General features: G+C 49.5%; 65 protein-coding genes and 7 pseudogenes. 7 read left to right on the plus strand and 65 right to left on the minus strand.

Going from position 1 to position 55,587, the window contains the following annotated elements; genetic code table 11:
* Positions 1-214: 214 nt before the first annotated feature.
* The 4 genes and pseudogenes from C0K55_RS20965 to C0K55_RS20980 form a co-directional block, all read right to left on the minus strand.
* Positions 215-430: pseudogene (locus C0K55_RS20965) on the minus strand (transposase); the annotation flags it as partial.
* Between the two features lie 184 nt (positions 431-614).
* Positions 615-857: a transposase gene (locus tag C0K55_RS20970; RefSeq protein ID WP_417064058.1), complete on the minus strand. Its 243-nt coding sequence runs from the start codon at positions 855-857 to the stop codon at positions 615-617.
* A gap of 119 nt (positions 858-976) precedes the next feature.
* Entirely contained in the window at positions 977-1,264 is a 288-nt protein-coding gene (locus tag C0K55_RS20975; RefSeq protein WP_181475205.1) for a helix-turn-helix domain-containing protein, read from the minus strand.
* Positions 1,264-1,575 (minus strand): type II toxin-antitoxin system RelE/ParE family toxin, encoded by a 312-nt coding sequence (locus C0K55_RS20980; protein WP_105266991.1) that lies wholly within the window; start codon positions 1,573-1,575, stop codon positions 1,264-1,266. The genes C0K55_RS20975 and C0K55_RS20980 overlap by 1 nt, the downstream gene beginning before the upstream one ends.
* A gap of 415 nt (positions 1,576-1,990) precedes the next feature.
* Here C0K55_RS20980 and C0K55_RS20985 point away from each other — a divergent pair, with 415 nt between their 5' ends.
* A complete protein-coding gene (locus tag C0K55_RS20985) occupies positions 1,991-2,509 on the plus strand; it encodes a type II toxin-antitoxin system RelB/DinJ family antitoxin (RefSeq protein WP_105266990.1) in 519 nt (172 codons plus the stop codon).
* Between the two features lie 454 nt (positions 2,510-2,963).
* On the opposite strand, the gene C0K55_RS20990 is transcribed toward C0K55_RS20985, so the two are convergent.
* The 6 genes from C0K55_RS20990 to tap form a co-directional block, all read right to left on the minus strand.
* Positions 2,964-3,617: an SLATT domain-containing protein gene (locus tag C0K55_RS20990; RefSeq protein ID WP_123059774.1), complete on the minus strand. Its 654-nt coding sequence runs from the start codon at positions 3,615-3,617 to the stop codon at positions 2,964-2,966.
* Between the two features lie 7 nt (positions 3,618-3,624).
* Entirely contained in the window at positions 3,625-4,953 is a 1,329-nt protein-coding gene (locus C0K55_RS20995) for a nucleotide-binding domain-containing protein (protein WP_105283428.1), read from the minus strand.
* A 197-nt stretch (positions 4,954-5,150) separates the two neighbouring features.
* Positions 5,151-5,450 carry a type II toxin-antitoxin system RelE/ParE family toxin gene (locus tag C0K55_RS21000; RefSeq protein WP_000119541.1) on the minus strand — a complete coding sequence of 100 codons (300 nt, stop codon included), beginning with the start codon at positions 5,448-5,450 and terminating at the stop codon, positions 5,151-5,153.
* The gene (locus C0K55_RS21005; RefSeq protein WP_105267076.1) at positions 5,440-5,703 is read right to left on the minus strand and encodes a plasmid stabilization protein; all 264 of its coding nucleotides are present in this window, start codon (positions 5,701-5,703) and stop codon (positions 5,440-5,442) included. The genes C0K55_RS21000 and C0K55_RS21005 overlap by 11 nt, the downstream gene beginning before the upstream one ends.
* Before the next feature lie 1,059 nt (positions 5,704-6,762).
* The gene (gene repA / locus C0K55_RS21020) at positions 6,763-7,620 is read right to left on the minus strand and encodes an incFII family plasmid replication initiator RepA (RefSeq protein ID WP_123059775.1); all 858 of its coding nucleotides are present in this window, start codon (positions 7,618-7,620) and stop codon (positions 6,763-6,765) included.
* Complete coding sequence (tap, locus tag C0K55_RS21025) at positions 7,613-7,687, minus strand: RepA leader peptide Tap (protein ID WP_001365705.1); 75 nt, start codon at positions 7,685-7,687, stop codon at positions 7,613-7,615. The genes repA and tap overlap by 8 nt, the downstream gene beginning before the upstream one ends.
* Positions 7,688-7,771: 84 nt before the next feature.
* Between tap and C0K55_RS27215 the strand changes: the two genes are divergently transcribed.
* Positions 7,772-7,900 carry a replication protein RepA gene (locus C0K55_RS27215; protein ID WP_096859594.1) on the plus strand — a complete coding sequence of 43 codons (129 nt, stop codon included), beginning with the start codon at positions 7,772-7,774 and terminating at the stop codon, positions 7,898-7,900.
* A 21-nt stretch (positions 7,901-7,921) separates the two neighbouring features.
* Here C0K55_RS27215 and C0K55_RS21035 read toward each other — a convergent pair whose 3' ends face one another.
* From C0K55_RS21035 to traQ, 19 genes are all read right to left on the minus strand, one after another.
* On the minus strand, positions 7,922-8,179 hold the full coding sequence (locus C0K55_RS21035; protein WP_000083843.1) for a replication regulatory protein RepA: 258 nt from the start codon (positions 8,177-8,179) through the stop codon (positions 7,922-7,924).
* Between the two features lie 283 nt (positions 8,180-8,462).
* Positions 8,463-8,669 carry a Hok/Gef family protein gene (locus C0K55_RS21040; RefSeq protein WP_001558272.1) on the minus strand — a complete coding sequence of 69 codons (207 nt, stop codon included), beginning with the start codon at positions 8,667-8,669 and terminating at the stop codon, positions 8,463-8,465.
* 567 nt (positions 8,670-9,236) lie between these two features.
* Positions 9,237-9,827: a hypothetical protein gene (locus C0K55_RS21050; RefSeq protein WP_236942612.1), complete on the minus strand. Its 591-nt coding sequence runs from the start codon at positions 9,825-9,827 to the stop codon at positions 9,237-9,239.
* A 77-nt stretch (positions 9,828-9,904) separates the two neighbouring features.
* Positions 9,905-13,129, minus strand: coding sequence for an inverse autotransporter beta domain-containing protein (locus C0K55_RS21055; protein ID WP_105267028.1), 3,225 nt, complete (start codon positions 13,127-13,129; stop codon positions 9,905-9,907).
* Positions 13,130-13,347: 218 nt separating this feature from the next.
* The gene (locus C0K55_RS21060; RefSeq protein ID WP_105283430.1) at positions 13,348-13,779 is read right to left on the minus strand and encodes a hypothetical protein; all 432 of its coding nucleotides are present in this window, start codon (positions 13,777-13,779) and stop codon (positions 13,348-13,350) included.
* A 48-nt stretch (positions 13,780-13,827) separates the two neighbouring features.
* On the minus strand, positions 13,828-14,160 hold the full coding sequence (locus C0K55_RS21065) for a hypothetical protein (protein ID WP_236942613.1): 333 nt from the start codon (positions 14,158-14,160) through the stop codon (positions 13,828-13,830).
* Positions 14,161-14,193: 33 nt separating this feature from the next.
* The gene (locus tag C0K55_RS21070) at positions 14,194-14,847 is read right to left on the minus strand and encodes a PIN domain-containing protein (RefSeq protein WP_050516462.1); all 654 of its coding nucleotides are present in this window, start codon (positions 14,845-14,847) and stop codon (positions 14,194-14,196) included.
* Positions 14,848-15,025: 178 nt separating this feature from the next.
* The gene (locus tag C0K55_RS21075) at positions 15,026-15,586 is read right to left on the minus strand and encodes a fertility inhibition protein FinO (RefSeq protein WP_105266980.1); all 561 of its coding nucleotides are present in this window, start codon (positions 15,584-15,586) and stop codon (positions 15,026-15,028) included.
* Positions 15,587-15,640: 54 nt separating this feature from the next.
* Entirely contained in the window at positions 15,641-16,387 is a 747-nt protein-coding gene (gene traX, locus C0K55_RS21080; protein ID WP_105266981.1) for a conjugal transfer pilus acetylase TraX, read from the minus strand.
* A 19-nt stretch (positions 16,388-16,406) separates the two neighbouring features.
* Entirely contained in the window at positions 16,407-21,677 is a 5,271-nt protein-coding gene (gene traI, locus C0K55_RS21085) for a conjugative transfer relaxase/helicase TraI (RefSeq protein WP_105266982.1), read from the minus strand.
* Complete coding sequence (gene traD, locus C0K55_RS21090; RefSeq protein ID WP_105283431.1) at positions 21,677-23,902, minus strand: type IV conjugative transfer system coupling protein TraD; 2,226 nt, start codon at positions 23,900-23,902, stop codon at positions 21,677-21,679. Before traD ends, traI begins: the two co-directional genes overlap by 1 nt.
* A 252-nt stretch (positions 23,903-24,154) precedes the next feature.
* Positions 24,155-24,886, minus strand: coding sequence for a conjugal transfer complement resistance protein TraT (gene traT, locus C0K55_RS21095; protein WP_105267044.1), 732 nt, complete (start codon positions 24,884-24,886; stop codon positions 24,155-24,157).
* 13 nt (positions 24,887-24,899) lie between these two features.
* A complete protein-coding gene (traS, locus tag C0K55_RS21100; RefSeq protein ID WP_105283432.1) occupies positions 24,900-25,409 on the minus strand; it encodes a conjugal transfer entry exclusion protein TraS in 510 nt (169 codons plus the stop codon).
* On the minus strand, positions 25,406-28,231 hold the full coding sequence (gene traG, locus C0K55_RS21105) for a conjugal transfer mating-pair stabilization protein TraG (protein WP_105266957.1): 2,826 nt from the start codon (positions 28,229-28,231) through the stop codon (positions 25,406-25,408). The genes traS and traG overlap by 4 nt, the downstream gene beginning before the upstream one ends.
* A complete protein-coding gene (gene traH / locus C0K55_RS21110) occupies positions 28,228-29,601 on the minus strand; it encodes a conjugal transfer pilus assembly protein TraH (RefSeq protein WP_105266958.1) in 1,374 nt (457 codons plus the stop codon). The genes traG and traH overlap by 4 nt, the downstream gene beginning before the upstream one ends.
* Positions 29,588-29,980 carry an F-type conjugal transfer protein TrbF gene (trbF, locus tag C0K55_RS21115; protein ID WP_236942615.1) on the minus strand — a complete coding sequence of 131 codons (393 nt, stop codon included), beginning with the start codon at positions 29,978-29,980 and terminating at the stop codon, positions 29,588-29,590. The genes traH and trbF overlap by 14 nt, the downstream gene beginning before the upstream one ends.
* Positions 29,967-30,308 (minus strand): P-type conjugative transfer protein TrbJ, encoded by a 342-nt coding sequence (gene trbJ / locus C0K55_RS21120; protein ID WP_123058162.1) that lies wholly within the window; start codon positions 30,306-30,308, stop codon positions 29,967-29,969. Before trbJ ends, trbF begins: the two co-directional genes overlap by 14 nt.
* A complete protein-coding gene (gene trbB, locus C0K55_RS21125) occupies positions 30,238-30,783 on the minus strand; it encodes a type-F conjugative transfer system pilin assembly thiol-disulfide isomerase TrbB (RefSeq protein ID WP_105266961.1) in 546 nt (181 codons plus the stop codon). Before trbB ends, trbJ begins: the two co-directional genes overlap by 71 nt.
* On the minus strand, positions 30,770-31,054 hold the full coding sequence (gene traQ / locus C0K55_RS21130) for a type-F conjugative transfer system pilin chaperone TraQ (RefSeq protein WP_105266962.1): 285 nt from the start codon (positions 31,052-31,054) through the stop codon (positions 30,770-30,772). Before traQ ends, trbB begins: the two co-directional genes overlap by 14 nt.
* 80 nt (positions 31,055-31,134) lie before the next feature.
* On the opposite strand from traQ, the gene C0K55_RS21135 reads away from it, so the two are divergent.
* Positions 31,135-31,449, plus strand: coding sequence for a toxin ArtA (locus C0K55_RS21135; RefSeq protein ID WP_105266963.1), 315 nt, complete (start codon positions 31,135-31,137; stop codon positions 31,447-31,449).
* 1 nt (position 31,450) lies between these two features.
* Here the strand turns inward: C0K55_RS21135 and trbA are convergent, their stop codons facing one another.
* The 28 genes and pseudogenes from trbA to traM all read right to left on the minus strand — a co-directional run bounded on the left by trbA (position 31,451) and on the right by traM (position 49,784).
* On the minus strand, positions 31,451-31,798 hold the full coding sequence (gene trbA, locus C0K55_RS21140) for a conjugal transfer protein TrbA (RefSeq protein WP_105266964.1): 348 nt from the start codon (positions 31,796-31,798) through the stop codon (positions 31,451-31,453).
* Positions 31,799-31,813: 15 nt separating this feature from the next.
* On the minus strand, positions 31,814-32,557 hold the full coding sequence (traF, locus tag C0K55_RS21145; protein ID WP_123058163.1) for a type-F conjugative transfer system pilin assembly protein TraF: 744 nt from the start codon (positions 32,555-32,557) through the stop codon (positions 31,814-31,816).
* On the minus strand, positions 32,550-32,807 hold the full coding sequence (locus C0K55_RS21150; RefSeq protein WP_123058164.1) for a conjugal transfer protein TrbE: 258 nt from the start codon (positions 32,805-32,807) through the stop codon (positions 32,550-32,552). Before C0K55_RS21150 ends, traF begins: the two co-directional genes overlap by 8 nt.
* Positions 32,808-32,833: 26 nt before the next feature.
* Positions 32,834-34,642 carry a type-F conjugative transfer system mating-pair stabilization protein TraN gene (gene traN / locus C0K55_RS21155; protein WP_105266967.1) on the minus strand — a complete coding sequence of 603 codons (1,809 nt, stop codon included), beginning with the start codon at positions 34,640-34,642 and terminating at the stop codon, positions 32,834-32,836.
* Entirely contained in the window at positions 34,639-35,277 is a 639-nt protein-coding gene (gene trbC, locus C0K55_RS21160) for a type-F conjugative transfer system pilin assembly protein TrbC (RefSeq protein WP_123058165.1), read from the minus strand. The genes traN and trbC overlap by 4 nt, the downstream gene beginning before the upstream one ends.
* 27 nt (positions 35,278-35,304) lie before the next feature.
* The gene (locus C0K55_RS21165; RefSeq protein WP_105266969.1) at positions 35,305-35,757 is read right to left on the minus strand and encodes a hypothetical protein; all 453 of its coding nucleotides are present in this window, start codon (positions 35,755-35,757) and stop codon (positions 35,305-35,307) included.
* Entirely contained in the window at positions 35,750-36,085 is a 336-nt protein-coding gene (locus tag C0K55_RS21170; protein ID WP_105283433.1) for a hypothetical protein, read from the minus strand. Before C0K55_RS21170 ends, C0K55_RS21165 begins: the two co-directional genes overlap by 8 nt.
* Positions 36,086-36,246: 161 nt before the next feature.
* Positions 36,247-36,615 carry a hypothetical protein gene (locus C0K55_RS21175; protein WP_105283434.1) on the minus strand — a complete coding sequence of 123 codons (369 nt, stop codon included), beginning with the start codon at positions 36,613-36,615 and terminating at the stop codon, positions 36,247-36,249.
* A gap of 153 nt (positions 36,616-36,768) precedes the next feature.
* Positions 36,769-37,761, minus strand: coding sequence for a conjugal transfer pilus assembly protein TraU (gene traU / locus C0K55_RS21180; protein WP_045896540.1), 993 nt, complete (start codon positions 37,759-37,761; stop codon positions 36,769-36,771).
* Entirely contained in the window at positions 37,758-38,390 is a 633-nt protein-coding gene (gene traW, locus C0K55_RS21185) for a type-F conjugative transfer system protein TraW (protein WP_105267013.1), read from the minus strand. The genes traU and traW overlap by 4 nt, the downstream gene beginning before the upstream one ends.
* Positions 38,387-38,773 (minus strand): type-F conjugative transfer system protein TrbI, encoded by a 387-nt coding sequence (trbI, locus tag C0K55_RS21190; RefSeq protein WP_105267012.1) that lies wholly within the window; start codon positions 38,771-38,773, stop codon positions 38,387-38,389. The genes traW and trbI overlap by 4 nt, the downstream gene beginning before the upstream one ends.
* Positions 38,770-41,400, minus strand: a complete 2,631-nt coding sequence (gene traC, locus C0K55_RS21195) for a type IV secretion system protein TraC (RefSeq protein WP_105267011.1) — start codon at positions 41,398-41,400, stop codon at positions 38,770-38,772. Before traC ends, trbI begins: the two co-directional genes overlap by 4 nt.
* 126 nt (positions 41,401-41,526) lie before the next feature.
* The gene (locus tag C0K55_RS26005) at positions 41,527-41,889 is read right to left on the minus strand and encodes a hypothetical protein (protein WP_122998327.1); all 363 of its coding nucleotides are present in this window, start codon (positions 41,887-41,889) and stop codon (positions 41,527-41,529) included.
* 26 nt (positions 41,890-41,915) lie between these two features.
* A pseudogene (locus C0K55_RS27220) lies at positions 41,916-41,990 on the minus strand (hypothetical protein); the annotation flags it as partial.
* A gap of 206 nt (positions 41,991-42,196) precedes the next feature.
* Positions 42,197-42,505: a hypothetical protein gene (locus C0K55_RS21205; protein WP_105283435.1), complete on the minus strand. Its 309-nt coding sequence runs from the start codon at positions 42,503-42,505 to the stop codon at positions 42,197-42,199.
* A gap of 10 nt (positions 42,506-42,515) precedes the next feature.
* Positions 42,516-42,986: a hypothetical protein gene (locus C0K55_RS21210; protein WP_045896532.1), complete on the minus strand. Its 471-nt coding sequence runs from the start codon at positions 42,984-42,986 to the stop codon at positions 42,516-42,518.
* On the minus strand, positions 42,979-43,200 hold the full coding sequence (gene traR / locus C0K55_RS21215) for a conjugal transfer protein TraR (RefSeq protein WP_105266995.1): 222 nt from the start codon (positions 43,198-43,200) through the stop codon (positions 42,979-42,981). Before traR ends, C0K55_RS21210 begins: the two co-directional genes overlap by 8 nt.
* Before the next feature lie 134 nt (positions 43,201-43,334).
* Complete coding sequence (gene traV, locus C0K55_RS21220; RefSeq protein ID WP_105266996.1) at positions 43,335-43,850, minus strand: type IV conjugative transfer system lipoprotein TraV; 516 nt, start codon at positions 43,848-43,850, stop codon at positions 43,335-43,337.
* Positions 43,847-44,167 (minus strand): conjugal transfer protein TrbD, encoded by a 321-nt coding sequence (locus tag C0K55_RS21225; RefSeq protein ID WP_236942614.1) that lies wholly within the window; start codon positions 44,165-44,167, stop codon positions 43,847-43,849. Before C0K55_RS21225 ends, traV begins: the two co-directional genes overlap by 4 nt.
* Complete coding sequence (traP, locus tag C0K55_RS21230; protein ID WP_105266997.1) at positions 44,154-44,741, minus strand: conjugal transfer pilus-stabilizing protein TraP; 588 nt, start codon at positions 44,739-44,741, stop codon at positions 44,154-44,156. The genes C0K55_RS21225 and traP overlap by 14 nt, the downstream gene beginning before the upstream one ends.
* Positions 44,731-46,179, minus strand: a complete 1,449-nt coding sequence (traB, locus tag C0K55_RS21235) for an F-type conjugal transfer pilus assembly protein TraB (protein WP_105266998.1) — start codon at positions 46,177-46,179, stop codon at positions 44,731-44,733. Before traB ends, traP begins: the two co-directional genes overlap by 11 nt.
* Positions 46,179-46,907 (minus strand): type-F conjugative transfer system secretin TraK, encoded by a 729-nt coding sequence (gene traK / locus C0K55_RS21240; protein WP_105266999.1) that lies wholly within the window; start codon positions 46,905-46,907, stop codon positions 46,179-46,181. Before traK ends, traB begins: the two co-directional genes overlap by 1 nt.
* Positions 46,894-47,460 (minus strand): type IV conjugative transfer system protein TraE, encoded by a 567-nt coding sequence (traE, locus tag C0K55_RS21245; RefSeq protein WP_000399792.1) that lies wholly within the window; start codon positions 47,458-47,460, stop codon positions 46,894-46,896. The genes traK and traE overlap by 14 nt, the downstream gene beginning before the upstream one ends.
* 21 nt (positions 47,461-47,481) lie before the next feature.
* The gene (gene traL / locus C0K55_RS21250; protein WP_000012118.1) at positions 47,482-47,793 is read right to left on the minus strand and encodes a type IV conjugative transfer system protein TraL; all 312 of its coding nucleotides are present in this window, start codon (positions 47,791-47,793) and stop codon (positions 47,482-47,484) included.
* A 14-nt stretch (positions 47,794-47,807) separates the two neighbouring features.
* Positions 47,808-48,167 (minus strand): type IV conjugative transfer system pilin TraA, encoded by a 360-nt coding sequence (gene traA, locus C0K55_RS21255; protein WP_105267000.1) that lies wholly within the window; start codon positions 48,165-48,167, stop codon positions 47,808-47,810.
* A 33-nt stretch (positions 48,168-48,200) separates the two neighbouring features.
* Positions 48,201-48,428, minus strand: coding sequence for a conjugal transfer relaxosome protein TraY (gene traY / locus C0K55_RS21260; protein ID WP_001254386.1), 228 nt, complete (start codon positions 48,426-48,428; stop codon positions 48,201-48,203).
* 93 nt (positions 48,429-48,521) lie between these two features.
* Positions 48,522-49,208 carry a PAS domain-containing protein gene (locus tag C0K55_RS21265; protein WP_123058167.1) on the minus strand — a complete coding sequence of 229 codons (687 nt, stop codon included), beginning with the start codon at positions 49,206-49,208 and terminating at the stop codon, positions 48,522-48,524.
* 192 nt (positions 49,209-49,400) lie between these two features.
* Complete coding sequence (traM, locus tag C0K55_RS21270; protein WP_059222172.1) at positions 49,401-49,784, minus strand: conjugal transfer relaxosome DNA-binding protein TraM; 384 nt, start codon at positions 49,782-49,784, stop codon at positions 49,401-49,403.
* A gap of 415 nt (positions 49,785-50,199) precedes the next feature.
* On the opposite strand from traM, the gene C0K55_RS21275 reads away from it, so the two are divergent.
* A complete protein-coding gene (locus C0K55_RS21275; protein WP_000759171.1) occupies positions 50,200-50,709 on the plus strand; it encodes a transglycosylase SLT domain-containing protein in 510 nt (169 codons plus the stop codon).
* A gap of 296 nt (positions 50,710-51,005) precedes the next feature.
* Here the strand turns inward: C0K55_RS21275 and C0K55_RS21280 are convergent.
* Positions 51,006-51,830, minus strand: a pseudogene (locus C0K55_RS21280) (DUF932 domain-containing protein).
* A 296-nt stretch (positions 51,831-52,126) separates the two neighbouring features.
* On the opposite strand from C0K55_RS21280, the gene C0K55_RS21285 reads away from it, so the two are divergent.
* Together C0K55_RS21285 and C0K55_RS21290 are read left to right on the plus strand one after the other, a co-directional pair.
* Positions 52,127-53,098: an IS110 family transposase gene (locus C0K55_RS21285; protein WP_000082157.1), complete on the plus strand. Its 972-nt coding sequence runs from the start codon at positions 52,127-52,129 to the stop codon at positions 53,096-53,098.
* A 22-nt stretch (positions 53,099-53,120) separates the two neighbouring features.
* Positions 53,121-53,479: pseudogene (locus C0K55_RS21290) on the plus strand (hypothetical protein); the annotation flags it as partial.
* An 85-nt stretch (positions 53,480-53,564) separates the two neighbouring features.
* Here the strand turns inward: C0K55_RS21290 and C0K55_RS27225 are convergent.
* From C0K55_RS27225 to C0K55_RS26720, 4 genes and pseudogenes are all read right to left on the minus strand, one after another.
* Positions 53,565-53,683 (minus strand): annotated as a pseudogene (locus tag C0K55_RS27225) (class I SAM-dependent methyltransferase); the annotation flags it as partial.
* Positions 53,680-53,922 carry a hypothetical protein gene (locus tag C0K55_RS21295; protein WP_000540591.1) on the minus strand — a complete coding sequence of 81 codons (243 nt, stop codon included), beginning with the start codon at positions 53,920-53,922 and terminating at the stop codon, positions 53,680-53,682. The gene C0K55_RS21295 and the pseudogene C0K55_RS27225, both read right to left, overlap by 4 nt.
* 158 nt (positions 53,923-54,080) lie before the next feature.
* Complete coding sequence (locus tag C0K55_RS21300) at positions 54,081-54,377, minus strand: hypothetical protein (protein ID WP_033549078.1); 297 nt, start codon at positions 54,375-54,377, stop codon at positions 54,081-54,083.
* A 23-nt stretch (positions 54,378-54,400) separates the two neighbouring features.
* Positions 54,401-54,607 (minus strand): single-stranded DNA-binding protein, encoded by a 207-nt coding sequence (locus tag C0K55_RS26720; RefSeq protein ID WP_077776117.1) that lies wholly within the window; start codon positions 54,605-54,607, stop codon positions 54,401-54,403.
* Positions 54,608-54,676: 69 nt separating this feature from the next.
* On the opposite strand from C0K55_RS26720, the pseudogene C0K55_RS26725 reads away from it, so the two are divergent.
* Positions 54,677-54,849, plus strand: a pseudogene (locus C0K55_RS26725) (hypothetical protein); the annotation flags it as partial.
* Positions 54,850-55,125: 276 nt separating this feature from the next.
* Here C0K55_RS26725 and C0K55_RS26150 read toward each other — a convergent pair.
* From C0K55_RS26150 to C0K55_RS26735, 3 genes and pseudogenes are all read right to left on the minus strand, one after another.
* Entirely contained in the window at positions 55,126-55,293 is a 168-nt protein-coding gene (locus tag C0K55_RS26150) for a hypothetical protein (RefSeq protein WP_012817834.1), read from the minus strand.
* Between the two features lie 18 nt (positions 55,294-55,311).
* Positions 55,312-55,410, minus strand: coding sequence for a Hok/Gef family protein (locus tag C0K55_RS26730; RefSeq protein ID WP_233329041.1), 99 nt, complete (start codon positions 55,408-55,410; stop codon positions 55,312-55,314).
* Positions 55,379-55,459 (minus strand): annotated as a pseudogene (locus C0K55_RS26735) (DUF5431 family protein); the annotation flags it as partial. The pseudogene C0K55_RS26735 and the gene C0K55_RS26730, both read right to left, overlap by 32 nt.
* Positions 55,460-55,587 lie beyond the last annotated feature (128 nt).

Here is a 55,587-nt window from a genome sequence, read left to right on the forward strand (position 1 = left end):
ACCCTTTATGAAGTAGCAGACCCTCGTATAGTTAGAATAATAAATAAAGAGCTCGATCCTGCAGTGGGCTTTTCAGATTTAAGCGAAGAAGATTGAACAATATCACGTAATTTGTGATTTATGCACTGTTAATATATGTCTATGTTAACAGTGCTGTATAGGACAGATACAGAATTTTTCGAGCCTGTTTAGGATTCTGTGTAAATGCCTTTTCTCAGAAGTGACCGTCCAGGCGGTCACCAAACTCGATAATAAAGCGGCTCATTGCCATTCGCCAGTCCTTCAACGGCATCGTCCATTTCTGGGACGCAGACTGGATTGCCAGCCACACCACTTTTTTCACCGAGTCGTCTGTCGGGAACACTTTACGCTTTTTGATCGCATGGCGGATCACGCTGTTTAGCGACTCGATGGCATTCGTCGTATAGAGGGCTGCGTTTGGGAAACGTACAATATTGTACGGTTGCGCTATTGCGGTAGGGTGTACTCCAACGCTATACGGTCTTTGGCAGACCTTTAGGGAAATGAGATAACCTAAATGCGATAAGAGAAAAGCAATAACTTAAAGGCGATAGCTGATTACGATAAATCAATCAGTTAATTATCAGTATCGATTAAAAAATGCTCCTAACGTACAATAATTTCCGTTTCCCAAACCGCCCCCTATAGATCACTTTGCGGATGTCCGTTGGATAAGCGAATAACGTGGCAAGATTCGGCCAGTTAGCCTGCCAGCTTCGGCTTATCTGAGGATAGCGGCTGTCTCTGGCCGCAGCGAACGCTTCCAGTGCCTGCTGGCCTGTCTCTTCCGTGGGAGCCTGATAAATCGATTTGGGGTCCGCTTGGAATTCGGAAATTTTCCCACGTTAAGAGAATTGAGTTGAACGAGTGGTTACATCCAGGCCAGCTAACTCACTCAAGCGGCCCCCTTTTTGAGTGTTTTTTTAATCTTTTGGGGATTTAAATTTCTATTGATTCAATAGACTGCGCGAATATCGATGGTTGCACCACAGGCCTGAGCATATTTTGTCAAAGTTTTCATACTGGCTCCTAAAGGATTACTTTCCAGGCGACTAATTGCTGACGGACGTAACCCCATTCGTTCGGCCAGAGCAGACTTTGTTAACCCCGCTTTTTCTCTCATTTCGTACAACATTTCTACCATCTCCAGTTCTTTATCGGCATCTTCATACCCTTTGACAGCTTCTGGAGTATTAAGCAGTTTTTGCTTTACCAGGCTGAACGGAACACCTTTTACTTTCATCATTTCATCTCCTTCAGGCGCATTCTGGCGATTTCAATAGCTTTCGTTGGTGTCTTTTGCGTCTTTTTCACAAATGCATGCAGCAGACAGATTTCGTTACCCGTTGCATAAGCGTACAGTGTCCTTGCGATATTTTTATCCCCGACTCTCAGTTCAAAAAGCCCTCCGCCAATAACACGGCTGTGAGGCATTTTCATTTTGTTACCTTCCTGTTCCAGCCGTTCAATCAGTCTGGCCATGCGACCACGCAGATTGTCTGGTAATTCCAGCAGCTCATCCAGTGCGGCAGGGTGAGTAATCACATTAAACATATTATAGCCTCCGAAAGAATAAAATACACCAGAACGGGAAAATTGCGCAAATATCAAATTTCATCAATAAATGAAAATACACATTGAGTACAGAGATCGGGGTTTGGGGAGTACTGGAACTCAAAAGGCGGTTAAACGGTTCAATTGAATGGTCAATAACAGGTAAATCAATCTGTTGAGATCAACAACGTCTTTTGCTCCGCAAACGGCCAAGATTAGTGAAGCCAACTTGGCCTCCCCAAAACAGATAGCCAAGAACGCAGATTCACGATGTAAATTGGCTGGTTGATTTTTGGCTATTTAAAATGACCGCTTAACGGCTGTTATTGTTCCACTGAGCCTCAAACCCCCAATATTGCTATACCCTGTGAACTGCACTATAGTGTGTAGCAGATTTACTATACAGGATTTATAGATGGCACTCTCACAGATCAGTGTTCGTATTGATGAAAGCCTCAAAAAACAAGCTGATGAGGTAATGAAGGAGTTAGGTACACACCCCACTCAAGCAATCACTTGGCTTTACCAGTATATTGCTGAATATAATAAGTTGCCGTTTTCCATTAAAACCATTATCTCTGATAAAGTAGACCAGACGCGACACTTGCTGAGCCAGCTGCGCCATATCCATGAATATTGTCAAATCCTTCTCGTAACTAATCAAAAACTTAAAAACGAGAAAGGTACAATGTACTCTATGAGAGTTGCAGAGCATATCAGTGATTTTCATAGAGAACTTATATTTGATACAGGAAGCTTAAGCAGAGAACATATTGCTGTGATTATGTCAGTGCTTGAGCGATTGTTAAATATGAGAGACAGACTAGTCTATACCATGCCGGGAAGCGTTGAGAGACTGCAAACGCAGGAGGATCTCACGGAACTGAGCCGGGAAATTAGCAAAGTAGAACGGCATTATGTCACCCCAAAATAATATTTTAATACCCTTAGAATTACTGGGATGTTCAGGTGGTGCGGAGGTTATATCACAGCGACAATATGCCAAGACGGAATAACATGAGCATCTTGATCAGAGTGGATATTAAAGAGAATTGGTGGTTGGAATTTTGAGCATACGTCCAATCTCCGCCATGTACTCATATGTGCTTTCCTTGCTTTTACCTTCATGTATTGATGCTATCAAATTCAAATTTTTCGCCGAACCAAGAATTTCAGACTGTAGTTATCGCTTTTAAATTGTCGCTCTTGCTGTATCGCATTTAGGTTATCCGATTAAGACCAATTCTCCTGAAAACACCGTATAGCGCGGGAGTCCCCCCTATCGCCATAGGTAAACCTGTTCCAAAAACAGGCTTGCCGTACAATAAATTCCGATCTCCAAACTGCCCCCAATTTGTTCTTAATTACAGACGCCCCCAATAAAACTATTACGGGTTGGGATAGTTAAATAATGAGATAAACGTACAATAATTTCTTATTTCTAAAGTTGCCACGCTCCCCGAAAATATTAAGCCTGATGAAAACAAAAAAAATATAACAATAATCGTTAGAACAATAAAGAAACAAAAAGAAAGTGGAATTTTATCTTTTAGTGTCAGATTTAACTCTTCTTCAACCCATTTTTTTTCAAATTCACAGAAGAATTTATAGTGAGCATACCAGTTGCTTCCAAAAATCTGCTTACTGATGACTGTCTCATAGAATTCAATCATAACAGAATCTATGTTTTTTTGTGTCAGAGAATAATCAAAATTCTCATCACTTTTTACGTTATGGTAGATGATTTCTAACTTATTAAAAATTTTTGTTTGTTCAATTCCCGCATTCTCATAATTATGTTTTTCAGAGTCATAAAACTGAATGTACATTGTTGAAACTCCAAAAACGATCAATATTGCAGAAATAACATTAGTAGCAAGTTGAGGAATGAAGAGAGCAAAAACACCAATAGCCAGTGATATAAAACTAATCCATCCGGATGCCTTACAGATCAAATCATAAGTAGCAAAATTTTTTTTTGCACCAAAACCAACATTATAAGCATACTTGGCAATAAGTTTCAGCATCTCTGGCTTTGTCATTTAAACCTCAATTAATAGGAACGTCAATCTGAGCTCGTGCAACCACAACCTCATTTTTAATCACATAGCATTCAACCATGTGATCCCCCCGGAAATCAGTGCTTTCTTTCTTTGTACAGTGTCCCTTATCCTGTACTATTTGTCCTCGGATCATATTTCTTCTTCGCGCTTCATCGCCCACATTCAGAACCTTCCACATTACAGTGTAGGATTCATCAATTTCTCCTTCAGCCAGATCAACCTGAAAAAGGAGAGATTTTCGAGCAGAAAGGCGAAATCCTCTGGAAAGCATTTTCCGTAGCTTTGTGGGCTTGAACCCGTTTTGAGTTACTGTGCAGTCAAGATTAAGTGAGTACTTGATATCTACTGGATATTTATCCTCTATAAACTCTTCAGTATCATTCCAAGTAGCAACATCTGTCGCACATGACGCCAGCGAAAGATTAGATTCCAGAATATCTGCCTTAAGTTTGGGAAAAGCTCGCCCAAAAACCGCACGCCAACAATCATTTTCACAGACAGTTCCTGCAGCATCTAAAGCATCACAGCATAATTCATATGCTTGTTTTGCTGCCCGACCAAACCAAGGAGATTTAACACTAACATGCTGATTACTACCTAACGCCGGATACCTTTCATGTTTTTCCTCATTCGACAAGTATTCAAAAAACTCTTTGGCGAGAACGCCCAAACTACCATTGCCAGTATTGTCATATTTAGATGTTGATGAAAGAAACCGATAAGCCAGCGTGTCTATAAGCAACCCTCCCATATTGACACCATGCCGATTCTTCCATGCCCTAATCATTTTACAAAGTTTTCTCAAATTGTTAGATTTATCTCTGGAAAATTCCGTCATGGCAGCCTTCTCATGGAGTGGTTTTGTGATCTTCCAGCTCCCCCCATTATAGCTGTCAGGATATTTAAAACTTCCGTCATTCTGTTTGAATACAGGCTGAACTTCAACATAGAAGTTTTTAAAGATCACCTGAACCACTAACCGATCTTTTCTTACTTTCTGTTCAGGATATTTTCTCGCTAGAATATTTCTAACATCTGTCAATAATGCGGACTGACCGTTATCTTTGCTATTATAGTATTCATACTTGCTGCATGGCATAATATAAAGCATATCCAGATCAGATATACCTTTAATGGCTGTATGTCTGCCAACAGACCCAACCTTTAACCGATTTGCGATACTGGAATCTGTTTCTCTGAATGCAATATTCAGGGATTTTGTTATTTTACGATAGTGATAACTTATTCTTTTTGCTTGTTTTAGATCAAGCTTTAAGTTTCCCAAGAATTCGCTAAATAGTTCTCTATGACTCATATTAATTCTTTTGAACGAGTAAAAACTTCACTTACAATATCATCACAGTTTGTAAAAAAATAATGCATCATATGCACATTTGAAGTCAACTACTTTACTGATGGACCACATTGCAAATTTCATTCTTTATTTAGCTGTTGAAATCGTAATTCCTGGCAAGAGGAATCCCGGTAACCAGGGACCACTCAGCCGAGTATTCAAAGAATAAATCGGGGGTTCTGACGCTGGCCTACAACCGCCAGGATATTGACACAACTGGCCTCATCATTCACTTCATAAAGAACGTGTTGTCCAAGTAAGCTAATGCGGCGAACCCCTTCGCCATAGCGTTCATCAGTTTCATACAGCCGAGGGTAATCTGCCAGGCGATCGGTTGCAGTGATCAGACGCTCTGTCACGTTCCTTGCATCCCAAAGAGATGCATTCTCAGCCAAATATTCAAACAGCGCCGTTATATCCTCAATTGCACCTGGTCGCCATTCTATTTCATAACTCATTGCGCAGTTCCTGATAACGTCCCTGTAGTTGCTGGCGCAGTTGCGCGGAACTCATTCCCGGCCGCTTATCGGCGCGAGCAGCGGCAACTTTCGCTCGTACCTGTTCGTCGTATTCCGCCCGTGCCAGTTCTTCATTCGCGAGGCGTTGCAATAGTGCAGACTTGTCTGTACTGCCTTCAGGCAAAATACGAGGCAGGCTTTCGGCCAGCTCGCGCAGGAAATTGGCGTTTTCGTAATGAATGGTGCTATTCATAGTTGACTCCCCCCTTCATTCAATAAAGAGCAATTACAAGTTTTTTGATGTCGCCCGCATGGGTATAACGAGTCAGAGTATCGATATTCACTCCGGTGATATTGTTTCACAGGCAGGCGATAACCGGAAAAAAATGCTCATTTACCTGGCGATCTGCGTGTTGTCAGGTTTTATACAGAGTATATAACCTTTCAGACACAGCCACCAACATATGCCGCGCCAGCGGCATGGAAGGCGGTACTCCGTTGTTACATATGGCACAGGAGTAAAACCGCCGAAGCCCGGCGTAAGCCGGTACGGATTGATAGATTTCACCTTACCCATCCCCAGCCCTGCCAGACCATACCCGCTTTCAGCCATGAGAGAGTTTTTGTGCGCGGTCGGAGTGGTCCCGACGAGGGTTTACCCGAAGTCGGGGCGTATCTCCGCGTTAGCGGGCCGTAAGGGCCGCTTACGAGCGTGTACTGAGGACTTCCAGCCAGAAGACTGACAGCGATGATGTTACTTAGTTACAACATTCATAATTAAAAGCGATGTTGTTCCCGCCCTTCGGGCGGGGGCGGCCTCGCTTTTCAGTTATGAGGGAGGGCTTTGTGGTTTCAGTTCTGCGCGGAACCGGGGTTTTTCGGGATTTATGTTTGCATGTTGTAACTAAATTGGCTCCGGTTGGGGCCCGCCGCTTGCGGTGGGAGGTGCATATCTGTCTGTCCACAGGACAGGCAGTGAATAGGTTTTCTTTTTAAATGAATGTAATTAAGTAGTTTAAAGGAGATATAAACAGGTGTTTAAAAGATACATTGCACCCTGTAAGGCTGGCGGCTGGCGCTTTATGACATGAACGGTTGTAACCTTATGAAGAAATCCCTTGCAGTTAAATGTGGATAAGCAAAATTACCCGTCTGTGAGGCGTGTTTTGTATCAAAAACAGGGGGAACCGGATGCACCAGAAGGTGAATGGCGAGGTTGTTTTTGTATGATGTGCTGCTTTTTTGTTCGCTGGCAGGCTTCAGACGTGCGAATGCCTCCGGCGCGGGCCGGATTATTCTGAGGAGGTCACTTTCAGGGAGAAGCTGTGGCCAGCCGGCTGTAATTACGGTTACGTGACAGAATCATGCGCTCCTTCACACGACGCTCCACTTCGCGTTTTACCGCCTCACCATTAGCAGTGAAGCGCCCTTCCGAGATTTCACGCGTCAGCTGCCGTTTCACCAGGGTGACGATATCCTGACGTTCCCTGCCCGCATCACGACGCGCACGGGCACGTTTTATTCCACGGGACTTAAGCTCTGTCTGGTAACTGCGGAAACGCTCACGCACAAAACGCCAGGCTTTCGCTATCAGTTCATCCATGCCCAGGGTATCCAGCCCCTGCTTCTTGCGCTGTCTGTTTTCCCATTCCACACGGCTGCGGCGCGCGGCGGCCACTGCCTCCTCTGATACATCGAGGGCAGCAAACAGTGCAGGTGTGAACGTGATATCGGTCGGAATGTAGCACCCGATAAGCGGGTCATATTCCGTCTGGTAGGTAATCAGGCCCAGCTCTGCGAGGAACGTCAGGGCGCGGGTGGCGCGGGTGATGGAGAGTTTTCCGGCAGCAGACTCTGTCGCCAGTCCGCACTCAATGGCCAGCGTGGTGATGGAACACTGGACGCGGTTGGCCAGCGGATCATAGTGGAAACACAACCCCTGCAGCAGCGCATCAATAGCCCGTCGGCGCAGCACCGGTGGCATGCGCCGACGCAGTCCCTTCGAACGGGCATGCGCCACATGAATGGCGAAATCAAAACGGGAGGTGAAGCCCACCGCCTTTTCCATCAGTTTTTCGCAGAACTTCAGCGTTCCGGCACCTTCACGGGGTGTGAACACCGGATTCGGGTTCTTTACCTGGCGGTAATACGTTTGTTGAAGATCAGTCACACCATCCTGCACTTACAATGCGCAGAAGGAGTGAGCACAGAAAGAAGTCTTGAACTTTTCCGGGCATATAACTATACTCCCCGCATAGCTGAATTGTTGGCTATGCGGTTTCTTGTTAGCCCCGGTAATCTTCTCTTAGTCGCCAAACCTGGTGAAGATTATCGGGGTTTTCGCTTTTCTGGCTCCTGTAAATCCACATCAGAACCAGTTCCCTGCCACCTTACGGCGTGGCCAGCCACAAAATTCCTTAAACGATCAGCAATCTATCACTCACGCCTGAGATAAGCAAGAACGTGAATATTTACGAAGTCGCTCTGCGTTTCAGCTCTGATTCAATCAGTTTTTCAAGCATCTGCGCCTGGGTAATACCTTCCTCATCCGCCAGTTCACTCAGCCTGTCTTTTAACCGGGCCTGGATAACCGCATGAAAAGCCTTATGAGTGTTGCTTCTGCGAGCCAGAGAAGCTCTTTGCCTCTCTCTGGCCGGAACAGGGTTACCTTTCCGGTATGCACGCTTGGTGCCTGATGAGGAAGTCACTGCATTTTCTGTCTGCGACATCTCGCCTCCTCAATACTCAAACAGAGATCGTTTCGCAGAGGATACTACAGTTTTTTGAAATCAGCGACTTGAAAGTTGTGACGATGATCAGTGTTGGCGCACAAATCATGTCTGATTACGATCGTTTAATGTGATTTTGATAATGAAATGACTGAAAAGCAGGAAATGCCTTAACCAGGATGCCGGCCCCGGGCGGGACCGGCGGTTTCTGGCATTTCGGGTGTCTGCCCCTGAAATACCTCACACTTCCGGAAAGCGGGGACTTCCGTCCCCGCCCGGCAGCTTACTTCCGTGCTTCGTAGGCCAGAGTTACCTGCACCACTGTATTTCCCCTGTGAATATTCAGCTCACATAACCGTTCCCTGAATATCAGCGAAAAACACAACACCGTGGCGCACACGGCGAGCAACCCGATAAGGGCATATTTCGTCATAAACTTTGACCTCTCTGCAAGGAAGAGGCTACAATCAGTAGTGTCGAGATACTTCATGCAGACCTCACGAGTTAATGGATTAACGAGTGGGGTCTTCGCATTTCTGGCACCTGCGTCTTGCCTGAACCAGAAAGGCTCAGACACCCGCAGCGATAGTACCACACTTCAGCCCGTCGGTTAATTATCTGATAACCTTAACAATCATCAGCATTTCCCGAATTGTTCCATATCTGTTTGTACGTAAAATCCCGTAATAAAAGATAATAACGATATTGCTCGTTATCTATCAGGTAGCTGTAACTTTCTGTTTTCACTTATTTTTACGAGAGTTGATAGTATGGTTAACGCAATTTACCTGGCCTATTTTCTTATCGCCATTCTTAATACATGGTTTCTGGTGCAACAAATTAAAACCAGAAAAACACTGGCTATATCTCATGAATCCTCAGCACTGTTAAAAGAAACTAATATTAATATAGGGCTTTCCGTATTAATTTATCTTGTTGATATTATGTTTATATATATGACAAATACCATTCACTAAATAATACCGGAAACGCCGGAAGCGGGGAAAACTTGCTTTTTTCCGCTTCCGGGGTTGGACAACTGAGCAACGCGAAGGCGTCAGACACTTTTTTCCCCTGCTGTATCCCATAAGTTTATTACCAGAAGCCCCGGAATTTGTCTCTTTGGCATTTTTTTACCGCCTGATACAAAAACATCTGAAAGTTTCATATTGATATTTGCCTTCTCAGTATAACAAAACAGATCGGATATTATATAATTGGCCTCCTGTGAGGCAGGAGTTGCCGAGAACCGGTAGCCATTCACATTAAACTCACAGGGATTATCAAACATCAGGCCATGACTACCAAGCACTTTATCTGCCAGCTCTCGCTGTATCATAGCGGTGTTATTTTTCAGAGTGGTTAGCTCCTGCAAATAATTTTCGGAAATGATCTTCAGTTTCAATAACTCTTCTGACATAAAACCTGATTCTTCTGCCGTTTTTATATTCTGCAGAATCTTATTAATCACCCACTCTACGGAAGACTCATACTCAATTATACTATTGACGACATCAGCACACTGATAGCGTTTTTTCTCTTCAGCATCAGGAATATAACGACTGTTCAGCGTAACAACCCCATAATTCATAGTACCTTCCCATGAATTATCTTCAGAACTCATATTATCATTAATCCGCTCATTCATTTTAATGTTTTCCTTAAAATAAGACAGGACAAATTCGTCCTGTAAGATGATTAACTACAGTTTATATCTGTGACAGATTAACGGCAGGCGTAATAACCACTCGGTCCGGACAGTTCGCTGACCGTACCCTGTGGCAGATAAAATGCCCGATAGTAAGTTCTGCCGTTGCTCAGAATTACAGTGGTGCTGCTGTACAGCCAGTTACTGGCCAGTGATGTCCAGCCCGGATATTTCTGGAGTTCACCCCACTCACTGATAATTCCGCTCAACTGCCCCTCCGTTGCAACCCTGGCGTTAAGTGCTTTACAGGAGTAAATCGCTGTTCCGTTGTAGTCACCACTCAGCCACTCCGATTTTGTCGCACTCTGCGCAAACCAGTTGCTGCCCATGTTCAGGGTTACGGTCTGTCCGTCTGCATCCGTACCTGTCAGGGTGACGCCTGCCGGATTGCTCTTCACGGTCATGACATTGCCGTTAATGCTCACAGCCGGTGAGGATGCGGTCCAGGTGACTGTGCCGGCAGCATTCTCCGTATCGATGCGGAATTTCGCGCCCGGCCAGGTGCTGTTGGGAACACGCTTGCCAAAGTTTTTGCCGTCTGCGCCAGTGGCATCGATGCCGGTGACGCTGCTGACCGTCAGGGCAGGCATGACCGTGATGACAGGGGCTGTGTACTGCTGGCCATACGCGTCAGCGGTAATGGTGGCTGTTCCGGGCGTGGTACTTTCCCACGTCGTGGTGGCACGGCCCTGTGCATCCGTTGTGCCCTGTGTCTGCCAGAGCTTGCCACTGTCCGCACGCCAGTCCACGCGTTCGCCACTGACAGGGTTGCCTGCGGCATCCGTCAGCGTCAGGGTGACCGTCTGTTTGCTTCCCGGATAAACACGCTCTTTTTCAACCGTGATAACGCCACGGACAGTACGGGTGAAGGTGACAGACTGTGCGCTGATTTGTTTACCGTCCACGGTGGCATTAACCACGGCCTGTCCGGCCTGTGTGCTGGTCAGCGTTACCGTGGCTTCGCCCTGTGCACTGGTTGTGCCCTGCGAGGCTGAAAGTGTGCCCAGGTCAGTGCTCCACTGCACGGCTTTGTCCTTCACGGGCTGACCTGCCGCGTCACGCACGTTCAGGGTGTACGTGATGGCGTCGTTTCCGTCTGCCACAGCAGTGGTCCTGCCGGCCTGCAGGGTGAGATACAACTGCTGCGTGAAGCTGACGCGGGGCGCACTTACTGTGGTGGTTGTACCGTTCAGGGAAAGCGATACCTGTGCATTACCAGCCTGTGTACTGGTCAGGGTGGCAGAAGCGGCACCGGCAGCATTTGTCACTGCATCCTGCTGTGTGAACTGCCCGTTGTCTGTGTGCCAGGTGACAGCCTGTCCGGCGACCGGAATGCCGGCGGCATCCCGGATGACGGCGGTCAGAATGATGCTGTCCTGCCCGTCGGCAACGGCGGAGGTTTTGTTCACCACAATGGCGGAATCCAGGTGGTTTTCAAACGTCACCGGGGCGGCACTGATGGTGGTGCCGTCCACAGAGGCATTAACCACCGCCTGTCCGGCACGGGTGCTGGTCAGTTGCACAGACAACTGACCGTTCTGGTCGGTGGTGCCCTGTGTCCGGCTCAGTTGCCCGGTTGTGGTGGTGAATGTGACGTTTTTCCCGGAAAGGGGCTTACCGTCAGTGGTTTTCAGCGTCAGGGTGTAGCTGACCGCCTCCTGACCATCTGCCAGTGCCTGAGTACGGTCAGCCAGCAGTTCTCCCTGCATGGCGGCAACGAAGGTCACATCAGCCGCTTTTGCCGTCTGGTTACGGGTGGTGGCCGTAACCCGGATAATACCGGCAGTCTGACTGGTCAGGGTGGCTGTGGCCACACCGTCAGCGTTCGTGGTGTTCTCACCATTCAGCGTGCCGCCGTTGTGTTCCCAGCGTACAGCCTGTCCGCTGACCGGTTTTCCGTCACTGCCCGTGACGGTCAGGGTGTAGCGCACACTGTCCGCACCGTCTGCAGTGGCCGTGGTTTTATCCGTGCTGACAGCCAGTTGCTGCTGTGCTGCCGGGGACACCAGAATACGGGTACGGGCAATATCAGAGAGGTTGCCACGGGTATCCCGTGCCCTGCCGGAGAGTGTGACACTCTGATTTTCGGCAGACCAGGCGGGTAACTGCAGCGTAATCCGGTTGCCGGTGTTGCTGATAACCTTCCCGCCGGCCTGACGCAGTTCTGCGTCGTCAAGTTCGATACGGGACAGCCCGTATTTTGCGTTTACCTGTGGTGTCAGGGTGACGGTCGTCAGCTCTGCGCCGTACACATCCGGTGGCAGCTGCAGGGTAATCAGCGTCTGTTTGCGGTATTCCAGCACCACATCATTGTTACGGTTCACCAGTTCCAGGCGGTTAGCGGCCAGTGAACGTTGTGCACCCACCCGGCTGCTGTCCAGCTGATGCGCCAGCGGTTCACCGATACGGTATGTCAGACCGAGGTTCAGGCGGGTGTCGTCAGCCCCGTTTTTGCCCCGGCGGTAATCGACACCGGCAGTCAGCAGCGGGAACGGCGTCCAGGTGACGCCGGCAGTGATGGCGTGAGGGTTTTTCTGGCGTTCAGACTCACCGAACAGCGCCACTTCATTCCCGTAATACTGCTCGTAAACCAGCTTACCGCCCAGTTGCGGCCAGGCAGGCAGCCAGCCTTCGGCACGGATATCCCAGCCGTCAGCCGGACGCTCGTCGTAATCGGTAACGGTCGGGGACTGCCGCCAGTCGGACAGACGTTTGTATCCGTTGGCGGATACTTTAAGGTAATCACGCCAGGCTTCCACGCCAATCCCGTAGCGGCGGTTGGTGTTGCGCCAGTCCACGTCATAAAACACGTTGTATCCCAGCATCCAGCCGTTATCCGTGAAGTAACGGTGGCCAAGTCCGGCATTGGTGGTGAATCGCCCGTCGTTATCCCGCATCCCGAGCTGGGTGAACAGCACGTTCTTCGGGGTGTTGTAAAACGGCAGCAGCACATCGAGCGACGAGCCTTTCAGGGAGAAATCACTGTCCACGCTCAGCTGCGTTTTCGCCGTACCGAACTGGTTCAGCCACTGCGTGACCGCATCTGCCGCCTGCCCGGAAGCCTGGCTGGTCAGCAACTGGCGGGCTGCATCACCGCTGTTGCTGCCCTGCAGCACACGTCCGGCCTCCATCGCCGTCTGTGCCACAGACTGCTCATCAGCCTGAAAGACACCGGCAAATGCCGGGGAAATTTGCGCAAAGAACTGCACGGCCACCATTGAGTAGCCAATAGTTTTCTTCATTTCTACACCTGCAGATATTACGAATGGAGTTTTATATAAAGACGGGACAGAAACATTATTTGCTTTCGCGACATTTATTTAATTTCCCCTTCCACCTTCTGTTTTTCATAAATAATCTCCAGCACATCCAGATTTATTACAACAAAACAATCCTGAATAAGATAAACAGGATTACACAACAGAAAAGTTAATTATTATCCACCTGACTGATAACAGGGTCAGACGCTTCCCGGACAACTTACAACAACAATATTATTCTTACCCGTTAACTTCCCGACAGTCTTAAAGTTGCACTTCAGTCCGGACGCATCTCTTTCATGTACTGCAACAATAAGTTGCTTATCAAGTTTTCTGGCTGTCATGGCAAACTGTAATATTGCTGAATCTTCTCCCAAATCCGGCCACCCGACACAATTAAAAATAATAACGTGCTCTTCAGAATTTAAGGCATCTCTGACAACAGAAACAGCATAGTCATTTCTGCCAGCAACTAAATCACCATCACCGCTTGCCTGACTGAAATCATAATATTTAGAATCAGGTATGTAATATCTCTTAAAAAACTTATCAATTCGGGTGGCAGAATTCCCCACAATAAGAACATTATGCTCATATCTCGCTATCAAATCTGATGCTTCCTGAGTATTCATATATTCATCCTCGTCATTTAATTTCACAAAAGAATCACAACAGGCACTTTAATAATTCCCGTACCACCATCCATCATCTTTTTTGTTCAGAATAATACAAACACTGCGCACACCTGCAGGCAGTATTTCTTTGCTGAATTTACCCGCGAGCGTGAATGTACCGGAAGACAACTTCAATCCCTCCCCGGGTGAATCTGTTGGTTTTAATCTTATCTCTTTCGCATCATAGTCCAGCTCTGTGATGATGAATTCTTTTTTTCCACGAACTGCAACACTCACATAAAGACCTGACGCGCCGGATTTTGTCCTTCTTACTGTCAGTCTGGCAGTACCCTTATCTTTAAATGATGCCCTCTGTTTTGTCACAGGAATAAATGACATTCTTTTCTCCTTATTTAGCATTATAAATCATGGCTACTTCCGATCACTCAAAGATGACCAGGTAATTTTGCTTTCTTTAACTTTTATCACCCTCCGACGAATCAGTTCATCACGAATATCCTTAGCCAGCGTTTCACTCCACTCTTTCCGCATCTGTGACTTCAGATAGTTATTAAATGATTTCACTGACGCTGGCATATTACGGGGTTCTCTGGCATATAACTGAATCTTATCTACCCAGCGCACAATAACATCAATACAAATAACGGGGGATGCTGCCAGAACAGTTCTCTCAGGTGTGACACGACGACACTGAATGCCCTGCCTGCGCAGCGTCTGTATAATCCCGTCATATCCCTTATCTGCTGAAATAATATGGTATGTATTATCCCTCTCACCACAACAGGTCATCCTGCCAAGTTCAAGAACCAGATGAAAATCAACATTATTTTTTGACACTCCGTTTGTCTGTCTGATACTTATTTTTACATTATCCGGAAATAAATTAACCGGTAGTACAACATTTTGCTGCAGGGGGCCGGTAAAGATGATTAATTCTGTATATTCTTTAAGTGAGATATTTTTCAGATTACTGCAGTTCTCATAATCAATAAGGGCAATACATCTTTCTGTATCTTTTCCCCTGTTTAAATTATTATCTCCATATGCTTTTTGTAAAACTTTCATGACAAAACATTACATCAGAGGGGTTATCAACCGTAATATGCTGTGCTACCTTTCCCGGGTGTTCTCTGGACGTGGGCACATATTCTGTACATGATGAGGCATATACAAATATACTGATTCACACCAGGATACGTCCGGGATGAATCCTTCGGCCTCCGACCCCATGCGGAGGCTTTTTTTATTTCTCATCGAGCACGGCCTGTAGTTCTGCCTTTATCCGGTTCTGGCGACGGATTTTCTCCAGACGCGCTGCCGCATACACTTCCTCCTCCTGAGAAATATGCTCCGTCACATACCCTTCCGTGTCATAGCGGCAGGCACCGGCTTTCATGGCGCCAAGATAGCTTTCTGAACGGGTGATGGCCTTCAGCGCCCTGCGCAGTTTTTTATGCGAGAGTGGGATATTCCGCTGCGCCACGTCTTCCAGTAACACGTCCCGGATACCGCAGGCCAGAAGCCGGGGTGTGTCACCGTCAAACAATCCCGGCCACCAGGGCTTCAGGGTGTTCACGGCCTCATCCAGTGTGGGCAGGTTCAGATAAATGGACAGCGCCTGTCTGGCCTGCGCTTTTTTTGCTGCCAGCTCTGCTTCCCGGGCCGCTTTCTCCGCCAGCTTCTGCTTTTTCACCTTCCATTTTGGTGGCGTGGTGACATTGATGATGGTTTTCCGGCTGCGGACAGGCGCTGTTCCCTCTGTCTTCCGCTTCAGTGTCAGTACCGGTCGCTTCTGCTCTGTCATGCTGTGTTCTGCCTCTGACGAATCATCCTCTTGCGGCCAAAGATACCACACCCGTCACAGTGCCAGAACGCCCAGCACAGCCAGATGACTGGCATAGAACGTCGGGAAAAAATCCCCTGGCCAGAAACGGGGTAATGATTTCCCTGTACACAACACCAGACCAACGGTCAGCACCGTCATCACAAGACCAGCTACAGCCGCCACATCACTGGAGGCAAGGTTAAGCGCCGGAATCACGGCCAGCAGGCATGCAACCAGCGCCAGACGTTCCGTTCTGTCTTCCGCCCGGTACAGCCGGTAGCTGACCGCCAGCATCAGCAGCCCGGCAATGCTGTAACTGGTGCCGGACAAAGGCAACCATACTGCCAGCAATAACATGGCCCCCACAGAACGCCACAGGCTGCGCGTTTCACACCATGTCAGCACCTGTGCCGCCACTGCAAAGGCAAACAGGATATTCCCCTCATACCAGGGAAAGCCGGCCAGATAATATGCGAACTGGGCAATCACTGCCCATCCCCACAGCCGGTTAATGGCCGGTTGACGGATATGCGCATGACGGGACAGATTCAGCCCCCACACCAGAGCAAACAGCGGAAAGGCCCCGCGCCCGGCCAGAAACATCCACGTCTGGTCCAGATGCAGAATGCGGTTTGCATGGTCCAGCACCATCAGCACCAGTGCCACCGTTTTGATGATATCCCGCTGTCCGGGTGACCAGACCAGCAACGACTGCAACCAGGTATCGGTCCGTGCAGCCAGTGAATCGTTACGTGTCGTGTTCGTGTTATCCGTTGTCATCAGTGTTTGTCTTCCTGTATCAGTCTCCGCCCAGGGTTTTCTCTTTCTGCAGGTCACGGACCATATCCCGCTCCATCTGCTGCAGACGCTCCTGCAGCAGATTTTCCCGGGCAACCTCCCGGATCGCTTCCCGCTCCCGTTGTGATTCACGCAGCACACTCTCCGGCAGCGCGGCTTCCCGTTCAGAAGTGACAGCCCGTTCACGCTCCTGCCCGGCAATCTCCCTGACAGCCTGCTCTGTTTTGCCATCCGGCAGGTCAGGTTTGTTCTCTGCCATTTTACGGACAATTTCATCCGCACGGCGTTCCGTTTCACGGCGGATGGCCTCTTCAGCCTGCCGCTGTGCCAGTACCTCTGCCGTGACCGGCTCGCCATTTCCGGCTCCCGGCTGGACGCTGTTGTCCGGGATATCCCCCCACACGCGGCCACCGGTGATGGCACCGGGATTCCACGGACGGCCTTCACCGGCGATTCTTACCACCACACCACTGTCAGGATTATCACGGGCAATCCGGACGCCATCCTGCATATTATCAGCCAGCAGACTTTCTCCGTTACGGCTGCCCTGCAGGGCCACGAACTGCGCATCCCCGCTGCCTTTCACCCGTCCTTCACCACCGAATCCCCGCAGCCCGTTTCCGTCATCCGTGGTCAGTGGGTTCAGCCAGATACCTGCTGACTTGCCGTTACGGTCAAAAGCCGGCAGTGCCACATACGGCTGCGGATATTTACGCCCCGGAGCAATAAACCGTGCAGGACTGTCTCCCCCGGCCAGCCCTGCCTGACGGAGAACGGCACGGCCTGCCGCCACGTCCCGCAGCGCCCGTGCCGTACTGAACAACCGCTCTGCATTCAGGACCTCCCGGTCAGCTTTCGGCTCCAGCACATCGTGGGCAGTCCCTTTCTGTACGGCGTTGTTGATGGCATCCGTCCAGCCCTGACGGTCATCAGTGTACACCTGCACATGCTGTTTCATACGCGACAGGGCCACGTAGGCTGACTCAAAGCCGGCCATCAGTTTCCGGCCACCTTCCGTGCCTTCAAGCGCGATGGCAAAGGTTTCACTTGCCCCCTGCGCACCGTGGGCGGTGATGGCATAGGCCAGGTCAATATGTTGCTCTGCCCGCTCCTGACCGGGGCGAATCACACGGGTCTGCTGTCCGTCCGACAGCGTGACACTGTCACCGGAAACCGCTGTCACCGTCCAGACGCTGTTGGCCACATAACCACGCTCCCGGTCACTCTTCGTGAAGCGCATCCGGTCACCGGTTCCCACCCGAATGGTATCCGGGGTGTACAGTGTGACGCCTTCAGCCACCGCCTCCCGGGGCGAAATCAGCCGTGTGTTACCTTCCGCATCCTGCAGGGTTATCAGCCCGTCATCCTTACTGATACCGGCAATCCGGTGATACACATTATCCACCAGGGCAAGTGCGTCCCGATGTGTCTCCCAGGTGGAAAGACGACGCAGCTCCCCGTCGCGTATATTCGCTGTGTTCAGGACAGGCACCATAACCTGCTCTTTCCCCAGCTCACCGGCCTTTTCCCGTGCATCATGAATCATACTGTTCAGCACGCGCCTGTCTTCATTCAGGTGCGTGACAATCAGCGTCTGCTCCCGTGCTTCCGGTGTCCTGCCGGTATAGTCGCGAACAATGGCTTCATACAGTGTCATGGGGACATCCGGAAAAGCCTCGCCTTTCTGCATCGCCTTCTGCTGCGCTTCTGCCAGTTTCGCTTCCTGGCTGTGACTGAACTCCGTCACGGAGTGCTCCGGTGCCCATGCGCCCTCCTGACGTGGCACCTGAGACGGTTTTACACTCTCAAGCCCGGACAGTGCCCTTTCCACATCCCGGTTAATCAGGCTGTATACCGCCTCCCGCAGTTCCGGCGTCTGACGCACAATCTCCTTCATGATGGCCACATCGGCAGCACTGCGCGTCTGCTGGAGACGGAAAGGCTGACCGGGCGCGATGGCCTGCAGCTGGTCCGTGTCACCACTGGCCACGGCACGACCGCCACCGGCCGCAATCAGGGCGTATGCCCGTGCCATGTCGGTATTGCCCACCATTGAGCTCTCATCGAGCAGGAACAGCGTGTTGCTGAAATCCGGCGTTTCTCCGCTGCGCTGCTGCAGCTGCGTGTCATGCAGAAAGGACGCCAGTGTCTGCGCATCCACGCCGGCGCTGCGCATCTCCCCGACCGCACGGTGCGTGGGCCCCAGCCCCACGACACGGGGACGCTCACTCTCCGGCAGCAGGTTCACGGCTGACATCACCGCCCGGAACTGTGTGGTCTTACCCACACCGGCATAGCCCTGCACTACCGTGAAACGGTCGGACGTTTCCAGTATCATGCGGGTGGCGGCACGCTGTCCTGATGTCAGTTTCTCCATGAGTTCGCCAGGTACTCTCTCCATCAGCGGCGTGACCGCCTCCTTACCTTCGAGAATATGGCGAAGAATGCTCTTTTCAGCCTCATACGACGCACGGGAAACCAGCAGGTCTGTGCCATAGCCTTTTGCCACATCCACATGCAGCAAATCGCCCCGTTTTATCTGCGCATCGATTTCCCGTCCCAGGTCAACAAAACTGGTTCCTTCTGCAGCAAACGACTTCGCCTCTGTCAGCAGATCCACCTGGCTGAAGGCCAGATTTTTACTTTCCACCACAGGAAGGGCCAGATGAATGGCCTGTTGTGCCGGCGTGTGAAGTGCAGACTTCTGGTGACTGATGGCGGTTTCCAGCGATGTCTCACCGGCCCGCGCCTTTATCTGCTCAGAAACCACCGTAAAGGAGGGATGGCGGGCGAGTTTTTCCGCAGTACGGGTTTCATCCAGTGAGGAATACAGCCGGACATCACGACCACTGCGGGCCAGACCATTCAGGGTGGCGTTGTCCATCGCCATCTGTGTGACGGAGGCAAAAACCTTCGCACTGTCACTGACGGAATGTCCGGGTGTTTCCACCCAGCCGCTCTCCAGCTTCAGTGCCGTGAACGGTGAATCCCCCACAGGCAGGGTAGCCGGTTCAGCCCGTCCCGGCACAAGAACCGTCATCGCGTCCTCACTGACGGATGCCACCTGCAGGCGGTCACCGCCGGAGACGCGGAGTCCGGGGATTTTTCCCGTCACCCTCAGACGCTCGCCGTCTGCCACCGGCATTTTTTCCGGCCGGAACAGCGACCAGCTGCTGTCCAGAGAAGAAATACGCACCACCTGCGTTTCGCCCTGCGCATCCCGCAGGGTCAGGCTGTTACTCTGCGCCGTCACCCGGTCTATCACATAGCGGTCATGACTGCGTGTCTCCGGGTTCCACTGCTCCATCACCATCCCTGGTCGGTACATATCCCGCAGATAACGGCTCCGGCTGTCCAGCCAGACCGGTGACAGGGCGGTCATGGTTACCTCCGGGTGTCCGAGCACGCCCTGCGTTTTCAGCTCACTGCGAATGGCCTGTGTCAGTATGGCCTGTTCCCGTACCCCGCTGACCTGTGCCACGCTCTCTTCTCCGGCTTTCACGCTGGCCGCAAAATCCCCGGCCAGCCGGGCATAGCGGATATTACGGTCCGGTTCACTGATGATGGTTGCCGGTCGCTGTTCTCCCCCCTGCCAGCGATATGTGTTCACCCCGGCATCTTTCATGGCCATCAGCGCACTGCCTGTACCGGTTCGCTGCCCGCTGTCGGTTATCAGGATCTGTACGTTATGGCGTGCGGCACCGTCCAGCAGGGTTAACGTCTCTTTCAGGGAGAGTTTTTCACCCTGGTCGACGATAACGGTACTGCCTGGTGTGAAGGCCATGCCTTCCAGCAACTGACGACGCCCGGTTATCAGTTCACCGGACAGCCGTTCATCCTGCTTCAGGTTCATCTGTGAGCGACGGTCAGCAGCGATAATCTGCACCTCCCGCCCCTGCTCCCGGGCCATCATTACCAGCTCGGCCACCCGCTCACGCTGCCCGGCGGCTCCCCCCAGCCCTGACACAATGGCCAGCGACGGACGATCCTGTGCCAGAACACTGACCGCATCGCTGTAACCGGCAGTCCGGGGAACACTTTTCTCCGGATGTACGGTTACCCGGTTCTGTTTCATGATGTCACGACTGAGTGCCCGGACTGACAGCTCATCGAGCACATGAATCCAGGACGTGAACAGCCCCTTCTCACGGTCAAGGGGGATGAGTTGCTCACGGCTGATGGCCTCATCAATACCAGCGCGTGCCCGCTCAATCACACCCTCTTCCGGCGGCAGTATGCCGACTGTTCTGGCCAGCACGTCCGTGTATGTAAACTGCACTTTTCGTTCACTTAATCCGGCAATGGCCTGTGTCACTGCCTGCTGCACATCCGGCCCGTCCGGTGAAGCAGGCCCGGGCGCCTGCGTGCGGGTCTCTGCCCATTGCTCTGCCGCGTCACGGTACGCCCGGATATCGAACCCGGTTTCCTTCAGCGTCTGCATCCACTCGGTCATTTTGATTTCAGGATCGACATGCTGTTTGGATTTTCGCGTATCCAGTGCCGCCACATCCCGGGATTTCAGTGAGGCCCCCTCCCCGACGGCCTCCCTGATAGCCTGTGAACGACTGGAAAAGGCCTCCACTGGTACGCCCGGCATTTCCCACATTCCGTGCTTACCAACCACTTCAGTTTCATAGCCCAGCGCCTCAACCTGCTCTTTCAGCTTTTCCCGATAGAGTCTGCCGAAGGCAATCTGATTAGCGTACACATTCTCAATGAACCCTGTTTTCCCCACTTTGTCACTGCTCAGTGTCTTCCACTCGCCGTTATGCTGCGTGACATTGGCCACCACCGCATGCGTATGTAACTGTGGTTCCTGATCGCGACTGGTATCATGATTAAAAAGCGCCATCACCAGATTACCGGTCAGTACCGTTTCTGACTGCCCGTCCGTCATAACCCGTGTGGAGGCCAGCGCCTCCACCTGACGAACAGCAAAATCCACGGCCTGGTTATGTGCATCAATAAGACGTTTATCACCGCCTAACATGGCCATCACGGAGACGCTTTTGGGGGCGGAGAACGTCAGGTCGTAGCCGGGACGATGCTTATTACTGCCATCCTGCATGCGGCTTAAATCCGCTCCGTCCGGCAGCCTGCCCTCCAGAAGACGGGTAAAGACATCCTTATCGACACTGCCCTGCAGCCCCAGTAGCTCTGCCCCCCTGCCGGCCCAGCGTTCCTCCATGCTGCCCAGTACGTAGTAATTATCCTTGTCGGTGTAGTAATTACCGGCACTGCCAGCCGATTTAACAACGCTGATACTCAACATCAGAAATCATCTCCCGGCTCAACATCTTCCCCGCGCTCCCGGTGCACATTGATGTTCACCTCTTCACGACGCTGCATCTGCTGCTGGGTGTCCGGATGATTTTCCTGTTGCCATGCCTCATAAGCGGCCATATCCACCACCTCACCAGATTCACTGATCCCGGGTGGCAGTTGCTGTTCCATCTCTTCTTCCGGTTTCATTTTCAGCTCCTGCTCAATCCCCCCTGCCGGAACATTCACATCTGAATCTGACCTCTTATCGTTGATGACAGGAGACACTGGCTGTTGTGGCTGTTGTGGCTGTTGTGGCTGTTGTGGCTGTTGTGGCTGTTGTGGCTGTTGTGGCTGTTGTGGCTGTTGTGGCTGTTCAGCCTGAGTCACGTCCTCTCTGGAAACAACCTCCGGGACATCCGGTTCGAAAAGGCTGGCCATCTGACGACCTTCTGCTTCCCTTGCGGCAAGTACGGCACTCAGACGGTTCTCCATTTCCGGGTTGATTTCACGCGGAATAAACTCCGGAGCCACCTTCGGGCGTTCCTGATATTTCAGGGAGAGTTTTACTGCCGGATACGGTCCGGGCAGGGTGACATAACAGGTCAGATCCGGCAGGGACTGAATGTCGGAATAACTGACCAGCGTCTGGCGCTCCATATCCTTACCGGTCGATACCCCGTCACGCACGGGATCAGCACCGTAGGAATACTGCTCGCTGGCTTTCAGGTGCTCTTTCTCACCAATTTCACCGGCAGCGAACTCTGCAATCTTATGGCTGGGAGAACGGAAAAAGGCACGGGTGTTCATGACGTCAAACAGCGTGGCAGCCGCTTTCTCACCGTAGATATCTTCCAGCTGGGCATAGGACTGAATACCAAACACATAACAGCCACCGAACTTACGGGCTTCCGGCAGGATCTCTACCAGGTCCGGCAATTTGTGTAATGTGGGTAACTCATCACAGAAGAACCACACACGACGATTACGGTTTTCTCCCATTGCCAGCAGACCACGAATGGCAATGGACAGCCACATGGAGATCACCGGCTTCAGGGAGGCATGGGTGTCGGCATTCGACGAGATAAACAACCAGCCATTTTTCTGATCTTCCCGGACACCACGCATCCAGTCACGGATGGTAAAAGGCTCACCGTTATGCTCAATCCCCTGCAGGTAACGAATGGCTTTCACGTAGTTGGTCAGCACAGCACGGATGGAAATCGCCGTTTTCTCAATTTTCTCTTCCACCAGGTTGGCCGCCGGTGAATTACGCAGGAAGGTACGCAGTTTTTCGATTTTGATGGAAAGCAGTGTGTCCACCAGTTTGCTGTAGCTACGGTTGGGGTCATTACGCATCAGGTACGCCGCTTCCGCAAAAATGGTACGTCCTGATCCCTGCCAGAACGGGTCCTCTTTTGTGCCCATCGGGATCAGGGTATTTGCGGTATTATCAAAATCCGGCTGTGTCAGACACTCCTTCCATAAATCCCAGGCGGCACAGCGTGCATCCAGCGGATTCAGGATTTTATCGATGGAGGGATCATAGTAACTTTTAACAAATTCCCCTGAACGGTCATAAATCACCACCATATCACCACGCTGACGAGCGTAGTTGGCCAGACGACGGATAACTTCCGACTTACCGGCCCCGACAGTGCCGTGCAGACAGAAGTTCTGGATTTCAGAATCCCGGATAATCGGCAGGTCGCCAATCCGGATATCGGAGTCCTTGCCGTCTTTTTTCAGCATCCGGGCAACATCTTTCGGACTGTCTGTCAGCTGACGACCACCTGTGACTTCATTTTCGCTCTGTTGTTTACCCTGACGCCCCAGAATCCAGGAGACAACAAAGAAGGTAATCAGGCAAATAACCAGTGCCACAACAGTGGCCAGAACGAATGCGGACCATAACTGCTCTCCGCACCAGATCATATATTTATCATGCAGTACCTGAGCAGCGTTCATCCGGAAGGTTTTGCCGTAATACTGGATCTCATAGACCGGCTGGGACTTGATTAAATCCCGCATGCCTTCCAGTGTTGTGCACCACCAGTAAATACAGCCATTCACAAACGTCTGCCAGCTTATTTTTACCCATAAAACCAGACCAACGAGTATCCAGAAAAAAATAAACAGGCAGTAAAGCATGATATTGGCGATCTGGCTGAACATGCGGATACGCATGGACGCAATCTGACCGCCCTGGGTCATATCCTTTGCGTTAAAACTCATGATGATATTCCGAAGAAAGAAAGTCAGTCGGACTGATTATTAATTATGAAAAGATTAATAACCGTTAAATTCCGGCTTCGCCGGCAACACTTCACGGTCGCACAAAAAATTTGCACAACCGCTCAGTGTTTTCATATTTATTTCGAAAACGCCGGGGAGAAATAAAATTTATTTTATTTCTTTCCGGGGTTGGACAACGAGCAAAGCGAGGCGTCAGTCAGGAGGCCGGTCAGACCAGCCTCCGGAAGATAATCAGAGAATATTTGCGATTGATTTGGCCAGCTGGTCTTCGAGAACAGGCTTCGCCTCTTCAAATTTCAGGTTAACCTTGTTCGCATTGGAGACCACACGGGTCTGATATTTATGCTGGTTACCTGTTTCAGTACTGGTCTGAATTTTCGCACCTGATGTGCCCTGACGAAGAGCGGCAACATTATCCGTTGTCACCGTTGCCTTAGTACGCTCTGCAATCTGCACATCCGTGATCATGGTATAGTTCACATCTTCCACCATCGCATCTGCAGCCATACCCACCAGACCAGCAGCAAGCCCCACACCGAGTGTGGCACCGGCAGAATTGGAGTTATATCCGGTAATACCGGCACCTAACGCTGCACCAACAGCTGCGCCTTCATAACCACGGTTCAGCCATCCCTGAGACTCCCGCAGATCCATCTTATCGGCCTTCAGCACATTCGCCTGAATCCAGTAGTAGGCTTTATCCGGAGAAGTCACCACCTGATACCCTTTTGCTTTCACAGCATCAGCAATTTTGCCCTGTAGTCCACTCATGTCTTTATCAGACGTGTTTTTGATTTGCAGAAATACCGTGCGTTCGCTGGCGGGTTCAAGCCAGATGGTCTCACTCATCTGAGTCTTCACCTCAAGGTTACGCTTCTTGATTGCTGTGCTCATCGCACCACACCCTGAAAGGGCCAGAGTGGAACTGACCAGTGCAACCATCATCAATTTTTTTATTTTCATCCAAAATATCCTTTTAACTAACAGATTCTTTTTTGAATAGACCTATTACTGAGACTATTGCAGAGAGATTATAACGATTTATATCTATAGTATAAATAAAGAAAAAAATTATAAACAGAGTTATCGATAAAAAACCAAACAAGAACGTATGGGCGAAGGAAACTATTGAAAAAACAATCACAAACGACAAGATATAAGTTTTGTTCTTATCATACATAAAAGATATAACTTTCGACTCATCTCTGAATTTTTTAGGGATAGCAAGATACAACATCATTCCATTAGTAATGGCAACAAAAAGGATAAACCCCATTACGCCACTAAAACATATATCAAACCCGGCATCTCGGATATCAACTTTATCTGCCAGCAAACGGAGAAATGTCGGCCATAATAAAACCCATAAAAATACATACCCCCCTGGCTTTATGACTTGTAATAATGGCGGAATATTAACACCTTCTACAGAGAGTACATCCTTTAGTTTCTGTGTCTCCGTTTTTATATCATAGTGAGTAATCATAATGGCCCCTTCAGTCGATTCTTTTTATCATCAATCATTTTTTTCACAGCCTCTTCTGATGGCTCAGGTATTATCTTTTGACTTTCTCGCTCTTCATTATATTTATTATTCTGAGATAATGCTTCTGTTTTATGGTGATTTTGCAGTTCAGAATACTGCCCTCTTATAATATTTTCCTCGCCACGGATGTTGTTCTGAGTATCTCCGATATTGCCTCGGTATTCTGTGACCATATTATCAACCTGATGTTTTACATCATTACGGATATTACTGTCCTGCGTTCTTTGATCAATAATGGCCTGATGCCCCTGATGGTCAGCAATAATATCCTGGCTGCCACCACCCGAAGGTACGCTTTCCATTCCTTTACCAATATCGCCACGGGATTCACGCCAGGCATTATCAACACCAGGCTGTACCTGTTCCTGAACAAAAGACCACGCCATCGCCCGACGGCGTTCTGCAATCTCTGGTGAACTGGTATTTGTCAGAATAGCTTCTGCATCCTGCGGCGCGTGTTTCATCACATACTGTGCAAACTGTTGCGACAAGTCTTCACTCATCTGCCCACTCATGCTTTCAGTACGGGATGCCATTTCAGCATATTCATGGCTGCGGGTCATATTCGTCGTGTACTGGTCGTAACTCTGTTTCGCTGAGTTCAGGGCTGCAGACAGCTGATCCACACGGGAATCGGCATTATTGTCAGTATGGCTGCCGGATTCACTGACCTTGCGACTGGTAAAGTAATCGCTGGCCTCTTTAAAGTCCTTGCTGGCTTTAGCGTCAATATCATGACGAGCATCATGGCTGGCTCGTGAACCACTACTGGCTTCATGTGAGTCAAGATCACTGCCATCAATGCTTGCTTTAACTCCAGCCTGGAAACCAACCCCTCCACCGTTACCCATTACACTTATGCCTAAATGCCCTTTAGCATAAGCATCACCGTAAAGCCCAAGCGACGCATTTGTACTTCTCGAGGCCAGTTCTCTGGTCGCCTGCTCATTACTGATATTATGCGCCTTCGCATAGCTTTCCACTGCACTGCGCATACGGCTGGCCATCATGGAGTCCTGAGCACTCATCGTGCTGTCAGCACCACCGGTGACAGAATCACTGCTCCCCCGGTTAGAACCAAACTGACTGAGCGTGTTCCAGGCACTGGCAATACTGCTGCTGAAACCATGCAGGGCGCTTTCGGCTCTGTTCGACGCCTCCCGGGCCATTTCCTGTTGCGCCGCCGCAATCTGACGCGTTGCATTGATACCAACCGGTAACCGGGACATCGCTCCGCTTGCATCCATCACCATATTACCGTCACGGGTCTGTGTGGCAGTTGCGCCACTACCGGTCTGGTACATCATCTGACCAAACGACGTGGTGCTGTTGGTGCTCCAGCTGAAGCCGTTCACGTTCTCCGTCTGCATGTTGCCGTAGGAGTAGTTACCGTCAACCACACTGCCTGCTGCACTGGCGGTCGGGCTGATAGCAGAGGAAGCGAAATGGCTGTACACACTGGAAAATCCTGCCCCGAGCCCCCTGACCATCATCCAGGATAATGGCGGGATCATCATGGAAAGATACCCGGCAGTGGAAGCCAGATCGGAGTATTTCAGTTGTATCTGTGAAATTTCAGAGAGCACCACCGGCGCACCATTCTGTTTCGCATAAAATGTCATGGCACTGTTCAGAATGGCGTACAGGAGTGGCCATGACTGCAGCCACATCAGGGCAAACACATAACCTTTCAGGACAGACAGCGTCAGTTTGTTGAAGACAGCCGCCAGTACCAGGAGCGGGAAAATACCAATGGCGATCCCCGTCAGGATGGTCTGCGTCATGGGCAGTGTCCGCATCGCCACATGACCGATAGATACATGTGCCAGACGTTGTTTCTCCATCGATGACGTGGTAGCCAGATTCACCAGACTGGCCGAATCACCATTACGTGCGGCATAACTGGTGATCCCCTCCTTCAGCGCATTGATGGTGACATTCTGGCGAATGATCTGGCTGGCTGATTTACTTGAGCCATAGAAGTAACTGTAACTGTCACCAATCAGCGTACTGAACAGCAAATTCGGATCAGGACGCCCACCAAATAACTGCTGGGCATAATAATGCCAGGTTTTTCCGCCACTCTGTGTGTCCAGATTCAGCTTGTCTTTCAGCGAAACCGACGCGTCCTTACAGGTCACGAAATTATTATTGCTGTCATAAACGCCCCGCAGCGGACTGGGACGGGAAAAAATCAGCGTGTAGGGATCAGAGGAGGCCATCAGCTCCTCCAGCGTGTATTTGTGGTTCAGGTAAATATCCCCCATCACGCAGTTCTGCACATAATCCTGGAAAAGATTGGCGATTTCCGGATTACGGGACAAAAAGTCAGTGCTTTTTGATACCAGTTCTGCGCCAAACAGCATCCCCGTTTTGCTGTAGGTGACACTGTCTGGTTGCGTGAAGATCATCTCGTAACTGGCCACCATTGCATGCCCGATTCTGGTCGTCAGTGAAAGTGGCATCGCCAGTCCGACCGGCACATTATCCACCCGGTGAACTTTTACCAGGTCGCTGTTATCAATAATCTGTACCGACGTGCGGATATTAACCAGCAGGCTGATAAGCACAAACACGGCCACCCAGCCCAGCAAATCCATCACGTTGTGTCGCTGTACCCACATCACGGCCACCGCGAGAACAGACAATGTGAGCGCAATTTTTTCAATGGAATCCCACGTCCGGGTCCCCATAAAGGCGGCAATGGCGTTCAGGTTATTCCGCAGCCACTCACCACCGGCAATCACATAAACTTCATTCACAACGTGCTCCCTCCGAAGTGATAGTTGTTCTGATAACGACTGAGCATGCGGGCGGAAAGCTGCTGACGCATGTAGCTCATCTGACGATCGACAACCAGCAGCGCATCCTGCTGTACCTGCACCTGTGACTGAAACGCAGCAATCTGCCGGGTGGCATCATTCATGTTGTCGTTAATATGCTCGATAACCGCTTCGTCATAATTTCCCGTAGCCACCATCGCCCGGGCCTGCTGTATCAGCTCCTGAACGTACTGCAACAGGATGTCGTAACCGATATAGTCCGTCAGCTGGTAAATCATGCTGTTGGAAACACCGAGCATCTGCGGGTCAACCAGGTATTTGAAGACGGGGATGGTGGTGCTGGAAATAAAGCCTTTTTCTTTGTCATCCAGAGGCGTGTCACTGACCGCCTTGTTCTGAATGCTGGCCAGAAGTTTAGTAATCTGAGACTTCAGTGCATTATCCCGGCTGATGGTCACCGGTGTGTCTGCCACCACTTTCAGGCATTTATCAGAATCGTTGCAGTGATAAATTTTTGCTGTGCCGCCTTCCATCATGGCCCGGATAATTGAGCGGTCAGTGGTTCTGGCTGACAGCGGTGTGATTTCGCCGTTGGGACCAAACACCAGTGAGCCGGTCAGCGTCATCACAAACTCTTTCAGCTCTTTGTTGCCGTCAAACATTCTGTTTTTGGAAAGCGCATTCCACATGATGTTGATGTTTTTGGTCACCCGCTCCTTATCCTTGTCGCTGGCTTTATCCCTGACGCTGTCAGATTTCCCGCCGACGGTACATCCCTGCCGGGAAGCCGCCCAGTCAGCAAAAATATTGCTCTCACCGGCAATGTCCTGACAGACTTTCTGCTGGGACACCTGCGTCCGGGGGAAAAGCCCGCCGATAATCCCCTGTGCAGCCTGGCAGGAACTGAGGTTCATACTGTTAATGTCGCTTGCCATTTTCTGCAGGAAGTCTTTTGCGGTTTTGATTTCCGGCACCGTTGTCTGCAGGGCAAGGTCAAAAAAGTAACCGGCAGCATTACTCATAATCTGCTTAACAAAACGCTGCAACTGCTCGCCATTAATAAAACTGAACGAGCCGAGATAGGCGTCGATGCCGCCACATCCGGCATTGATATCCGGCAGCGTCATGGAAATCAGCTGAACATTTTTGACCTGAGTACGGGCATACAGGGAGCCACCGTAAGCATAGCCGGCGGCCTGCCCCTGCCAGACGCCCGGCTGGGTGGTATTGGAAGCGAAGCCCAGCTTGTTAAAGAACTGATTCATGTCGCTGTTCACATCCGCTGACGCTGCGGGTGTGACCGTCAGTAAAGCGGCACAAAGAACCAGAAGAGGTTTAATGCGTGGCATCGTTATTACCCTCCCTGAAACTGTTCTCCCGGCGCATACAGCGTTTCAGCAGGAATATCCGGACACCCCCGAATATTATTTCGCACAACGGCGACAGAGAAGCCGCAGCAAGAAAACCAGCTGCAAGCGCATATAACATAATCGGAATGACATACATCAGGATGTTCCACATATAACGAAAATTATTTAATTCCGGGTCAGCTTTCCACGAATCAATACCGGCACTGAAAAAATCATGCATAACGTTCCTTACAATCAATCCGGCAACAAAGAAAACCACAAAAAGCCAGAAATATTTTTTGGCATTATCACAGCTGCGCTCAATACCCCACTTAATTTTTCTGATTTTGAATTCCTGATTCTTTTTATTTTCTGTCATCATAAGTTCCCTCTGATGTTTCTGATGATTCATTCAGACCAGTCCTGCGGCTGTAATATATTTCAGACACCGAAATCCATCCCACAATTGCCCCCACCAAAAACACAACAGAAACAGAAAAGGTAAGACACAGCGAAACGACAATTTCTACAGGGCTGGCGGGATAAAAAAGCCCCTGACGGATAAAGGGGATATTCAGGCTGACGATTATTCCCGTCGCGATGCCAGATATTCCGACAATGAGTAACACCACCTGCTTATTTCGCACCTTTTTTCCCTCCGTACATCTGCAGAACGGTATCCATCCGCGCCATAAAACCAGCGGCATCCGTTGCCCCCTGTAAAAGCGGTAATGCATCAAGCGTGTTGACGTTGACCAGGAAGGTGGTCGGTGTTGCCACCGGGATATTCGGGAAGAAGGTCTGCATCACGTCCGGTGGCACCGGTAATGCCTCCGGAAAGGCGGTATCCCCCTGACCATCCAGGGTGTAGGGAAAAACGGAAAAGCCGTGCTGCTGCGCCAGTTGTTTCAGTACCGGGTCAAACTGGTGACAGTAAGGGCAATGCCCCTGCATAAACAGCACCACCTTCCAGTCGGCCAGGTTAACCTGCCTGCCGTTGCTGAGGCGGAACCAGCGGGGGGCCGGCTTTTCTGTCCTGGCTGACGTGCCTGCTGCCGGTTGTTCTGGCTGCGCGGCCATACCCTGCGGATTCCAGAGTCGTTCAATTTCATCCCGGGTGGAGGCCTGCACACCTGTGGTCATCATCAACAGAATGACCGGCAGTAATTTAGTGAGAGACATGTCCGTCCTCCTGCTGCCCTTCCATCATGGCCTGTTGCCTGGCTTCCAGTGCCTCACGCTCTTCCCGGCTGACACGGGCAATCCATGCATCCAGCACCTGGTATGCGCCGAACAGCACGAGAATGGCCGCAATAAGCTCCGCCAGAAAAAAAGCCATCCCGGGTTTGCTGTGAACAAGACGGGCGACAATATGAAACCAGACACCCAGGGAAAATACCCACATTCCCGTAATATCAAGCCAGGGTAAAGAGAATCTGTGTTTACTTATCATGTTAAACTCCGGTTATTATTTACATGAGAGCACTCATGTCTGTAATATTTGTGTTTGTGTGACATTAATCAGAGGTGCAAATGAGAAAGCTATCTTTTAAAGAAAAACTGGAAATAATCAGAAATATAATAAGAGAGTCGTTACTGGGAAATGCGGCAATTATTGCGCTGATATATGCAGCATCACATTCATTACCGGTCAATGCCTTCCCTGACTATCTTGTAATAAGTTTATTAAGTATCGCAGCTGGCATCGTTGTATTATGGTTATTTTCAATTATCTATATTTATTTTTGTGAGCTATTCAGAAGTCACTGGATTGCGGTATGGTTTATCATATGGTCTTCAGTAATCAACCTCATTATTTTGCATGGTTTTTATGACCGTTTTATATGACTTAGCCTGTCATAAGCACCCTTATAAAAAACCACATCACTCCGGACCATACTGATGACAACATAATACAGATAAATATTCTTCTGAACCTGTCGAAGCTCGTAACGTCCGGTAATGCGGCCGCAACTATTGAAACAACCAGTGCTGCCCCCTGACTCATAATTGCACCACACAGAAACCAGAGGCTGGCGGCAAGCACATATAAACACGCGATATTAATAACAAGGAAAACCAGTGAACTCAGGAGAAACATTTTCCTGTCATTACGCTCAGAAAAGAAATAACCGGCAATAATGACAAATATTAACAGAACAACACCTGTAAACATTTTCAAATAATCTTCACTCATAAATTAAATCCGCGATTAAAAATTTGGTTTAAAATCTTCAGAAACGTTCAGGAACTGTTTTGCCAGGTCGTCCTGTGAAATAAAGCCGTATGATAACGGGCGAACCCTGCCCTGTTTCGGGTCAACCAGCATCATGGCCGGGAAATATTTCACGCCGAGGCGCTGCGCCTGCCCCTGGTCAGTCCGGGAATCCGGCAACAGCGGATTAATCACGCCATCCACGGAAACGGGAATAACACTCAGACCATACGTATCCCGGAAGCCATTAATGACCTGCGCCAGTTGCCCGTCGATGGGGTCCTGCCCCCGGTAAAAAAACATGATGCCGTAGTGTTCAGCCAGTTTCGCAATGGCCTGTCGCTGCTGCGCCTGGTCTGCTGCCAGCTGGTTCCGTACCGTGCCGTTGTAATGGCTGTACTGCAGGTTATAGTCCAGTTCAGGATGTGCCAGCATGGCCTTTTTGGCACTCATGGTGAAAAGCCCGGCCTGCTGAGTCCAGTAATTCTGCAGCCGGAAATATTTCACAAAATTATCCACGCCGGGATACAGAATGGCTTCGTACAGCGCCCGCTTTGTTGCCGTCTGCAGCGCGGCCAGTTTCTGCATAATATCCGGTTCCTGACGGGGGGCTGCAGGTACAGGTTTATTTTCTTTTTCCTTCGGATTTATTTTCTCGTTATACCACTGCCAGCCTGCATCTTTCCCTGATGCCGGAAAAATAAAGCAGCAGAGTAACAGTGGCAGTAATGCTTTATTCATCTTCATTCCTTTCATCACTTTTTCTTTCATCGGTTTTCTGCAGGTCAGTCAGGGCAGAAAAACAAAAATACAGAATAAACAGGAGCACACCGGAGTAAAGGATAACGAAAGCAGCAGCAAGCATCCCGCCCGCCGTGGTTTCTTTTACCGTATCCCACGACCAGATAATTACCGGGGAAATGACAATCGCTGTAATCGAAAGCCGGATAATAAAATCAACAAGACGATTAGAAGTGAATATGACTTTCATCATTTCCCCCGGTTATTTTCCCTACCTTACTGTCCAGCCTGCTTCAGCTGGTCAGCAATCTGTTCTTTCACTTTCTGCGTCAGAACGCCACTGTCCGGGATTTTCTGGTTATTCATCAGGTCTTCGTAAAAGTTAGTGAAATCCAGTCTGTCGAACTGAATTTTCTGCAGCTCATCAACCGTAATTCCCCGGCAGTCAGGATGCTTCGCACTGCCAAAACTGATACGCAGCTGACCATTGCGCCCCTGCTGCTGGACTATCTGCGCCAGTTTCGAATCAAACTGACAGTAGCTGCGTTTTTTCTCCAGACAGACACCCAGCACTTTCTTCGAACAGAACTCCCCAACGCTGACGGTCAGTTTGTTTGATTTTGCTTTAGCCAGGGCTTTTTCGTCACTGCTGCATTTGGCCAGCCCGATATCCTGCCCCCAGCCGCTGTCCTTACAGCAGTTGCTGTATCCGGCTGCAGCCTTCTTACAAAATTTCGCCTGACCGGTGAAAGCACGGACATCCACCCCGTTCAGCGCCGCAACATCCTTACCTGCAGCGGCCAGTGCTGCCAGCTGAGAAACGGCTTCGGCAAAATCATTACTCTGCCCGCTCTGAGCCTTATCGCATTCGCCATCGAGACAGAATACGTCACCACCACAAATCATGACCTTTCCGGATGTTTTTGACTCGCAGGAGTACGTGGCATATTCATGCAGACAGGCACCTTCTTCGGAGTAAAAGGCACACTGGTGTGACACCAGGGTACAGGCTGGATTGTCGGTGTACGTCTGACAGGTTCCCTTGTCTGCTGACTGTGTGACATACGTGTCCCGGTATGCCCAGCAGCTCTGATACATGCTGTATGACTGACCGTCTTTCACTATCGTCCTGTTCCCGCCAGCCTCCGTACATTCTGTTTTTGTCAGTTTCCCCATCTCCTTGCTGAACGGGCAGCTTTCAGACCAGACAACATACGGGGTGTACGAGGCTTTTTTTACCCTAACAACCAGGCGCAGCTTCATTGCCGTATGACGCTTAAATCTTATACTTTCTGCCCGGGTGGGATGAGATGAGGTAAAGGCCACACCGGCAGTCAGCGTTTTCTGCACTGGCGTAAATGAGGCATCCACGGATGTTTTCGAGTTCCAGTTCAGACGGCTGCCCAGCACGGTAATCACCATATTGTCACTTTTTTGTATATATATTCGTTTCCAGCTGTAATGAGCACTGACAATTTCGCCGGTAACGGGAGAGGTAATGGAGACGACATACTGACCATTCACTTCCCTGGAAGGTAACTGCCCCATATCATATTCCAGTGTCCGGGTTTCCCATGTGGTACTCCCTTGCAGCTCCATACTGGCAGTTCGTGTGCAGTACTGCTCCACCTGTAAATCCCGCTCACAGGTGTAATTCGTGTATTCACTCCGGCTAATCTCCTGCGCACTGCACTGCTGCCCGGTGTTTCCCACAATGCTGTCAGCCCGGTTCACCACATCCCTGCCGGTCTGGATAAACGGTGCATCCGGTGAAAGAATGTCTTTCGGCTTGTTCATGAAGGACTCTGTGATGGTTTTTCCGGTTTCACCGGTCGCCCATTCCGTGGTGCCATCATTTTTCAGGCCACCATCCCCGCCGGCAGTCACGCCACCGTAATATTTTGTTTCGTCCGGATTCGCGTTATAGCCGGGGATACTCTCCTGTGGATTAAAGCCCTGAATACTGCTGCTTCCCTGTCCTTTGATCTGGTGAGCAAAATCAGAACCGGCCCGGTAATCACTGTTGCTGTCAGCCTGTGCTATGCCGGCAACCAGAGCCAGTATCAGAGGTAAAATACGTTTCATTTCCCGGAATCTCCTTTCCCTGCCAGTAAATCATGAGCCACCTGCCGGCAGTCCCCCGTGGCGGCCACTTTCTCCAGCGCCTGGCCGATCCGCAGGTTTCCCCGGATGATGTCGTATCCCTGACGACAGAACACCACCAGTGCCGGTACACTGCGAATGCCGTACTGTGAAAACAGCGTCGGGTCGATCTGAACACCATCAGTTGCGCCGTCTTTCACCAGAGACAACACGGCTTCAGCGGTGGTCTTCAGGTCATTATTCACCATGCCCCGCAGTGTGGCCGGAATACCGTAGTGCCGGGTTTCGCCCAGCATCCGTTTCAGCCCCTCTTCGGGAATGGAAAACGACACAAAATACAGGGCACCCTGCCGGGGTTTCCCGTCCTGTGAAGCCTGCTGTTTACGAACCAGCTCATCCAGAAAATGGTTATCTGAACGCTGAAGGGGGTTTTCCAGCACCTGTTTCTCCGCCCAGGCCTTCAGCTGATGGTCAGGTTTTTCACGCAGTTGTCTGCTTAAATTTTCCTGCTGCTTCAGGAACTGGCGGTTTTCAGGAGTGTTCACATTTTCTGAGGCATGAACAGTGATATGCATCCCTGCAGTCAGGGCAAAAAACGCAAATATTTTCCAGTTCATGATATATCCTGATGGCATTATTACAATTTAATTACCCGTAGGGTTTTCTCTCAGTTTTTCTGCCAGTTTTAAAAAAGCATCAAATTCTTTCTGACCTGCACATATTTTACTGACTGTAACCGATACGGTTATTCCTGATATGTTATTGGCAGAGTCTTTAATATCATTATTATGGACGGAGACATTATCGGGACTGAAAATATAAACCTTTTCTCTGGGATAATCCCTGTCCACATCCTCCCGCCACTGAATCTGTTCTTTATCAAAACGGTGATACATTATTGAGGAAAACCGGCACAGCCAGTCGTCAATACATGACAGCTTATCCAGTAATTGTTGCGAATGACGGACCTCACAGGCAAGCTGCCGGCACTCCATAATGCACCGTGACACACCACCATTTGCATTCACAAGCGCTTTCATCTCCAGCAGAACACCCATATCAAGTATTCTGGAGCCATATTTTATATTATTACTCATTACATCCTCCTCTGTTTTTGCTTACACATTTATCCTGAATGAATACGTTAAAATACAAATATTTTAAAAACACAGCAGCAAAAACACATACAAAAGTAACCTCCAGATATAATCGAATGAGAAATATTTTCCCTGATATATCTGTTTTTTGCCATTCATGAATATTTTCACCGAGAATGCCATCAGGAGCAAAATAAAATAATATCACAGACACTATTACCAGATTAAAAGGAAACCATTTTAACGTTTCATTTATCAGATGGATAAGGACATAATATACATTTATAAAATTATGTATGTATTTATTTTTCATCATCTCAATTTTCATAGATATTCCTCTCATTGATTAACTTGATTTACAGGCAGTTTCTGATAAGTATGTTTTTCAGAATAATAGCTGCTCACATGTTTCCACCACTGCCCCAAACTTTTTCACAGCAATGCATTATTAAGAATAACTGACACCCCCGGTCGTCAATACATGACAGTTTATTCAGACATTTTCAGAGTCGTGTAAAACAAGAAGGACATCAAAAGAATAGCCAGAACAGACAATATAATCTGTGGGAGAATACAATTCATATACTGAACCGGTGTCATTTCATAAGTTCCACCATAAATACTTATATATATCTTTATCACAATTCCAGATAACACATACCCTATCCCCACAAAGATAACAGAACCCCCGAATCCTATAGCAGGCGTTTCGTCTCTAAACTTAAAAAACAAGTAGTAAAAAGCATCTAATATTACAGAGAGAAAAGCCAGCCAATATACCAGAATGCTACCATTGGTGGTCTCACCATATTGTTTTTCCATCATCCACATTGCAATATTTTGCATTAATTCCTGCATTATTTTCACCTTCTTGGCATTGATATATTAACGATTGATTTCATGTTGCTTACATATAAGCACTCAAATGACACTGACATCGTTCCTTAATTTAATTACTTCACTTAATATTTTTATTTGCTTCTAAGTTCTCCTTCAGCATCCTTTTTACATTCACAGAAATACACAGTTGCGTTTACGCCACATCAGGTAGCCAAAGTTTTTCTTTGTGTTGGGTGGATTTTTCCCGGTTTCCCAGCGGGTCACGCTGCGCCCGAACGGGTGGCACTGTCCGCTGTCCGGATACATATTCACCATCTGATAACGCCAGCGTTCTTTGGGCAGGATTGGGGACGGATATTCATTACAGACGGCGTTATTTTTCCCGATGGTTTCCATAATCATGCCCTGACGGTGCAGCTTGAACGCCATGCGTTCACTGACCAGCAGGGAGGACTGCAACGGACTGGACTCATTACTCACCCAGCCATTAAACGGGTACATACTTCCCTGCGAACCGGCACACCAGAACAGGGCATCAATGGGCATGTTAAAGGCACTGGCAATGGCATCTGCTGCACAGGCCCCCTGTGCTATCGGATTGGCAAAGATGACAGCTTCCGGATTGAGAATGGTGGTCAGGCTGCTGTCCGTCCAGGTGGGGTCGATTTCAGAAAGATAAGCGATATCCAGGTCACCACCTTCCAGACAGCCCAGCGATGTGATGATGTTAAGCCAGTACGTCAGCGGGTATTTGTACCAGTGAACGTGATAGAACGCCCCGTTCACCTGCTTCTCATCCTTTTTCGCCGTTCCCTGTGCCGTTTTACCAAAAGCCGGCAAACTGAAGCCCAGGTTCACCATACATCCCGGTGACCGGGTGACGTCCGTCAGCGCCATCGGCTCCCAGTAACCAATGGCCAGCCCGATACGCCTGAACAGCGGCGGCGGTGCCGGACAAATCTGAATGGGCATCGACGGGTTCGCCGTGTCGGGGACCTTACCCTGACTGACTTTGATACTGCCCAGCGAGAGCGGGAAAATACAGCTCCAGCAGATATCCGTGATCGGGTTTACAAAACGCCCCTCACAGGCAGACTCCGCTGACGCCGCAGGGACATGACCGGCGAGAAGGAATAACATCAGCAGCCACAGGCTTCGCTTCATTTTCTGCCCTCCTCTGCCGGAATAAATTCCACCTTCAGGAAGCGATCGCCGGGAACGGCGCTCACCCGTGCCGGTACCTGATCGATGCCGAGGCGCTGGCAGAGCACACCGTTCTGGTCAAAGAAAATACGGCTGTCCAGCGCTTTCTGCATCTCCGGGATACTGCCCTGCACGAGGATAATTTTGCTCTCCAGTGTGGGCGGCGTCTGGCGTTTCATCCAGGCCACCTGCGCCGGATCATCGCCATTGATGAAATACAGCGTCTGGTTAAAAGGAACATACTGCAGCGGATTCATCACTTCACCCTGACGGGCAAACACCCGCCCTTCGTTATCCCGGATATCCGCAGCCAGTCTGACGGACGGGTCAAACAACCGGCTGCCGTATTTCTCCGTGCGTCCGATACCGGGCACGGCAGGGGGCCGCAGGCTGTTACGGATCACCCGCTCCTTAAAGGCATCCATTTTCCGGCCCATCTCACCGGACTGCTCCAGTGCCGTCAGGCGCTGCATGATCACCGTCAGCATGTCCGGCTCCTTTACCGGCCACAGATCGCCCCAGGTGCCAAGATCGGCGGCGGCCACACTCTGCCCCCATATCAGCAGGGCAATCAGCCCCCGGCATCTCATGGCTCCGCCCTCATCCGCCGGGCAATATCCTGCTGGATTTCCCGGGTGATATCCGGTGCCCCCTGTACCACGGCAGGCGACACCAGAATGACCGCGTGGTGTTTCTGCTGCCACGTCTGCAGGCTGGCTTCCAGTGCCGTATTAAAACGCGCTGAAAGGGCTTTTGACTGTGCTTCTGACAGTTGTTTCTGACTGGCGCTGTCAAAAAACGCATCCACGGTCTGTTTCATGTTGAAGGCGACAGTCACCGGTGCGTTCAGTCTGACAATGCCGTAACTGACGACCGCGTTCAGTAACACCATTGCCAGGCATCCCGGCACCGTCCACCACCAGTGGCTGCGTCGACGGGCTGTAACGTCAGTCGTTTTTTGCGTTGTGGTCATGCAACACTCCTGTATTTCTCATGTTCTTCCAGCCAGGCCTCCAGCGAAGCCATCTCCGGCCCCGATTTCTTCCACGCCAGCTGCCACACCGCCTCATGAATACTCAGACCCTCTCTGCGTTTCTGCTGCACAAACTCAAAATCCGGGCCGTCAGAGCTGTACATGGCACGGCTTAACGGGTCCACAAACAGACGGTGCCAGGAGGAATGGTTTTCCACCTGCAGCAGGAAGGAACTGAACCACTGGTCTTTGGCCGCACCAAACTTACCAATCATGTCGCGCTGCAGTGGCTGGAACTGATCCGGGAATAACTGGTTATATTTCGCGAACTCCTTCGCACTCTGTTTGAGGATAATTTTGTAGGAGGAGTTACCCCATGCCGCGCGGGCAGCGCTGGATGCCTTGTCAGAGTCAAAGTCGACGATGTTCTGTGTGATGGTGATATAGGCACCGGTATGACGGCGACAGGTGCGGTAACCTTTTTGAATAAACTCACCAACTTTACGATTTTTGAAGTCCAGCAGACGCCAGCCTTCATCAATGACGTTCAGTTTCTTGAGGTTACGCGGCGTGCGGTACATCCGGTTCTCGATGTAAATGATAAGGCTGAACATCACCGCAACCAGCAGTGACGGACGGTCTTCCAGCCCACCCAGCTCCAGCACAACCATTCTGGCATCATCCCGCAGGGACGGTTCATCAGAGTTAAAATACCGGCCGTAAGTGCCGTTGGCAGTGTACTGGTCAAGCAGCACAATCATTTCGTCCAGACGGCTGCGGATGGTCGGTGACTCGACATACTGGTCGTTATCACGGGCGTTTTTCAGGAAATCCACCACATCATCAATGCGCGCCTGCTTCTTTTTAGCCAGCCAGGAGGCTTTGACCGCCTGCAGCAACAGACCTTCATGCACTTCATCCAGGTTACCGTTGGGGCTGGCCATCACCGACAACTGGTCACGGACACGCTCCGCTGACTGGTCAATATCAGTGATGTTCGCAAACGGGTTAAAGCGCAGGGTTTCACCGTCCAGATATACGCCCCCCATGTTCTCACACAGAGACTTGTAGCCATCCCCCATGTCGAACACCACGGCAAAGCCCCCGGAGTCCAGCACGCTGCGGATAAGTGGCTGTATCAACCCGGTTTTACCGGCCCCGGATGTTCCACAGACCGCCATGTTGTAGTTGGTGTTATTCATCCCCTTAAAGAAGATATCGATAAACGCCAGCTGGTTACGGTAGGTGGGTGCCAGCAGACCTGCCGGTGTCAGGGGGTTATCCGCCACTAACGGCATCAGGTTGGCCACATTAAAGCTCTCTGCGCGCTGAACCACACCGGCCTCTTTCAGCTGTTTAAACAGCCCTTTCCCGGCCATAAAGGGCAGGCAGGTCAGGAAGTTACGCATGTGGTTAAAGCGCGGTGAAATCAGCTCAAAACCGTTTTTACGAAAGCTGTTCAGAATGTCCTGCTCCACTTCCAGAGCCGTTTCATTGTTATCCTTGCAGAATGCTGTGATGTTGAGGAAGTAGGACACGACAGAAGACTGACCGGAGCCCAGCCGCTGGCGCAGTTCCCCCCACTCCTTAGCTTCTTTCTCCACGGACGGAAACCATTTGGCATAGGAGGTCTTCGACTTTTTCTCCAGGTCCATGTACTTCAGGTTGGCTTCGCTGTGGGTTTTCACCTGATCTTCCACCACCAGTGTCAGCGTCAGGATGAACGGGCAGGAAATGGACATTTCCGGGTTCAGCAGATTGCTGTAGTTGTCGGCCATGTTCCACAGGAAGGCGATTTCCGGGTTACGGGCCAGATGGAAATTCAGGATACGGGCTGTGCTGTTCCTGCCGTTCTCACGCAGCCCCAGCGTCAGGTAATCCGCCCGGACCTTCAGATCAAAACTGTCCTCCACACACTGATAATTCAGATCAGAATACGGGTCCAGCTGACGTCTTTTCGGGTACAGAGAGTCCGGATTATGGTTAATCATCTCCCCGACAATCTCGATGAAAGCCTGTGCATCCACTGTCTGTGTGGTGATTTTTGCGCCGTGAAAAGAGGCACGGATGATTTTCACCAGATTTTCCATTTCCAGAATGTCAGCCCGGCTTTTTTTCTTCGAGGGAGAACAGTACGAGATAAACACCCGGTAATGGCGCAGGGTCAGGGGCAGATTCATCCCCTCCGGCAGCGGAAACTGTGTCGCTGCCGCTTTCATATAATAGGCACGGGTAATGGCGTTAAACCGTTCAGCCTGTTCACCTGACCAGGAGAACTCACGCAGCCCGTATTCAATCCTGTCACCAACCAGCTGACTGGACATCAGATGGATACACAACGGAATACCGCGCGGCAGTTTGGTGCGCAGCATATGATCGAGAGCCTCCACAATGGACTCATTCGCACCATTGATGGGAATGGCTTCCAGCATAAAGCCCATCGTGGTGTCATTCATGAACAGGCCGGACTCCTGATTGTAATCACGGTACGGCAGCAGACGGCTGAACTGCGGGAAGCTCATCTCACCGAGGATCTGATTAGCCTGAGAGGATTCATCCGGTAATTTAAGCGCAGTCAGCAGTGAATTAACCGCCTGAGTGACGGCCTCAAGTGGGTTATTACTCATATGAGTATTCCTTAGTGCGTTTAAAAAAGGAAAATATCAGTCTGTGGGCCGTGGATATATCACGTAGTGCCATTCTTAAAACCACAGCACAAATAAGAGATGGAGGCTTTTAACAGGAAACCAGGATTAACGTTCCTTTGCTGAATGAGCATCATTTAATGCCTGAAGTTGTTTTTCACGTATCTTATTTCGCTCATTTTCTCTTACCCGTTTCACCTCTGCCATTTCGTTTTCCTTTCTACATTTTGATGCAAGCTCTTTTGCCTTACCAAGACTTAAAGGTTCAGGCTGATAATCAGAGGAGTCAGACTTAATGGCTTCCTTAAATGCATCTGCTGCACAGGGAGTATCCTGTGTAATCTCTGTCAGTTGTTCTGGTGTTGCAGGTTGTTGCTCAAGGTAATCATTGTAAAAAAGACCACATATCAACATAGCCATAACGCCAACAAATATAAAAGCCAGAACAGACTTTAAATATATCGACTTCATTTCATTTTAGCCTTATATAATTCCCACTATCGGATATACCCCTCATACTGAGCTACTGGCACATTAACGATGACTCCGGCACAGTCCAGTTTATTAACCGGTTCATCTATCGAGAATAACAGGCTTCTGAAAACAACATGCGTAATAAAAGCAACAAACACGGTAAATACACTAACAATCAATGTGCTGCCTCTGTTGACCCGCAGACTGAACTTTTCAGGGATAGCACGCTTCGACCTTTTATCCCCTGTGCTGCTTATTTGAAATTCATGTAAGTTTTGTTAATGCAGGTCATCGGCCTTTCTGTTCATCCTTCCCCCATCCGACAAAAGGAATAACTCAAGAAATAAAACATATAAAAGATAACTGTGGCCGCAAAAGAACCATCTATTACTGATAGCGTCAAATCAGGAGAACCGCCCCACATATTGTCATCATTAAACGACATGAAAGAAAATAAAAAACTGAGACCTGCAAGGCCAAGTAACATTAAAATATAGGCAAGCATATCTTTTATAAAAACACAAATAATTACATAGCCGTAACCACAGACAATGATTGCCATTGCAAAAAACAGCCGCAGATTACCCTCAAGACTTAACTGGTACTCAGTCATTTACCTACCCTCAATCAATGTTCTCTTCAGTAAACTTCCGGATGGTATCCTGTTCACACTGACGAGTGGCAGACTCCTGCATTGCATCCACTTTCTCCTGCCAGAGACGCCGGATATCCTTTTCATCCCGACCAGTCAGTTTTTTACCGGACAGCAGACGATTAAGCAGTTCCTGTCTCGCATCCGGTACGTCTTCAGTCAGACGCATAAGCTGAAGCAGGCTCTGACGGCTGAGGACCATGAGTGATTCCGGCAGGAGGGTGAAGAAGAAAATAAAAAAGCATACCGCACCACAGCAGGCAAGGACCGCAAACAGGATTTTCAGATATATACCATCAACGCCGAACGCAGCAATAATACAGGGAATCCATGCAATACACGCAAAAAACGCCAGGATGTTATCTATTCGGTTATGTCTGCGATATATCTGTTGATGTTCATCCAGAATAGAATCTATTTTTTCAGCTTCTGATTTATGCATAGTGTTTCCTCTGCCTTTCCTGATACTCCTGACATTCAACGCACAACGTCACACCGGGAAATATTCTTCGCCGGGCTTCCGGAATAGGATTTCCGCATGCTTCACAGAGATAAACAGGAATACCATGAGCATTTATTTTCTGGCGTATCCGGTTTATTCCTGTCATGGTCAGTTGTTCTGTCACTGAATATGCTTCATCGGCTTCATCACTCACGGAATATTCCTCCCGACATGTTCTGACACGCTACCGCCCATCCCTTTTCACGCACAGGGCACTCGTTTTACTGGCAGATTTTGAATACAGAAAGCCCGCCGGCATTGCCGGCTGATATACAACTTCAGGGCCAGTTAATTAATACGTGGTTTTCCCCACGCAGACGGTTTAATAACAAAAAACACGCTGGATGGCTGATGATAAACATCCTGATTATCAATATATGGCGCTATCCATAATGCTGCCGTCTGCTCACCCGTTCTTAGCGGACGAGGAGGTGTTACCGGCGCAACTGAACTGACCGGAACGACCGTTTTCACTTCCCGGGCAGCGGTAAACAGCGGGCGTGGTGCCAGCAGTTTCTGCTCCGGATGTGCAGTCCTCGCAGGTCTGCTGCCGGATGGAGTTGTCGCAGTAACGGTTCGCACAGGTGTTGTCCGGAAGTTCCCTTCAGCCAGGCGCGGCAGTGATGCCGCAACCGGCTTTGCTTCTGAGGACTGCTCCAGTTTTTTGGCTTTCTCATTAGCCTGCTCCATCGTCATACAGGTATCTGATGTGGTGGCATTACACTCAAATTCCGTATTAGTTCCGGCACAGCCGGAAAGTAATAACGTCCCCAGCAGAGGAATAAATAAAGAAATCTGTTTCATTGCCCTTCTCCTTTTTTATTATTCCCCACAACAGCAGAAATTAACTCTGCTGTCAGATTTGTTTTCCCTGCACAGGGTTGTCCGAAGACCACTGTATTTCCCGGAGAAGAAAATAAGTTCATCGACATACCCTTCTTCATCACACCGACAGCAGCCATATTAAAATTGTGCGACAATGATTCAGAACCGAATTTCTTCGGTGCAGGAAGTACGATTCTTGTGGTGCAGTTACTGAGAACAGCATGCATAAAATCATCTGATACGCTTTTATCCGGTACAGAGCGGTCAGTAATAACATTAATATTACGCATGTTCATTTTTATCTCCGTTGTTTCTGTTTGTCCTGTCATCAGGGAAATAAACATGGCATTTCCTGATTTTTTCCGGCAGGGAAGCATCTTCCGTAAGAACCTCCTTCAGATGTTCATCTGCAGTTGCCACCCGGACACATTTCATTTTTCCGGGTCGCATCGGATATTTTCCGGAGATCACCGCCAGCGAGACATACATCAGTGCCAGTGTTGCCCATAATGCGGTGAACAGTTGCATCAGAGACTGATCAGTCTCCCTGGCATATTCTGCAGCATCCCCCCGGCGAAAACCGCACGTTACAGACGGAGGCATCGCTAAATCGGAACCAAAACTGTTCGAGCAGTATCGGACCGGATACAGCCCGGCTGGCGTTCTGCCCCTTACAAACTCGATCTCCTGAACCAGCAATTTCCCCGGTGTGGTGTTGTCCTTCCATAAAACCAGTAACGCCAGCAGAGCCATTGTGGCCAGCGGCAGAATGACGGCGTATTTCAGACACCAGAACAACCAACACAGGCCCCGGGCAACAACATACCGGGTGGCATGGCATATCTGACGGAGTGACATATTATTTGCCATCGTTACCCCCTCCCAGGCTGCCGGACATAAACTGCTGCGGATTCAGGTTGCCCAGTTGCTTCAGCATCTGGTCAGTATTAAAGCCGTTAAGATGATTTGTCATTGTGGAAGTAACAGATGCATTATTGCCATCAACAAAATTCTGAGCATGCTCTGCTGCAGCCTCTTCGACTGTTTTCGTTTGCTCCAGCGCCATCTCTTCCACGGTTTTCAGCTGGAAGCCGTCCTGGAACACCACGGTCACTTCGTTGCCCGCACCAATCGGTATCACCGGGTGATACTGCTCGGCACGTTTGATGTAATAGTCACTGAGCGTCTGTGCGGCTTTCGATGCGCCGCCACCGATACCCATTTTCAGGACATCACCGGCCCCGTAAGCGGCAGTGGCACCCAGCCCGACAGCCGGCTGGGAGGCGCGCTCCATTCCCTGACCGATACCGTCAACAAATCCCGCGCCCCATGCCCAGCCGAGGATTTTGCCGTTACGCATCACCACTTCGCCCTTGATACCGTTTTTGCCCCGGAAGCTGACATGCCCCTTAATCGGCATATCAATGGTTTTGCCGTCCTTCAGGCAGCTGATATTGCGGGTGCGTACAATGGCACGCTCACTGGAGACATCCCCCCAGGCTTCCAGCCCCACAAAACATCCCGTTGCGTCATACGTTTTGCTGTTCGGCATTTCCACCAGGCCGGTGATACGCAACTGCATCGGCACCGTGGATTCATTACCGGTGACAGACGCATTGGCATCCGCCCCTTCAATCAGCATGGCTTTCGCAAAACTTCCTGACGGAATGTACGGCAGTGATGGTCCCTGTTTTCCCTCATTACGGGCAAACACCTTACGCTGTATCCGGTTAGGCACCGGCACAGACTGGTACGTCACCTGTGGTGGTGGCGTGACACCATTCCCGGGATAAAACGCCGTCGGCGGTGGAACAGCAACGCTGCCCTGCGGCGGGAAGGATACGGGTGTGTTTCCTGGCTGTGGTTCGCCTTCCGGGCCGGGCGGTGAGGCTGGCATCTGCGGTACTGGTTCTCCGGTCGCGGTAACAGGATTTGCACCCAGGGCTTTTACCTGCTCTGCCAGGGCGGCATTGTCCTGTCCCAGCTTTTCAATACGACGCTGGTCATCACCGCGCTGTTTGTTCAGAACATCCAGCTCACGACGGATTTCCTCATACTGCTTCTGCATCTGCGCTGCCGTCACCTGCATCTCTGTGGTGGCATGCTGACGCACCTTGTCATCAAAAGTCGTATCCACCACACCGGTCATATCCGGCACAGGCTCCTGTTCTGCCACCGCCTCACCGTTACCGGACATGTCCACATCAGACAGATACAGTGCCCCACCAATCGCGGAGGCTGCACCGACAACCACAATCCCCAGCCACAGGTACTGTTTGCGTTTCACAATAGTGTTGATACTGGCCATCAGTTGCCCTCCCCGTCACGGATGACATACACATCCATGCGCGCACCTGCCAGTAACTGGCTGGCAGGCTGGCTGAACATCACGGCACGGGTTCCCGGCTGCCAGAAGTCACTTTCCCGGATATTCAGGGCAGACAGCGTTTTATTTTCCACGGAAAAGCGGACCATCTTCAGGTGATTCCCCGTCCATACGGCATCTGCCACTGAAGACAGCCCCGCCGGGGCCTGCAGGGTTTCTTTTGTCACAGGCACCTGATACCAGCCTGCAGGTAATTTTCCGCCACGAACGGCCTGGCTGATGGTCACAAGCAGGGATTCGTAAGGCGTGGACGTTTCCCACGCACCGGCTTCTTCTCCGGTTCCGCGCAGGTCACTGACCAGCTGAATGGTACGCCCCGCGCCTTCACGGGGAACGGCCTGAATGGAAAGATTCAGACCACGTTCTGTTTCCAGAATGAACGTAAAAGGCTTTTTGTTGACGGTGGCCACCACCACACCGCCGGAGGCGGTCTGCTCATTATTGGTCAGGGCACCATCCAGACTGTTCACGGCGATAATCCGGTCACCAGGAACGGTAAACAGATTCGGACTGGTATTGCTGATGGCAATACTGGCCTGACCACCGTTCACCATTGGCACCACGGTGGGTGCCAGCGTGCCGTTTGCGGCCATCACGCTACAGGAAAAAAACAGGCCGCCGAATATTATTGCTGTATTATTTTTTCTCATCGTCTGTTTCCCCGAAATTATCCAGCCAGGTCACCCCGTTTTCCCGCTTCAGAATAAGGATGTAATGTTTGATATCAGTGAAAGGTTTTGAATCACCAATCCAGGTTTTAAGCACACCACGAATTTCCACACGGCCATACTGAGGCCAGACACGAACACTGGTCTGGAAAAAGGCGGAGTTCACGTTATCGTTTTTAATACGCTTCGCTTCTTCAGCCAGAATAACTTTCATCTGGTTCTGTGCGCCCGGACGGATATATTGCAGAAGCGCCTGATGTGAGGCATCGACGGTTTCTGATGAAACATTCAGACGGAGGGCAATAAATGACAGTGCCATCTGCTGTAAATAAGAGGCGTCGGCACTGTTCTGCGACACGGCAAAGGGGGCATTAAATGCCATTGGCGTCACGGCAGTGCGTTGCTCATTCTGAAGACGGTAGTTATTTACCCCCTGAATGACGTTAACAGAGAGGCTGAGAACAATAAGCACTGACATAAATATAAAGGCGATGGCCATTACACGACTGGTACTTAAACGGGCACCGTGTTCCATATAACAATCCTGGTATCAGTTCTATTTAATCCACTGCCGGAAACACGAATCGGGAACATTATGAAAAATACCGCGCAGCAGGGCTGTTGGCATATACCAGTAAATCAGGTCACGTAACCAGGAACTGCCCCGCCCTTTTTTCAGTTTTTTAATCCCGAAATAAACCAGAACCGCTGCACCAATACCGAACAGATATTTTGATGTCATCATTCCCCACCCAATACAAATTACTGCGGGGATGAGTTCATCCAGCGGCAGGCCAAACCAGCGGCTCTGGTTGGTCAGTGTTTCCGGGAAACGATACTTTTTAAGTTTATTCTCGTCTCCCGACATCGTTTTATTTCCTGTCAGAGGCCAACGACGGTCATACCCACAGCAATAAATACAGAGATGATGGCAAAACCGGCCAGGAACTTGACGTTTTTGGTCATCATGTACATGACCGCACCGACCAGAACTTCAGCCAGAACAACCCATTTAACAACACTGGAGTCCTTACCGAAGGTCGCCTTAACCGTGGAGTTACCACTCTGCATCAGGTCCTGACCACCGGAAGCCATCGCCAGCTGCGGGAAGAACATCATCAGAACAGCAGCCGGGAGCACAGCGCGTGCCAGGCGAAGCATATTCAGACGAGTGAATTTAGAAAAAAACGACTTCTTTTTGACGGGCGCAGAAGCACCCTGAACACTTAAAACGGCGTCCATATGATTCCTCTGTTTAATATTGATAGATAAAAACTAAAGCTCTTTAAATGTTGACTCGCTCTCTTCAGTCACCTCCCTGAATATTTCTTCGTTATAGAAATCAGGAAACCGTTTCAGATGATCTCTGAGACGGATCTGAACTTCTATAGTTTTACTTCTGCCACTACGATCTTTGGCCTTAATAAGTCGGTTATTTGTATCTTCGTCGAGATACACCGAGACCGTTCTGCTTATACCGCCTCTCGCGTTACGCCTCCTCACTCAATTCACCTCTGTTTCCCGGCTAATAAAATTATGATTACACAGAAACCGACGAAAAAAAACACGCCAAAATTGGCGTGCCTTATTTTACATTTATTTAACGCTATAAAATTCACGAATTATACTTAATAGTAAATCTATCTCTCCTTTATATATACATTGCACTCTGAATAAATCAAAATGCTCAAAAATTTCTTTTATTTTACGTTTGACTGGTTTGATTCGGTCCTCAGATGCTCTGTCTGTAATACCCAATTCTCTGGCTATTGTTGCATGACCAACCCCCAGCATATAAAAAGAGAAAACAAGCAGTGTCCCAGGAGAAAGATCATTCCATATCGTTAATTTATCAGAAACATTTATATTATTCCCACTCTGATTTAACGCAAAAAACGGATAATCCGGAAACGGATTAATTTGCCATAAAACAACAGATTCATCATTATAAAAAGAAACATTTTCCATTCTTACTTGATAGATTTCGCCATGAAAATTAAAACGACGACAAAATGCAGAGCCATGCCCAAGAGCCTGACATTCCAGTTCAAGTGATGAAAGAAAAATTTCAACCTGCAGACGTATATAACTCTCTCCGGATAAAGGTTTATCTTCTCTGGAAAAGAGTTCAATAAAAGCCCCATTGGCATAAAGGATTTTCCGGTTTTTGTTGCGGACACAAACCGGAACGGGAGAATTTCTGTAGATATCCTGAATATTAAGGATGTAATTATTTACAGATTGACTGTGAAGTGGGCTTTCTCTACGATCCAGCGCACACATAGGAACCTCCGTTAAGGATTCTATGGACAGTCGATACAGGGAGGTCAGATCTCCCTGTATCGGCGATTTTCAGTTTTAAATTTTAACGTGGCATTAACCACGTAATTAATATACTAATTATCCTGACTATTGTCATCAGTTTGAATCAAAAAAAAAACTCTGATATTTGAACAAAGTCAAAATTATTTCCCTTTATTCATCATCATTTTTTGGGAAAAATCGTTCCATCTCAACAGACACTTTCTCTCTGATATCATCAACCATATTAGTATATTCAAACTTCGGGTTTCCGGAAACATGAGGACTAAGAGACTCAATACCTAAAATCTTTGCCACCGTTGACTGTGTTTTTACAACACATTCAAGAAGTAGTTTATTAAACTCTGTCTGATTAAACGCAGACTCTTTACGCTCCACCTGAGCATCATATACACGAAGCCCCAATTCAAGAAGCATTGAAGCAGTTCCTGAAAGGCTTATATCTTTATCTCTTGCACCCTCCTGACGACGTTTTTCAACAATCATGTTAATTTTTTCATGAACCTCATTACTGATATACAAATTTACTCTGGCCATAAGACAGTACCTTTTAGATTCTGAAACAAGTGTTTTATTTCATCCACTCATAGTATGGTCTTAAAAAAGAAGAGCACCCCTAGCAGCGCCCCTAGGGTTATACTATAAAAAAACGCACGGCGCTGCTAGGGGCGGCCCTAATATATGCCAATGTTTTTTATAAAAATTGTCAGTACTGACCCTAACAAGGGTCGCCATAGGGTCGCCATAGGGTCGTCAACGCCCCTATTTAATAATGTAAAATAAATTAAAATACATTATTTATAATATAAGCCAATGATTCAAAAAGTAAATCAGCAAAAACTTGTTTTTGCGTGGGGTGTGGTGCTTTTGGTGGTGAGAACCACCAACTAGTTGAGCCTTATTGTGGAGTAGGTTAAATTATTTCCGGATAATGTCACCAGAGGTGAAAAAAATGAAAAAATGGATGTTAGCAATCTGCCTGATGTTTATAAATGGGATCTGCGAAGCCGCCGATTGCTTTGATCTTGCAGGTCGGGATTACAAAATAGACCCAGATTTACTGAGAGCGATATCATGGAAAGAATCCCGTTACCGGGTTAATGCCATTGGTATTAATCCGGTAACGGGATATGGCAGCGGACTGATGCAAGTAGACTCCCAGCATTTTAACGAACTGGCCCGCTACGGAATTAAGCCAGAACATCTGACAACAGATCCCTGCATGAACATTTATACCGGTGCCTATTATCTGGCAATAGCATTTAAAAAATGGGGCGTATCCTGGGAAGCCGTTGGTGCATACAATGCCGGATTCAAAAAGAGTGAACGCCAGAACCGGAGGCGTCTTGCCTATGCATCAGACGTTTACCGGATTTATACCGGGATAAAGAGCAGTAAAGGCATCCGGGTTCCGACCACGAAGAAATCACTTCCCCAAATTAACAGTGTGCAGAACAATTAATATTGTATACATTATCAAATACCGGTTATGCCGCGACAGCGGCATGGAAGGCCACACACAAAAATATCATATGAGTGATAATGCTGACTGGCCGAAGCCCCGCAAAGCGGGAACCCATCTTATATATATCCGGTAACTGCGCAGCCTCCTGCCAGACCATTTTTCGCGGGCACAATATTTACAGACTACCGAAAAGCCAGTTGATGAAATTGAGGCATATCAGACGACATAGCAATGCCTCAGGATGATAATATAAGTAAAGCCCCGAAAAATTTTTCGGGGCTTTACTTATATTATCATGACTTCCACTCCCTGAACTGTTCGGCAATCATCCATAATGCTTTGTTGATTCGGATATCACCATCAATGCCTGTAATGGCTCTTGTCCTGGTATTTTTACCGGAGGTACTTTGCCCCGATAATCCACCTTTTATCATATTCTCCTGAACCCGCTGCCAGGTTGTCCAGAGATCGTTCTGCTTATCCTCCCAACGGTGGGGAGTAATTATTTGTTCAGGCGTCACTGGCGTTTTATTTTCATCTTCATACCTGACCATCAGTGCAGCTCTGCCAAATAAATGTTGCTCGTCACTGTTAAGATGTATCTCTTTCATTGTCTCCATATTTTCAGTGACTTTTTCAAAGACACCGGGCACTTCATACGATCCCTCAATAACCTGCCCGACAATATCACCTTTATGTGGAACACGGATTTTGCCCAAATTATTTCCGCACACCAGGCCATTTGTGCAGACAAAATGAAAAACTCCGGGGATCATCTGATAACGGGATGAACCATCATGTGAATAAAGCAGGATAACTTCAGGAACTTCTATCCCGTTAATATGTCCTTCCCTGTGAAGACGTAACATATGTTTACTGTATTCACGCCGCCTTAAATCACGAACCCGGCTGTGACAGGCAATAGAAACGGCTGGCCCCCTTCATCACGTAACTTATTGATGATATTGATGGTTGGGATATATGTATAACACTCACTCCGGGATTCATATTTATCACCAGAAAAAACAGACGAAACAAACTGCATTAATTCGTCATCCGTTTAAAGGAGGCTCACAGCAGATGGAATTATACTGCCCAAAACGGGAAGCTAATCGCATAACCGCCACTCCTCATAAATTTAATAAAAAATTTTTCCGCTTAATATAATCCCCTTCTCATAACCCAACAGTTTGTTAACAATAAGGAGGGAGAGCGCGTGTGCGAAACGGCGTTGCCCCTTGTATCTTGGTTCTTCGTTATCATGAGCAGCGAATAGATTTGGCAAAGCGTATGCAGCCTGGTGCCCCTTAGGGTTTAAGCCCGTATGTAAGCAAATGGCGCATACGCTGAGCCACTCATCTGAAACCCGAACAGTTGTCCGTAATTCATAACGCATTTGCAAGGATGGGTAATAATGAGTCAGCCAAATCCGCTTTGTGTGGGTATTGATGTTTCTAAAACAACTCTGGACATTGCTACTGCTAACAACGAGTTTGCTCAGTTTACTGCTGGTAACGACACCGATGGTTTTGAGCTCATCATTGCTGAATTGAGAAAGCATTCGGTGGCGCTGGTTTTGATGGAGGCTACAGGTGGGCTTGAAGCTGCTGTAGCCTGTTCACTTCAGGCTGAAGGTTTTGATATCGCGGTCATCAATCCCAGACAGGCCAGGAATTTCTCTCGTGCTATGGGATATCTGGCAAAGACCGACAGGATTGATGCAAAAGTGCTGTCTCAAATGGCCGAGGTAATAAACCGTCATCCAGAACGGGAGCGCTTTATCAAAGCTATACCCGACGCCGAACGGCAAATTCTTGCCGCTATGGTGGTACGTAGACGCCAGTTGATAACAATGTTGGTTGCGGAACGGAACAGACTTCACCCTGCACATCCTCAGAACAGAAAGAGTATCAATACCATCATAAAAGCCCTGGAGGATGAACTTTCCCGAATTGACGAGGCGATGAATAATCACATTAAAACTCATTTCAAAGAGCTTGCAGCTCGTTTGAGCAGCATTAAGGGGGTTGGTGCAATGACAGTTGCCACATTGCTCTCTGAAGTACCTGAACTGGGAAGTCTTTCACGTCGAGAGATTAGTGCACTTATAGGTGTGGCTCCTGTAAACAGAGACTCCGGAACAATGCGTGGTAGACGAACTATTTTTGGCGGGAGAGCTGGCGTAAGAACTGCGCTTTATATGGCTGCGCTTGTCGCGACCAGATTTAATCCCGTAATAAAAGCTTTTTATACGCGACTCATTACAGCTGGAAAAGTGAGGAAAGTTGCTCTTGTTGCCTGCATGCGCAAGCTGTTAACCATTCTGAATGCAATGATCCGAAAGAATGAAGAATGGAGTGATTCATACCACAAGTTTTCATTATAAATATCATGCTCAAGACAGTTGCTTACATCCCGGCGGCCTTTTGCCGGGATGCCGGGAGCGCAGGCCACGGCGCGACAAGGGTGGCGCGACCGTTCCGGTCGCTGCAAACCCGGGGGTTTCGCGTCAGGGATGGAAGCCCGCCAGGGCGGAGACAGCTCCGCTGGCTCCGTTCACGACAGCCCGCCCCGCCAGGGGGACGCCCGGAAAAGGCACAGTCGGGAGAACAACAGAACTGACAGGAATGAGAGCAGCAGGAAAAAGAAGAACAGTAGCAGTAGCAGCAGCAGGAACAACAACACCATCAGTAACAGACAAATGACAGGTCTGAAAAAACAGAAGCCCACAGCAGAACGTCCGCGTAATGAAAGGGGCGGCGCGTGAGCGCGGCCCCTTTCAGCGCCACCGGCGCGCGGTCTTTTCCCGGCGCGGGCAGACAGGCATTTATCCTCCCGCCTGCCCGTCGTCTTCAGGCCCGCAGACGAATAATCATCGTCGGAACACGGGTATAAGCAAACATGCCGCGCGGCAGCTCCCTGGGAATGCAGAAGACGCCAGCAACGTCTTCTGCTGGCGTGATTTGTTCAGACCTCTGTCGAGCCGATCCATATACCATTCAGATAAGCATCAAATGCATCGTTCCCCTCCTGCACTTCCTGCGGCTGAACAAGGTTCAGGCTTTCGTGTGTCCAGCCGGCTTCAGGTGCAGACACTTTCAGCAGAAGATGCCCATCAGAATCACGAATCTCCAGATCAGCAAACGTGTTCCCGGTCAGGATATCTGGTTCACCGGGTCGTTGATCTGTAACATATGTGATATATCCCATCCTTTCTCTCCACATTAAATATTTCAGCACTATCCGGGACGACGGTGCGGCCCGATTTTCGGTACTCCAGAGCCAGTTCAGCCATCAGAGCATCTTTCGCTTAATTTCCTGCCCCCTGATTGCCATTAACAAATCACCAACAATCAGAGGGATAATCATCACACAGGACTGCTCATGGGCTGACCGGCCTGTTGGCTGAAAAGCATCACCAGTGCACTCAAATCACTGGCTTTTTGTCTGATAACTGGCGTGTGATTTTCCAGGCTATCCAACAGCGCCCCCAGTTCATCATTGATTTGCCCTAACTGTTTCATCAGCGTTTCCGCATCCTGGCTGCTCTGATATGCAAGATTTGCCTGAACAGCACGACTCTGCATGATGTCGATTTGTGCGATTGCGTCTTTCTGCTGATCACCGGTTGGCTGATAAGTGGTGTTAAAAGAAAATGCGCTCATGTTTCCTCCTGTGTTTAATGTTTTCAGCCCCCATCATCTGTTGAGTTTCGGGAGCCGCGGTTTTGACGTTTTGCGGGGACCTGCTCTTTGTTCCCTCCGGTATTAACCATCACCTGTTTGAGAACCTTCGCCGCATGGGGCATCACTGCCACGGCCGGAAACGACTGTCCGGGGGCAGACCGCAAAAGTTTTTGCCTGCTTTTGGGCAAAAAGTTTTGCGGGATGTACATTTCACCCCTGGACTGGCGGAGACGGTTGTGGCTGTCTTTGCCCCCGGCGACAGGGGCTTAAACAGGTGTATGGCACCGGACACAACAACGGGCAGGGACCCGCCGCAACGACGGAGAGCGCGTGCGCGAAACGGCGTTGCCCCTCACATCCCGGCGGCCTTTTGCCGGGATGCCAGGAGCGCAGGCCACGGCGCGACAGAGGCGGCGCGACCGGAACGGTCGCTGCAAGCCCGGGGTTTTCACGCATCGGACCGTAGCGACAGCCCGAAACCGCGCCAGCGGGTTCGGCGGAGACTGGCAGGTGCGCCAGCAGCTGCCTGTCGGAGTCGGGCCTGACGACCGGATGCCGCCAGGCAGCCGGGAGCCGAAGGTGCGCCCGGCAGACAGGACAACACTGCAGTAGTCAGAATCAGAGCAGGAAGAAAAAGAGAATAATCACGGGAAAAGTAATGTCATTTCTGACAACTGGCCATAAACAGAGAAGGCGGAGGAGAAGAACGGGCGCCGCAGGCGCGCGTTCATCCCCGTTCCCGAAGGGAAACGGCCTTCCTGGCAGTCTGGTTGTTCATGCCCGCACAATGCCAGTAAGGAAAAAGGGACTGCCGTAGAATGGACAAACCGGCAGTCCCTTCATAAAGGCGCTTCAGTGCAGTCAGTGCCAGCATCAGCCCTGAAAAGGCGGGCATGCGCCCGCCTCCAGGTTGCTACTTACCGGATTCGTAAGCCATGAAAGCCGCCACCTCCCTGTCCCCGTCTCTGTAACGAATTTCGCACAGCGATTTTCGTGTCAGATAAGTGAACATCAACAGTGTGAGACACACGATCAACACACACCAGACAAGGGAGCTTCGTGGTAGTTTCATGGCCTTCTTCTCCTTGCGCAAAGCGCGGTAAGAGGCTATCCTGATGTTGTCAGACATATGGGATGCCTCGTGGGTTAATGAAAAATTAACTACGGGGCTATCTTCTTTCTGCCACAC

The sequence above is a fragment of the Escherichia sp. MOD1-EC6098 genome (assembly GCF_002965865.1).
In the GTDB taxonomy this organism is placed as follows: domain Bacteria; phylum Pseudomonadota; class Gammaproteobacteria; order Enterobacterales; family Enterobacteriaceae; genus Escherichia; species Escherichia marmotae.

Bases quoted from the DNA above. Each gene is read 5' to 3' on its own strand.
- C0K55_RS20975 (WP_181475205.1), bottom strand. From the start codon at position 1,264: ATGAAAGTAAAAGGTGTTCCGTTCAGCCTGGTAAAGCAAAAACTGCTT.
- C0K55_RS20980 (WP_105266991.1), bottom strand. From the start codon at position 1,575: ATGTTTAATGTGATTACTCACCCTGCCGCACTGGATGAGCTGCTGGAA.
- C0K55_RS20985 (WP_105266990.1), top strand. From the start codon at position 1,991: ATGGCACTCTCACAGATCAGTGTTCGTATTGATGAAAGCCTCAAAAAA.
- C0K55_RS20990 (WP_123059774.1), bottom strand. From the start codon at position 3,617: ATGACAAAGCCAGAGATGCTGAAACTTATTGCCAAGTATGCTTATAAT.
- C0K55_RS20995 (WP_105283428.1), bottom strand. From the start codon at position 4,953: ATGAGTCATAGAGAACTATTTAGCGAATTCTTGGGAAACTTAAAGCTT.
- C0K55_RS21000 (WP_000119541.1), bottom strand. From the start codon at position 5,450: ATGAGTTATGAAATAGAATGGCGACCAGGTGCAATTGAGGATATAACG.
- C0K55_RS21005 (WP_105267076.1), bottom strand. From the start codon at position 5,703: ATGAATAGCACCATTCATTACGAAAACGCCAATTTCCTGCGCGAGCTG.
- C0K55_RS21035 (WP_000083843.1), bottom strand. From the start codon at position 8,179: ATGTCGCAGACAGAAAATGCAGTGACTTCCTCATCAGGCACCAAGCGT.
- C0K55_RS21040 (WP_001558272.1), bottom strand. From the start codon at position 8,669: ATGAAGTATCTCGACACTACTGATTGTAGCCTCTTCCTTGCAGAGAGG.
- C0K55_RS21050 (WP_236942612.1), bottom strand. From the start codon at position 9,827: ATGAATGAGCGGATTAATGATAATATGAGTTCTGAAGATAATTCATGG.
- C0K55_RS21055 (WP_105267028.1), bottom strand. From the start codon at position 13,129: ATGAAGAAAACTATTGGCTACTCAATGGTGGCCGTGCAGTTCTTTGCG.
- C0K55_RS21060 (WP_105283430.1), bottom strand. From the start codon at position 13,779: ATGAATACTCAGGAAGCATCAGATTTGATAGCGAGATATGAGCATAAT.
- C0K55_RS21065 (WP_236942613.1), bottom strand. From the start codon at position 14,160: ATGTCATTTATTCCTGTGACAAAACAGAGGGCATCATTTAAAGATAAG.
- C0K55_RS21070 (WP_050516462.1), bottom strand. From the start codon at position 14,847: ATGAAAGTTTTACAAAAAGCATATGGAGATAATAATTTAAACAGGGGA.
- C0K55_RS21075 (WP_105266980.1), bottom strand. From the start codon at position 15,586: ATGACAGAGCAGAAGCGACCGGTACTGACACTGAAGCGGAAGACAGAG.
- traX (WP_105266981.1), bottom strand. From the start codon at position 16,387: ATGACAACGGATAACACGAACACGACACGTAACGATTCACTGGCTGCA.
- traI (WP_105266982.1), bottom strand. From the start codon at position 21,677: ATGTTGAGTATCAGCGTTGTTAAATCGGCTGGCAGTGCCGGTAATTAC.
- traD (WP_105283431.1), bottom strand. From the start codon at position 23,902: ATGAGTTTTAACGCAAAGGATATGACCCAGGGCGGTCAGATTGCGTCC.
- traT (WP_105267044.1), bottom strand. From the start codon at position 24,886: ATGAAAATAAAAAAATTGATGATGGTTGCACTGGTCAGTTCCACTCTG.
- traS (WP_105283432.1), bottom strand. From the start codon at position 25,409: ATGATTACTCACTATGATATAAAAACGGAGACACAGAAACTAAAGGAT.
- traH (WP_105266958.1), bottom strand. From the start codon at position 29,601: ATGCCACGCATTAAACCTCTTCTGGTTCTTTGTGCCGCTTTACTGACG.
- trbF (WP_236942615.1), bottom strand. From the start codon at position 29,980: ATGACAGAAAATAAAAAGAATCAGGAATTCAAAATCAGAAAAATTAAG.
- trbJ (WP_123058162.1), bottom strand. From the start codon at position 30,308: ATGCCGCTGGTTTTATGGCGCGGATGGATACCGTTCTGCAGATGTACG.
- trbB (WP_105266961.1), bottom strand. From the start codon at position 30,783: ATGTCTCTCACTAAATTACTGCCGGTCATTCTGTTGATGATGACCACA.
- traQ (WP_105266962.1), bottom strand. From the start codon at position 31,054: ATGATAAGTAAACACAGATTCTCTTTACCCTGGCTTGATATTACGGGA.
- C0K55_RS21135 (WP_105266963.1), top strand. From the start codon at position 31,135: ATGAGAAAGCTATCTTTTAAAGAAAAACTGGAAATAATCAGAAATATA.
- trbA (WP_105266964.1), bottom strand. From the start codon at position 31,798: ATGAGTGAAGATTATTTGAAAATGTTTACAGGTGTTGTTCTGTTAATA.
- traF (WP_123058163.1), bottom strand. From the start codon at position 32,557: ATGAATAAAGCATTACTGCCACTGTTACTCTGCTGCTTTATTTTTCCG.
- C0K55_RS21150 (WP_123058164.1), bottom strand. From the start codon at position 32,807: ATGAAAGTCATATTCACTTCTAATCGTCTTGTTGATTTTATTATCCGG.
- traN (WP_105266967.1), bottom strand. From the start codon at position 34,642: ATGAAACGTATTTTACCTCTGATACTGGCTCTGGTTGCCGGCATAGCA.
- trbC (WP_123058165.1), bottom strand. From the start codon at position 35,277: ATGAACTGGAAAATATTTGCGTTTTTTGCCCTGACTGCAGGGATGCAT.
- C0K55_RS21165 (WP_105266969.1), bottom strand. From the start codon at position 35,757: ATGAGTAATAATATAAAATATGGCTCCAGAATACTTGATATGGGTGTT.
- C0K55_RS21170 (WP_105283433.1), bottom strand. From the start codon at position 36,085: ATGAAAATTGAGATGATGAAAAATAAATACATACATAATTTTATAAAT.
- C0K55_RS21175 (WP_105283434.1), bottom strand. From the start codon at position 36,615: ATGCAGGAATTAATGCAAAATATTGCAATGTGGATGATGGAAAAACAA.
- traU (WP_045896540.1), bottom strand. From the start codon at position 37,761: ATGAAGCGAAGCCTGTGGCTGCTGATGTTATTCCTTCTCGCCGGTCAT.
- traW (WP_105267013.1), bottom strand. From the start codon at position 38,390: ATGAGATGCCGGGGGCTGATTGCCCTGCTGATATGGGGGCAGAGTGTG.
- trbI (WP_105267012.1), bottom strand. From the start codon at position 38,773: ATGACCACAACGCAAAAAACGACTGACGTTACAGCCCGTCGACGCAGC.
- traC (WP_105267011.1), bottom strand. From the start codon at position 41,400: ATGAGTAATAACCCACTTGAGGCCGTCACTCAGGCGGTTAATTCACTG.
- C0K55_RS26005 (WP_122998327.1), bottom strand. From the start codon at position 41,889: ATGAAGTCGATATATTTAAAGTCTGTTCTGGCTTTTATATTTGTTGGC.
- C0K55_RS21205 (WP_105283435.1), bottom strand. From the start codon at position 42,505: ATGACTGAGTACCAGTTAAGTCTTGAGGGTAATCTGCGGCTGTTTTTT.
- C0K55_RS21210 (WP_045896532.1), bottom strand. From the start codon at position 42,986: ATGCATAAATCAGAAGCTGAAAAAATAGATTCTATTCTGGATGAACAT.
- traV (WP_105266996.1), bottom strand. From the start codon at position 43,850: ATGAAACAGATTTCTTTATTTATTCCTCTGCTGGGGACGTTATTACTT.
- C0K55_RS21225 (WP_236942614.1), bottom strand. From the start codon at position 44,167: ATGAACATGCGTAATATTAATGTTATTACTGACCGCTCTGTACCGGAT.
- traP (WP_105266997.1), bottom strand. From the start codon at position 44,741: ATGGCAAATAATATGTCACTCCGTCAGATATGCCATGCCACCCGGTAT.
- traB (WP_105266998.1), bottom strand. From the start codon at position 46,179: ATGGCCAGTATCAACACTATTGTGAAACGCAAACAGTACCTGTGGCTG.
- traK (WP_105266999.1), bottom strand. From the start codon at position 46,907: ATGAGAAAAAATAATACAGCAATAATATTCGGCGGCCTGTTTTTTTCC.
- traE (WP_000399792.1), bottom strand. From the start codon at position 47,460: ATGGAACACGGTGCCCGTTTAAGTACCAGTCGTGTAATGGCCATCGCC.
- traL (WP_000012118.1), bottom strand. From the start codon at position 47,793: ATGTCGGGAGACGAGAATAAACTTAAAAAGTATCGTTTCCCGGAAACA.
- traA (WP_105267000.1), bottom strand. From the start codon at position 48,167: ATGGACGCCGTTTTAAGTGTTCAGGGTGCTTCTGCGCCCGTCAAAAAG.
- C0K55_RS21265 (WP_123058167.1), bottom strand. From the start codon at position 49,208: ATGTGTGCGCTGGATCGTAGAGAAAGCCCACTTCACAGTCAATCTGTA.
- traM (WP_059222172.1), bottom strand. From the start codon at position 49,784: ATGGCCAGAGTAAATTTGTATATCAGTAATGAGGTTCATGAAAAAATT.
- C0K55_RS21275 (WP_000759171.1), top strand. From the start codon at position 50,200: ATGAAAAAATGGATGTTAGCAATCTGCCTGATGTTTATAAATGGGATC.
- C0K55_RS21285 (WP_000082157.1), top strand. From the start codon at position 52,127: ATGAGTCAGCCAAATCCGCTTTGTGTGGGTATTGATGTTTCTAAAACA.
- C0K55_RS21295 (WP_000540591.1), bottom strand. From the start codon at position 53,922: ATGGGATATATCACATATGTTACAGATCAACGACCCGGTGAACCAGAT.
- C0K55_RS21300 (WP_033549078.1), bottom strand. From the start codon at position 54,377: ATGAGCGCATTTTCTTTTAACACCACTTATCAGCCAACCGGTGATCAG.
- C0K55_RS26720 (WP_077776117.1), bottom strand. From the start codon at position 54,607: ATGTACATCCCGCAAAACTTTTTGCCCAAAAGCAGGCAAAAACTTTTG.
- C0K55_RS26150 (WP_012817834.1), bottom strand. From the start codon at position 55,293: ATGCCCGCCTTTTCAGGGCTGATGCTGGCACTGACTGCACTGAAGCGC.
- C0K55_RS26730 (WP_233329041.1), bottom strand. From the start codon at position 55,410: ATGTTCACTTATCTGACACGAAAATCGCTGTGCGAAATTCGTTACAGA.